Below are 56822 nucleotides of genomic sequence, written 5' to 3'. Positions count from 1 at the left end.
TCGCAGCCGGCACCTACGGCACCCAGAGCCTGCTGCACCGCATGCGGGACAGCGGGGACCTGCCCCGGCTGTCCGCACGCCTGGGCGAACTCACCCGCACCAACTCCGAGGCACTGGTGGGAGCGCAGACCGACAACCGCCGGTACCGCAGGAAGTTCGGGCGCGACGCCGAACTCGACTTCACCCGCGGTGTCGCCATCACCTCCTCCATCCATCCCGACGACCACACCCACATCGAGCCCGTCCGCTACGGCAAGGGCTCCAACGCCATGGGCATGCTGACGACGCTCCAGGTGCGCCACGGAACCCGGCTGCCGCGGCTGCTCGCGCACCTGCTCACCCACCTGCGGCACCCGATACTGGCGCTGCGGCTGCTGTCGAAGCGGAAGTGGTCCGAGCGCATCATCATCGGCCTGGTGATGCAGACCCTCGACAACTCGCTGACGACGTACCGGAAGACGAAGGGGCTCGGCAAAGGACTGCTCACCGCCCGGCAGGGACACGGCGCCCCCAATCCGCTGTTCATCCCGGAGGGAGCCGAGGCCGCCCGCCACCTGGCCGACGAGATCAACGGCTTCCCCGGCAGCAACATCGGTGAGGCGATGGGCACCCCGCTGACCGCGCACTTCCTCGGCGGCTGCCCGATCGGCACCGACGCCGGGAGCGGCGTCATCGATCCCTACCACCGGGTCCACGGGCACCCGGGGATCTCCGTCGTCGACGGTGCGGCCGTCTCCGCGAACCTCGGGGTCAACCCGTCCTTGACCATCACGGCACAGGCGGAGCGTGCGATGGCGCTGTGGCCCAACAAGGGCGAGGAGGACCCCCGTCCGGAGCAGGACGCGGCGTACGTGCGCCTGGCCCCGGTCGCGCCCGTCTCTCCCGCCGTGCCGCAGGACGCCTTCGGCGCCCTGCGGCTGCCCGTCCTGCCGGTGCCGGCGGTGCCGCCGAAGAAACCTGCCGCCGAGGGCGAGGAGCCCTCTCCGGCGGACCCTCCGGCGGACCGGCCGGGAGAGTCGACCGGCGGGGTCTCGTAGAGCATCCGGGGAACGGTCGATCGGCGGGTCCGTTCCCCGGGCGGTCAGCCCTCCGGCGGGAAGCGGAGCACCGCACCGATGCCGTCCGGGAGGTCCGTGCCGCGAGGCACGACAGCCACCCCGGCCCCGGTCTGCGCGCCGGTCTTCAGCAGGAGTGCCTCGCGCGCCACCGATCGGCCCCGCTCGATCAGCAGGGTGTCGACGGCGCCGCTCTCGGCCGCCTTCATCACCTGCGGGTCGCCGCGTGTCGCAAGCCCCTTCGCGTCGGCCTCGTACAACCGGGACGCCTGGTCCTCCGCGGCCCGGTCCGTGAACCGTGCGGCGATCCGCAACACCTCGTCGCGGAGCGCCTCCTCGGCCCGGTCGTCCTCACGCCCACCGCGATCGGTCTCCTCCAGCAACGGGTGAAGGGCCGGCAACTGCTCCCGGACGGCCGTGCGTCCCTGTACCTCACCGGCGAGGACGACGACGTCCGGCCGGAACCGGGCGACGGCGGTGTCGACGGCTGCGGAGATCTCCTTGGCGTTCTGCCGCACGGCCTCGTCGGCCCGGCGCTGGATGCGCCGGTGCGCCAGCGCGCCCTCCCGGATGTGGTGGGGCCGCTCGACCGCGTCGCCCCGTACTTCCTCCCGGGCCGTTTCGTCCGGCGCGTGGTCGGCTGCGACGACCAGCCGCCGCAGCTCGGCGTCCTCCTGGCCGGCGATGACGAGCAGCACCCGCACGGCCTCGGACGCCTCCCGCACGTGCGGTCCGAGCTCCGGCAGTACGCCGGAGAACGCGGCATCCCCGGCGCCGAGGGCGGCGTCCCACGGTTCGTCGAGTACGACACCGCCCGCCGTGGCCACCAGGACGCGGCCGTTCGTCTGCTCCTCACCGAAGCGTCCCTCGTCCAGCGCTTCTTCGACCGCGTCCAGCGCGGACCCCTCGGCGTCGCGGGCCTCCAGCCGTTCGCGCAGGTCCCGCCACCGCAGCCGCACCTGCTTCGCCGCATCCTCACCGGGAGAACGGCCCTCCAGATACACCGTCACGAACGGCCCCTCGTGCGCGTACACGGACTTCAGCTCGCTGAGTTCCATGATCTGCCCCAATAAACGCTCTGTGGTCCTCGACATCTCCCGGACGGACGTGTCCGTCGAAGACCGACGGCCGTGCGCCCTCCGGGATGTTCCGAGTACCCCGATGGCGCTCGGTAAACGTGCAGGTGGGGAGCGTCGTGCCCGTCAGGTGCGGCGGCGGGCGCCGTACACCACCGCCGCCGCTCCCAGCGTCACCGCGGCGACGCCGACCGGGGCAAGGGTGCGCAGCGGCGAGGTGCCGGTGGCGGCCAGCGCCCCGTCGGTCTGCGGGACCGGTCGGGCGCGCCGCGCCTCCCGGCGGAGGAGCTGCGGGGCGGTGGCGCCCTGCGGACGGGCCGCGGCGGTCGCCCGGGGGGCCGGCCCGTTCCCGGTGATCTCGAACCGGTACCACTCGTTGTCGTACACGCAGTCGCTGGTGCGGGTGCCGGGGTCGAACTTCCAGAGGGTGCTGAAGGCGAGGGCTCCCGCCCCGCCCGGCGGGGTGTCGGGCGCCAGCTCCAGCCGGAGCAGCATCTCGTACCGCCGCCCCGCCTCGATGTCGGTGTAGGTGTACACGCCGCCCGGCGCGGACGCCGCGCGCCACCGTTCGTCGTTCCGGTCGAAGTAGTGGACGGCGACGTGCCGTCGGGCCCGTGTCCAGTCGGACTCGTCGCTGCCGTCCCGCAGCGCGACCGCCATGCCGAACTGCACGTGGGCGGCGTCCTCGCCCGCGGTGTTGTCGAGCACGACGGTGAACGGTTCGGAGGTGGTGCCCGCCCCGACCGTGGCGGGGAGGCCCGTCACGCGTACGTCGAAGTCCGCCACACCGCACAGGTCGTTGGGTCTGTCGCGGTCCGGGCTCCCGCTCGTCGACGGCTCGGGGGAGTCGCTGCCGGCGGTGGCGGCGGGGGAGCCCGGGGAGGTCGTGGCTGCCGTTGGCGTGCCCGATGCCTCCGGCGGGGACGAGTCGTCCGCCGGGGGCGCCGGGTCCGATTCCGGCGGGTCCGCCGGGGCCGCGGGGGACGACGCCGTTGCCGAGGGCCGGAGAGTCGTCGGGGGTGCCGTGCTCGCTGCGGACGGCGGCGGGGTCGCGAGCGGACTGCCGGAGACCGTTCCGGTGGGCGCCGGTGTCGCGCCGGGAGAGGTCGAGGGGACGGGCGCCGGGCTGCCCGCGCCGTCCCCGCCGCCCGCGGCGAGCGCGGCGGGGGCAGCGGTGAGGCCTGCGGCGACGAACAGAGCCGCCCAGGCGGTGGTGTTCCGTGCGCGGCGGAGGGTCATGGGGGTCCTCGTCCGGTCCGTGGTTCGCGGAGCCCGCGCGCGGGTGGGGCAGGGCGGCCGACTCGTCTGCGGGGTCACCGTAAGGGCAGGAGCCTTCCCGTGTCAGCCGATCTCCCCGAGCCGCCCGGTGCCTGCCGAACGGTCAGGGCCCCGGGGCGACGGCCGGGGTGGGGCAGCCGTCGCCCCGGGCCCTGCGCGCAGTACGCGGCGTCAGGGGCGCCGGTACCGGGGGACGGCGGCGCCGGGGGAGGGAAGGCGCCGCCGCGTTCCTGGGATTCCGCGGGCGTCCGCGGAGCGGTCGGTCCAGGGCGTCCCCGGGACCGACCGCTGGGTCCCCCTGCCTCGGCAAGGGGTTCGCGACCGGGCTGCTGTCCCCTGCGGTCCGGTCGCGTCACCGGAGCGGGGTCCCACGACGCGCGTTCCCCCACCCGGGGTCCACGGGCGTCTCACCACTCCGGTGGCACCGCCCCTCTGCCGTCGGCGCCCGGTCGGCACAAGGACACCTGCTTCAACGAAGGCCTCCGGCGGTGGTCACGCTCCGGACGGGTGAGTCCGCTTCCGCGAAGGGCGCTCCCGGAGCCCGGCAGGCGGAGACGGCAGCCGTATCTCAGGCGCGTCCCCGGCACAGCTCGAGCAGGTTCATCGCCACGGCAGTGCCCGGTCGTCCCAGCTCGGAGCGGTAGCGGGCGAGGATCTCCATCTCGCGCGCCAGGTGGACGCGGCGCCCGCCGGCCGCGATCCGTGCCTGCTGGATGGCGGCCGAGACCGTCATCCGTTCGCGCACCAGGGCGATGATCTGTTCGTCCAGTGCGTCGATCCGCGCGCGGGTGCCGGCGATCCCGGCGTCGGTGGTGTCGGCGGCCGTCACGGTACCGGCGGTCGTCGTGGTGGTGCTGGTCATGGATGCCTCCTGGGGTGCGGGGCCCCGGCTGCCGTCGGCCCGGAGGCGGAGCAACGCAGGCGCCCCGGGCCGTGGCCGGCCCGGGGCGCCTGGGAAGTCGCTCGTCAGTGGTTCACACGGCGACCATGGCAGCCGGACGGGCCGGTGCCATAGATAAACGCGAAGGTCGCCTGCGTGAACATGCGGCCCAGTATGCCCCAGCCCCGCGACCTCCTTCCAGCACCCTTCGCCCACCCCGTCCCGGCGCGTCCGGGTCCGTCGTTCCGGCGCCCGGTCCGGCCCGTGGGCGAGCGGGGAACCGGCCGTGCGCGTCCCGGTAGACTGGCGGGCACACCCCGCTCCACCGCCGAAAGGCCACCCGACTTGCGCGACACCGCCCAGACCGCAGCCGCCCCGGACACCGTGCTGGTCGTCGACTTCGGCGCGCAGTACGCCCAGCTCATCGCCCGCCGTGTGCGCGAGGCCCGGGTCTACAGCGAGGTGGTCCCCTCCACCATGCCCGTGGCCGAGATGCTCGCCAGGGAGCCGATGGCGATCATCCTCTCGGGCGGTCCCTCCTCCGTGTACGCGGACGAGGCCCCCACCATCGATCGCGCGCTCTTCGAGGCCGGGGTGCCCGTCTTCGGCATGTGCTACGGCTTCCAGCTGATGGCGCAGGCCCTGGGCGGCACGGTCGACAACACCGGCAGCCGCGAGTACGGCCGCACCGACCTGCACGTCTCGCAGCCCGGTTCCTCCCTCTTCGAGGGCACCCCGGACGAGCAGCAGGTCTGGATGTCGCACGGGGACGCCTGCTCCGCCGCCCCCGCGGGCTTCACTGTCACCGCGTCCACGGACCTGGTGCCCGTCGCCGCCTTCGAGGACGACGAGCGGCGGCTGTACGGCGTGCAGTACCACCCCGAGGTCATGCACTCCACACACGGCCAGCAGGTCCTGGAGCACTTCCTCCACCGGGGCGCCGGCATCACCCCGTCCTGGACGACCACCAGCATCGTGGACGAGCAGGTCGAGGCGATCCGGGAGCAGGTCGGCGGCAAGCGCGCGATCTGCGGGCTCTCCGGCGGCGTCGACTCCGCGGTGGCCGCAGCGCTCGTCCAGAAGGCCATCGGCACGCAGCTGACCTGCGTCTACGTGGACCACGGCCTGATGCGCCAGGGCGAGACGGAGCAGGTCGAGAAGGACTTCGTGGCCGCCACCGGTGTGCAGCTGAAGGTGGTCGACGCCGCGGACCGCTTCCTCGCCGCCCTCGCCGGGGTCAGCGACCCCGAGGAGAAGCGGAAGATCATCGGCCGCGAGTTCATCCGGGTCTTCGAGCAGGCACAGGCCGGGCTGGTCGCGGAGGCGGGCGAGGCGGGCGAGGACGTCGCCTTCCTCGTGCAGGGGACGCTCTACCCGGATGTCGTGGAGTCCGGCGGCGGCACCGGCACCGCGAACATCAAGTCCCACCACAACGTGGGCGGGCTCCCCGAGGACCTCGAGTTCGAGCTGGTCGAGCCGCTGCGCAAGCTGTTCAAGGACGAGGTCCGGATGGTCGGCCAGGAGCTCGGCCTGCCGGAGGACATCGTCCAGCGCCAGCCGTTCCCCGGCCCCGGGCTGGGCATCCGCATCATCGGCGAGGTCACCCGCGAGCGCCTGGACGTGCTGCGCGCGGCCGACGCCGTGGTGCGTGAGGAGCTGACCGCCGCCGGTCTGGACCGGCAGATCTGGCAGTGCCCCGTCGTGCTGCTCGCCGACGTCCGCTCGGTCGGCGTGCAGGGGGACGGCCGCACCTACGGCCATCCGGTCGTCCTGCGGCCGGTCTCCTCCGAGGACGCCATGACGGCCGACTGGTCCCGTCTGCCGTACGACGTGCTGGGGCGCATCTCCACGCGCATCACCAACGAGGTGCGGGACGTCAACCGCGTCACGCTCGACGTCACCAGCAAGCCGCCGGGCACCATCGAGTGGGAGTGACCGGGGCCGCTGCCCACCGCTCCCACCGGTCCTGACGCGCCGCCGCCCGATCCGTCGAGCGGCGGCGTCGCCGTCCCCGGAGGCCGGGGAGGCCGGGGAGGCCGGTGCGCGGTACGCGTCAGCGCCTGCCGCCCACCAGCGAGGCGAAGACGACCACGTTGTCGCTGTAGTAGTGGCGTTCCTCGTCGTAGGTGCCGCCGCAGGTGATGAGCCTCAGTCCCGCGTGGTCGAGGTTCCGGTAGACCTCCACGGTCGGGAAGTCGTCCTTCGGATGGCGTTCGACGCGGTCGACCCGGAAGCGGGCGGTGCGGCCGTCCTCGCGCCGCACGTCGATGCGGTCGCCCTGCTCCAGGTCGCCCAGGCGGAAGAACACCGACCGCTCACCGTTCCAGGTGACGTGCCCCGCGATGACGGCCGGCCCCTGCTCGCCCGGCGTGGGCCCCGGCCGGAACCAGCCTGCCTTGTCGGGATCGGCAGGAGTCTCCATGCTGCCGTCCTCCTGCAGCCCGAGCCGCACCAGTGACGACGAGGCACCGACGGACGGCAGTGAGAGCGAGACGGGCTCGGACGGCGGGAGCACAGGCCCCCGCACCGGGGCGTCCGATCCCTCCGGGGAGGCCGGGGCCGCCGGGGCCCGCCGTCCACCGGCGTCCCCCGGTGGCCCGGACCCTCCGCTCCCGCCTGGGGCGGTCGGTGCCGCGGACGCCGTCCGCGGCACCGACGGCGGCTCCGGCTGCTGCTGCGCCAGACCGACCGCGAGCAGCGTCGCGGACACGGCGGCGACGACCGCCGCGCCCACGACGGTGCCGCGTCCTCGCACGATGCGGCGCACGGTCAGCTGTCGAACCGGCGGCGGCGCGCCGTCACCAGGGCGCCGGCCGCGCCGACCAGCCCGAGCCCGCCGGCGGCGAGCAGGCCCGGTGACTCGACGCCGCCGGTTCCCTCACCACCGGTCTCCACGCCGCCGACCGGCATCGAGCCGATGGCAGCGCCCTGGACCATGCCGCAGCTCGCGGGGGCGGTCGCCTCCAGCGGCAGGGACGGGTCGAGTTCGCTCTTCCCGGCTTCGGCGTCGTACTTGCCGTTGTCGTTGGCGTCGATGCCGTGCTGCACGATGTGCAGGTCCTTGATGTGCTCGGCGACCTTGTCGGAGACCTCGATGGTGCGCTCGTAGGAGAGGTCGCCGTTCTCGTCCGCCGTGGGGAAGCGGTCCACGGCGAGACCGCTGTCCTTCGACGTGTCGCCCTCGGTGGTGAGCGAGATCATGATGCCGCCGTAGGAGGGGATGCCCTCCGGGGTCGAGACGATGCCGTCGCCGTTCTTGTCGGCGTCCGGCGTGGGGCAGCGGAAGTCCTTGCCCTCGGTCGAACCGTGCAGGTGCTGTGCGTGCGGGGAGTTCGGGGTCAGTCCCTCCGCCTCGACCTTCACCGTCAGGTCGTTCCCGTCCAGGGTCAGGAACGCCGTGCCCGAAGCGCCGGAGTCGCTCAGCTGCTTCAGGTCGATCTGGTGGGACGTGCCGTCGTCCGCCGAGGCCGGACCTGCGAGGCCCAGCGTCAGAGCGGCGGGGAGAGCGGCGAGTGCGGCGAGGTATGCGGTGCGCTGCGCTATCACGAGTGTTCACCTTCCGTCGGCCGTTGCGGCGACCGCCCCTCCGCCGGCTCGCAGTCGACGGGACCCTCACGATTTTCCCGTCGGACGGTGAAGGGGCGGTCTCTGTGAACCATTCGCCGCCGCCCCTTCACCGGATTGCCCGATTGGGGAAAGAACGTGAGCAGTGCGGTCCTTCGGCGACGTCCGCCCAGACCAGGGCCGTGCTGCGGGCCGGAACGGGTTTTTGCGGTCAGCTCCGCCGGACGCCGGTGCGGGCGCCGTGGTCGAAGGACGCGGACTCCGGCCCCCGCAGCGGTGCGGGCTGGCGCCGCAGTTCGTCCAGCGCGAGACCGAGGTCGTCCAGCAGCAGGTCCGCCAGGTCGTGCGTCATCCCGTTGCGCACCACGAACCGCAGCGCCGCGAGGTCCGAACGGTTCTCGGGGAAGGTGTAGGCGGGCACCAGCCAGCCGCGCTGCCGCAACTGGGCGGCCAGGTCGAAGACCGAGTAGCCGGTGACGTCGGGACGCAGCGTGCAGGCGAGGACCGGGAGTTCGTCGCCGCGCGTGATCAGCTCGAACGGGCCGAGCGCGCCGATGCGGTCCGCCAACCCGGTCGCCACCTCCCGGCAGTAGCCCTGCACCCGGCGGAACCCCTCGGTCCCCAGGCGCAGGAACGTGTAGTACTGCGCGGCGACCTGGGCCCCGGGCCGGGAGAAGTTGAGCGCGAAGGTCGGCATGTCGCCGCCCAGATAGTTCACCCGGAACACCAGATCGTCCGGCAGCGCACCGGCGTCCCGCCACACCACCCACCCGACGCCCGGGTACACCAGCCCGTACTTGTGGCCGGAGGTGTTGATCGACGCTACCCGCGGCAGCCGGAAGTCCCAGGCCAGCTCCGGGTCGCAGAACGGCGCGACCATCGCGCCCGACGCACCGTCGACGTGCACGGGGATGTCGAGCCCCCGACGGTCCCGCAGCGCGTCCAGTGCGTCGCAGATCCCGGCGACCGGCTCGTAGGAGCCGTCGTAGGTGGACCCGAGGACGGCGACCACACCGATGGTGTTCTCGTCGCAGCGCTCCACGGCCCGCTCGGGCGTGAGGTGGTACGTCGTGCCGGTCATCGGCACCAGCCGCGGTTCCACCTCCCAGTACCGGGCGAACTTCTCCCAGCACACCTGGACATTGGCGCCCATCACGAGGTTCGGCCGGTCGGTCGGCTTCCCGGCCGCCGCGCGCCGCTGCTGCCAGCGGCGTTTGAGCGCCAGCCCCGCGAGCATGCAGGCCTCGCTCGACCCGGTGGTCGAGCAGCCGGGCGCTGCCTGCGGGTCGGCTGCGTGCCACAGCCCCGCGAGCATCCGTACGCAGCGCTGCTCCAAGGCCGCGGTCCGCGGGTACTCGTCCTTGTCGATCATGTTCTTGTCGAAGCACTCCGCCATCAGCCGGTCGGCCTGCGGCTCCATCCACGTCGTCACGAACGTCGCCAGGTTGAGCCGCGCGTTGCCGTCGAGCATCAACTCGTCGTGCACGATCTGGTAGGCCAGCTCCGGAGGCGTCTCGCCCGCGGGCAGGGCGTCGCGCGGCACCTGCGGCGGCTCCGCCGCGAACATCGGACTGACCGCGATTTCGGCACGCCCGCCGTCACGCGGACCGTCTCCGACCGAAGCACCCATGCGCCTCACGGTAGGAGCGTCCCGCGCCCCCGGCCCGTCCAGCGGCCGTCGCCGACCGCCGTGCGGGTGACGTTGCCGTCAGATCAGGCGGCGGGCCGTCGCCCACCGCGTGAGCTCGTGGCGGTTGGAGAGCTGCAGCTTGCGGAGGACGGCCGACACGTGCGACTCGACGGTCTTGACCGAGATGAAGAGCTGCTTGGCGACTTCCTTGTACGCGTAGCCGCGCGCGATCAGCCGCAGCACCTCCCGCTCCCGCTGCGTGAGCCGGTCCAGGTCCTCGTCGACCGGCGGGGCCTCGCTGGAGGCGAACGCGTCGAGCACGAAGCCCGCGAGGCGGGGCGAGAACACCGCGTCCCCCTCCGCCACCCGGAACACCGCGTCGACCAGGTCGTCGCCGGTGATCGTCTTGGTGACGTACCCGCGCGCCCCGCCGCGGATCACGCCGATGACGTCCTCGGCGGCGTCCGAGACGGAGAGGGCCAGGAACCGCACCGGGGCGTCGGCGTCCGAGGCCAGGTCCGCGCAGCGCCGCAGCACCTCCACCCCGCCGCCGCCCGGCAGGTGGACGTCCAGCAGTACGACGTCCGGCCGCGTCGCGCGGACGACCGCGGCGGCCTGCTCGACATCGCCGGCCTCACCGACGACCTCGACTCCCGTCGTCCCGGTGCGCCCGATCTCCGCCTGCACCCCGGCACGGAACATCCGGTGGTCGTCGACCAGGACCACGCGGGCGCGGCGTCCTTCTCCGCCGTCCCCCTCCTGCCCGGAGGGTCTGCTCGTTCGGTCGGTCACGTGTCCGCCCTCTCCATCACCAGCTCCACCTCGGTGCCCCCGCCCGGCGCCGGACGGATTCCGGCCGTGCCGCCGTGGCGCTCCATCCGGCCGACGATGGACTCCCTCACGCCCAGACGGTCCGCGGGCACCGCCTCGGGATCGAACCCGGGGCCGCGGTCCCGCACGGAGACGAACACCGTGCGCCCCTCGACCTCGGCGAAGACCTGCACGGCGCCCCCGCCACCGTACTTCGCGGCGTTCACCATCGCCTCGCGCGCCGCCTGCACCTGCGCGCGGGTCCGTTCGTCCAGCGGGCAGTCGCCGACGCAGACCACCTCGACGGGCACGCCGTGGCCGTCCTCCACCTCCGCGGCGGTCGCCCGTACCGCCCCGGCGAGGGTCGCCGGTTCTCCCGCGGTGTCCCTGCCGTTGCCCTGCGGCCTGTGGAGCCAGGCACGCAACTCGCGCTCCTGGGCGCGGGCGAGGCGCGTCACCTCGCGGGGGGTGTCGGCGTTGCGCTGGATCAGCGTGAGGGTGTGCAGCACGGAATCGTGCACGTGCGCGGCGACCTCGGCCCGCTCCTGCGCGCGGATGCGCATCAGCCGTTCCGCGGACAGGTCCTGCATCATCCGCACCAGATAGGGGCCGGCGAGCAGGGCGAAACCCACCACGACCGCGAGCGCGGCGTGCAGCACGCTGCCGAGCTGGCGGGCGGACCCCTGCACCACGACGATCCCGGTAACGCCCGCCAGCACCAGCAGCACACCGGTCGCGCTGCGGGCAAAGGACCTCACCCTCGGCCGCCGTCCGACCTCCAGCCAGTGCGCGCGGCGCTCGTTGTCGGCCTGCCGCCAGACCACCACCACGCCGAGGGCCATGAGGATCAGCGGCCAGAGGTATGCGTTGGCGGGCCCGAAGGGCAGCGGGTCGCCGACCACCGCGACGGCGGCCAGCAGCACGCACAGCGCGACGATCGGCCCCTTGTCGATCCGCCCCTTCCGACGCTGCCGCTTCGCGATGCCCCCGGTGGCCGGAACACCGCCGGTGCCGAGGGGCACCACCATCCAGAACGCGGCGTAGAGGACGACGCCCAGGCCGTTCACCAGGCACAGCGCCACGAACGCCGACCGGACCCAGGAGACCGGCAGGCCGAGATGCCCGGCCAGTCCTCGTGCCACGCCGCCCAGCATGCGTCCGTCCGCGGAGCGGTAGAGCCGCCGCAGCGGCTCCTCGTCCGCACCGCCGGCCGGCGGTGCGGCGGCGTACGGGGCAGTGTTCATCGTTCGATCGTCACACGGGTCGCGGCACCGGTCATCAGGGTCAGCCCCGAGACGACCCGGAGCCAAGACAGGTTCGGGGAAATCGGGGACGTGTCCGGGGCGGTCCCCGATGCCGCGGAGCGCCCGCCGCGGGCACCATTCGGTGCATGGACAAGGAGCAGCCGCCGCCGGGCGGCGTCGGAGCATCAGCCGCGCCGGAAGCCGCGGAGCCGCCGGACGGCGGCCCGTGGCACCTGCCGCTCCACCGGAGCCGCCGGCACCGCCTCGTGGGCGGCGTGTGCGGCGGTCTGGGCCGGCACTTCGGCCTCGACCCGGTGGTCTTCCGCGTGCCCGTCGCAGTGCTGTCGCTCATCGGGGGGCTCGGACTCGTCTTCTACGGGTTCGCCTGGCTCGCGGTGCCGGAGGAGGGCGAGCGGGAGAACGAACTGCGCCGCCTGCTGTCCGGACGGGTCGAGGGCACCTCCCTCGCCGCGATCCTGGTGGCGCTGGTCGGCTGCGGTGTGTTCCTCACCTCGCTGCGCGCCGGCTACACCTCCTTCTCCCTGCTGGTGGCCGGGGCCGTCGCCGGGGCGGCGTACTGGTCGCGGTACAAGCGCGGCGCCGATCCGGTGGAGCCGGGCGAGGCGCCGGGCGACGCCGCGCACACCGCGGTGGAGGTGCCGCCGGAGACGCAGGCACCGCCGGAACCCTCCGCCCCCGCATGGTGGCGGGACCCGCTGAGCAAGGAGGGCCCCGCTCCCCCCGCGCACACCGCGGACGGCCGGTACCTGTGGGGGCCGGACGAATCGGGCGCCTCCACCCCCGGCGGCCGTGCGGACATCGCGGCCTCCGCGCGGACGCCGCGACGGTCGCACGGCGGGCCCGTCTTCGCGGTGGCGCAGCTTGCCGCGCTGGCGGCGGGGGTGCTGGCGCTGCGCGAGGGCCGCGGCGTGGCCGACAGCCTCGTCGTCGCGCTGTCGAGCGCTCTGCTGGTCTACGGCGTGGCGTTCGCGGTCACGGCGTTCGCCGGCCGCGTCGGCACGGGCACGGTGTTCGCCGTCGTGCTCACCGCGTTCGGCCTCGCCGCCGCGTCGGTGATACCGGGCGACATCACCGCCGACTGGAGCGACCATCGCTGGCAGCCCGCCTCCGCGGCGGCGGTGCATCCGCGCTACGCACACGGCACCGGCCGCGGCACGCTGGACCTCACCCGTGCCCGTCCGGGCCCGGGCGAGACGGTGCGGACCACGGTCCGTGTGGGCGCCGGCGAGCTGCGCGTTCTCGTCCCCGACGACGTCGCCGTGCGGGCGGACTACGCCGTCGACCTCGGCGGCTACCGCGTACCGTCCGTGCGCGACCCCTTCGTGGCGGGGCGGGTGGACGGCTCGGAATCTCCCCCGGACAGCAGGCCCGGCGGATCGGACTTCGGCGGCGGACTGCGAGTCTCGGGCAGCCGCCTGATGCGCCCCGCGGACGATGCCGAGGACAGCGGAAGGCTGGTGCTCGACCTGGAGGTCGGGATCGGCGAACTCGTCGTGAAGCGGAAGGAGGCGGTCGCACCGTGAGGCGTCACCGTTTCGAACCGGCCCGGTTCCTGCTCGGCCTGCTCCTGTGCGGCGCCGGTCTGGCCCATCTGCTCGACGCGTCGGGGGCGGTGCAGCTCCGGCCGCTGCTGCTCGTGACGCTGGTGCCCGCCGCCCTGGCGGCCGCCGCGGTCACCGCGCTGCTCACCCGCGCGGTGCGCCGCGCGGCACCCCGGGAAGCGACGGGGACGCGCCCGGGTGCGGAGGACGACCGCTGGTGACCGCCCCGAAGTGGGCTGTCCCTCCGCACGGTTGACGGCCGTCGCCCGGCAGTTCCGCCGGGCGGACGGCGACATCGCCGATCCGCTGCTCGTCGCCCGGTAGGGTCCCGTACCATCAGGCCGCTGCGGGAGTGTCCCGCGCCCCGCGTGGCCGCCCGACACCTCCCACGCCGAGAGCAGGTTGCGTGCATGGCATGCCGGATCAGTGAGTTCGTGCTCCAGTGCCGGGACCCGGAGCGGCTGGCGCGGTTCTGGTGCGAGGCGCTGGACTTCACCGTGCTCGGCCACGAGGAGGACGGCCTCGAGATCGGCCCGCGCGAGGGGTTCGGCGGCCCGCAGCCGACGCTCGTCCTCAGCCGTACCGACGAGCCGAGGAACGGCAGACTGCGGCTGCACCTCGACGTCAGCGCCACCGACCGCGACCAGGACGCCGAACTCGAACGTCTCCTGGCCGCCGGGGCCGAACACGTCGACGTCGGACAGACCGGGGAGGAACCCTGGTACGTCCTCGCCGACCCCGAGGGCAACGAGTTCTGCCTGCTCCGGGCCCGCCTCGCCCCGCTCTGACAGGCAGTGCCCGCGTCACCGGTCGGTGTCGTCGGCGAACGGTGCGGTGTACTCGTCCGGCGACAGCGCGAACACCCGCACGCTCCGGCCGCGGTGGGGAGTGTCGTCCTCCCGCCGGCGCCGCAGGATCAGGCGGGGCGTCTCGAGGGTGACCATCCGCACCTCCTTCCCCGCGCGTGCCGCACTAGACGAAGATCCGCCGCCCGCGGCGCCGGCGGGCGGTCAGCAGCGCGTCGAGCGACAGCCGGGGCGCACCGGCCAGCACCAGCGGGGTCCAGGCCATCAGGTAGGCGAGGTCGTTGCCGTAGTAGTACGGGTCGCTCGCCCAGCTCACGGTCAGCCAGAACGTCAGCGACAGCATTGCGCCCCCGAGCGCGGCCAGGCGGGCCCACAGTCCCACCAGAGTGCCCAGTCCGACCGCGATCTCGCCGGCGGCGACGGCGTAGCCGAACGCCCCCGGGTCGTGCTGCGCCAGGTCGACCATCCAGCCCGCGCCCGCGGTCTGCTGCACGCCGTCGAGCATCCGGGCCAGCGAACCGGCGCCGCCGTCGGCGAAGAACTGCGGGTCGGTGAGCTTGTCGAGCCCGGCGTAGACGAAGGTGGCGCCCAGGAAGAGGCGCAGCGGGAGCAGCGCATGGCGGGCGAGTGCGGCCCGCAGGCCCGGGGTGTGCCCCGTCCGTTCACTGTCCACGAGTGCCATGGCCCGTCCGCCTTCCGCCGATCGTCCCTGTGTGCCTGTCCCGGGTACCACCGGGGAGTACGCGGAGGGAAGGGGGGCGCGTTCACCGGCGGGGGCGGTGACGTGGCGGGGAGTGGCCCTGGCTAGGCTCCGGAGCCATGGCAACCCTGATTCATGTGTTCCTCGGACTGCACATCCTGGGCATCGCCGCGCTGCTCGGCGGGTTCCTCTTCCAGCTGGGCGCGCTGCGCGCCGGTGGGGCCCGGGTACTGCCCGGCATGCTGCACGGGGCGCTGACCATGCTGGTCACCGGTGTCGCGATGGTCGGCCTCCAGCAGGCCGACGGCATGGACGTCAACAACCCCAAGGTGGCGCTCAAGCTGGCGCTGCTGGTCGTCGTGCTGGGCCTGGTCTACGTCAAGCGGGACGAGGAGCGCCTGGCCGCGCCGCTGTTCGCCACCGTCGGAGCCCTGACGACCGCGAACGTGTTCATCGCCGTCCTGTGGACCTGACCCGGCCGGTTCCGCGGAGCGCGGCGCCGACCGGGTCCGGGACGGGAACGATCGGGGAGGGTGGGCTCAGGCGGGGCGGACCGCGCTGTGGAAGGGCATGTAGTCGATCGACTCGTACTTGATCACGTCGCCCGGCTTCGGTGCGTGGATCATCTGGCCGTCGCCGACGTAGATGCCGACGTGGCTCACGTCGTCGTAGAAGAAGATGAGGTCGCCGGGTCGCATCGCGGAGCGGGACACCGTGGTGCCGATGTTCACCTGGTCGAAGGTGGTGCGGGGCAGTGACACCCCGGCCGCGGCCCACGCGGCCTGGGTGAAGCCCGAGCAGTCGAACGAGTTGGGTCCGGTGGCGCCCCAGACGTACGGCTTGCCGAGCTGGGCCTTCGCGAAGGCGATGACCTCGTCCGCCCGGGTGCTCGACGAGCTGCCGGTCGAAGTGCCGGTGGAGCTCCCGGAGCTCTGCTGCTGCTCCTGCCGCTCCGCCTCGGCGGCCTCGGCCCGGCGGCGCGCCTCGGCCTCCTTGCGCCGCTCGATGGCCGCGAGCCGCGCCTTCTCCTCGGCGGTCAGCTTCGACAGCAGGTCCCGTGCGTCGGCGAGTTTGCCCTGCACCTTCTGCTTGCTCTTCTTCAGCCGCTTCTGCGCGTCGGTGAGCGAGGAGAGCTCCTGTGCCGCCTCGGTCCGCTTGACCGCGGCATCGGTGCGGCGCTCCTCGAAGTCCCCGACGGCCTTCTTCTGGCGTGCCGTCATCCGCTGCATCACGTGCTGCTGGGTGAAGTAGCCCTGCGGGTCCTCGGACAGCAGCAGGGTGGCCGTGCCGGACATGCCGCCGGTGCGGTACTGGGCGGCCGCGTAGCGCCCGAGAGCGCGGCGGGCGTCGTTCACCTTCGCGGTGCGGCGCGCCACTTCGTCGAGGAGGTCGTCGACCTTCTTCCGCTTGTTCTCCGTCTTCTCCTTGGCCGCGTTGTAGCGCTGCGTCTGGGTTCCGGCCTGCCGGTAGAGCGTGTCGACCCGCTGCCGCACCTCTTCGAGGGTGGGTTCGTCGTCGTTCGGTGCGGCGACCGCGTGCTGTGCGGACAGCAGGCTGACGGAGGCCAGCGCGGCGGTGGTGACGCCTATCGTGCCGTTCCGCGAGGCGGCGGTCTGCAGAATGCTGGGTCGCGGCTTGCGATGGGAGGCCAAGGCCGACGGCTCCTTCCGGTCACCGCCTACCGGGTTAGCTGACGGGTTCGGGCCTGGAAGGCGGCCCTACGGCCCGGCGGGTTCCGGGCCGATTCACCCCGGGGGCGCCCCTTCAGCGGCGAAGGCTGCGCCCGGAGGAGGGTCCCCGGCTCCGGCGTGTGGTGTGCCCTGCGGGCACGCCGGACTCGGCGGAGGCCGTCCGTGCCGGCCTGTCACCGGCGAAGTTGCGGACTGCCTGGCACGGCACCGTAGCGAAGGTGTGGTGCCGGTGTGAAGGCGGTGACCGAAACGTCCGATATCTTTTTGTGACCTTCCGGAGGCCGCCCGGTGCTGTCCGGGAAGCGGCCTAGACTCGGACGACGATGAGCAGCCTCTTCGACGACAGTTTCCTGGCGGGTCTCGCGTCCGGGGATTCCGCCCCGCCCCACGGTGACGGGCCCGAGCCGCCCTCCGAGCACTCCGAGCCCGAGGAGGTGCCCGACGGCCTGTTCAGCGGGAGCTACGCGGGCCGCGGCGGGGACGGGCGGGACGCCTTCTACCGGGACGGTGCGCCCCGGCCGGTGGTCGACGTCGACGCCCTGCTGGAGGGGATGAACGAGCAGCAGCGCGTCGCCGTGCTGCACCAGGGGTCGCCGTTGCTGATCGTCGCCGGCGCGGGATCCGGCAAGACCCGGGTGCTCACCCACCGGATCGCGCACCTGCTCGCCGCCCGGCACGTCCACCCGGGGCAGATCCTCGCCATCACCTTCACCAACAAGGCGGCGGGCGAGATGAAGGAGCGGGTCGCGGAGCTCGTGGGGCCGCGTGCCGAGCGCATGTGGGTGTCCACCTTCCACAGCGCGTGCGTGCGGATCCTGCGGCGGGAGAGCAAGAAGCTCGGTTTCACGTCCAGCTTCTCGATCTACGACGCCGCCGACAGCAAGCGGCTGATGGCGCTCGTGTGCAAGGACCTCGACCTGGACCCGAAGCGCTATCCGCCGAAGGTCCTCAGCGCGCGGGTGTCGAACCTGAAGAACGAACTGGTCGACGAGGAGGACTTCGCGGCCAAGGCGTCGGACGGGTTCGAGAAGGCGCTGGCAGAGGCGTACACGATGTACCAGGCGCGGCTGCGCGAGGCCAACGCGCTGGACTTCGACGACATCATCATGACCACGGTGCACCTGCTCCAGGCGTTCCCCGACGTCGCCGAGCACTACCGGCGCCGCTTCCGCCACGTCCTGGTGGACGAGTACCAGGACACCAACCACGCCCAGTACATGCTGGTGCGGGAGCTGGTGGGCACCGGCACCGGGCCGGGGGAGGAAGGCCCGGGCGAGGACGAGGAGGCCGGACCGGGGCGAAGGATGGCCGAGCTGTGCGTCGTCGGCGACGCCGACCAGTCCATCTACGCGTTCCGCGGCGCCACCATCCGCAACATCCTCCAGTTCGAGGAGGACTACCCCGACGCCACCACGGTGCTGCTGGAGCAGAACTACCGCTCGACGCAGACGATCCTCTCGGCGGCCAACGCCGTGATCGAGCGGAACGAGAGCCGGCGGCCGAAGAACCTGTGGACACAGTCCGGTGCCGGTACCCGCATCACCGGCTACGTCGCGGACACCGAGCACGACGAGGCCCAGTTCGTCGCCGAGGAGATCGACCGGCTCACGGACGCGGGCGAGGCGACCGCGGGAGACGTCGCGGTGTTCTACCGCACGAACGCGCAGTCCCGTGTGTTCGAGGAGATCCTGATCCGGGTCGGCCTGCCGTACAAGGTCGTCGGCGGCGTGCGCTTCTACGAGCGGCGCGAGGTCCGCGACATCCTGGCGTACCTGCGGGTGCTGGCGAACCCCGAGGACGCCGTCCCGCTGCGGCGGATCATGAACGTGCCGAAGCGGGGCATCGGGGACCGTGCGGAGGCGATGCTGGACGCCCTGGCCGCCCGGGAGCGGATCACCTTCCCGCAGGCCATGGCCAGGGTCGACGAGGCCTACGGCATGGCGGCGCGGTCGGCGAACGCGGTGCGCCGCTTCAACACGATGATGGACGAACTGCGCACCGTCGCCGAGTCCGGGGCGGGCCCGGCGACCGTGCTGGAGGCGGTGCTGGAGCAGACCGGCTACCTCGCGGAACTCCAGGCCTCCACCGACCCGCAGGACGAGACCCGGGTCGAGAACCTTCAGGAACTCGCCGCTGTCGCCCTTGAGTTCGAGCAGGAACGTGGTGAGGAGAATCCGGGAACCCTCGCGGACTTCCTCGAACAGGTGGCGCTCGTCGCCGACTCGGATCAGATCCCCGACTCCGTGGACGACGAGGAGGGGGCCGGTGTCGTCACGCTGATGACCCTGCACACCGCGAAGGGGCTGGAGTTCCCGACCGTCTTCCTCACCGGCATGGAGGACGGCGTCTTCCCGCACATGCGCGCTCTGGGGCAGACCAAGGAGCTGGAGGAGGAACGGCGCCTCGCCTACGTGGGGATCACCCGGGCCCGCGAACGCCTCTACCTGACGCGTTCCACGCTGCGCAGCGCCTGGGGTCAGCCGCAGTACAACCCGCCGTCCCGGTTCCTGGAGGAGATCCCCGCCGAGTACGTGGACTGGAGGCGCACCGGCCCGGCGGCCGGAGGCGCCGTCGGCGGGGGTTTCGGTTCCGGCCGGGCCGCCGGCGGGCGCACGGCGGGTTCGCCGGGCGCCGCAGGGCCCTCCGGGTTCGCGACCCGGCGGGGTGCGGAGCGCAAGGTGGTGTCGCTCGCGGCGGGCGACCGCGTCAGCCACGACACCTTCGGTCTGGGGACCGTCACGTCCGTGCGCGGCAGCGGCGACAAGGCCGAGGCGACGATCGACTTCGGCGGGGAGAAGCCGAAGCGGCTGCTGCTGCGCTACGCACCGGTCGAGAAGCTCTGACGTACGGGCGCGGGCCCGGCACCGGCAGTCGAGTGTGCTGCCGGGCCCGCGCCCGCGGTTCGGTGGGCGTCAGCCCGGCTCGAGGCCGTGGGAGCGGAACCAGGCAAGCGGGTCGACGGCGTCGCCGCCTCCGGGGTGGACCTCGAAGTGCAGGTGCGGGCCTGTGGAGTTGCCCGAGCTGCCGGAGTACCCGATCACCGTGCCGGCCTGGACGGAGCCGGAGGTGTAGCTGGTGCTCGCCAGGTGGCAGTACCAGGTCTCCGTGCCGTCGGGTGCCGTGAGGATGAGCATGTTGCCGTAGGCGGAGTTCCACTGGGTGCGGATCGACCCGTCGGTGGCGGCCTTGATGGGGGTGCCGTAGCTGACGGGGAAGTCGATCCCGGTGTGCACGGACATCCAGTTGATGCCGGCCTGCCCGAAGTAGGCGCTGATGCCGAATCCCTCGGCGGGCAGGAAGAACTTCTGCCGGAGGGCCTCCCGGCGGGCGGCCTCGGCCGCCTCGCGCCGGCGCTCCGCCTCCTGGCGCTTCTTGAGGTCGATGCGCTCCTGCGTCCGGCTGGCACGGTCCGCGAAGTCCGAGCCGGCTTCGCGGAGTCCGGCGAGCTGGGTGTCCAGCTTGGTGTTGGCGGGTGAGGCCTGCACCTCGGTGTCCTCCGGGGAGGAGGCCGCCTGGGCGGGCTCCTCGTCCTGCGCGGGGAGGACGGAGGCCGCGGCGATGCCTGCCACGCCGAGTACCGCGACCGACGGGGCGGCGACGGTGAGGAGCGCCGAGCGGTGGGCCTTCGGGGACCGGCGGCGGCCACGCGGGTGCAGCTGGGAGGCCGCCGCCCCGGGTTCTGGCTCCGCCTCGGACACCGGCACCGCGGCGCCGGCCTCGTGCGGGGCGTCCTCCGCGGCGTCCGGGGTGCCGTCCTCGGGCTGCGGGGCGTACGGGTCCGCGGCGTACGGGTCGTAGGCGTCCGCGGCGTAGGGGTCCGGGACCGCGTACGGGTCCGCCGGGTAGACGCCGTGCCCGTAGGCGTCCTCCTGGGCGGGGAGCGCCCCGTCCTGCGAGGCGTATGCGCCGTACACGTCGTACTCGTCCACGCCTGCCGGGTCGGAGGGGTGGAGGCTGGTGCCCTGGACGTCCGTGCCCCAGGCGTCCGGCCCGTCGCCCTGCGACGGGTAGTGCTGTCCGCCGAACTCCTCTGCGGGACGTGCGTGCTCCTGGCCGTAGGCGGTGCCGTCCCAGCCCGCGGTGTCGTAGGCGTTCACGTCCCACTGCGCGGTGGCGTCCGCCGTCGGGCCCGACCCCGCCCAGTCGCCGCCGTCCGGCGCGATGCCGGGCTGCTGCGGTACGAACGCGGTTCCCTGGCCGTAGGTGCCGTCCGCCTGCCAGTCGGAGGCGGTGTAGTGGCCCGTGCCATAGGCGTCGGCCTGACCGTACGCCGGGACGTACTGTCCGCCGTCGCCGTAGCCGCCCGTTCCGTACGGGTCGGTGCCGTACGCCTGGTGGCCGGGGACGCCGTAGCCGTCCTGCGGCCACCCCTCCTCGCCGGTGGCGTAGCCGGTGGTTCCGTGGGAGCCGTATGCCGACTGCTCGTAGTGCGCGGTGTCGTAGTCCGCGTACGCGTATGCGGCACCGGGTTCGGCCGGGTAGGGATCGCCGGCCGGGTGACGGTCGTTCACCACCAACTTCTCTTTCGCCTCGACAGCAAGGGGCGGAGCAAGTGCGGCGACTGTACCCGGCGGTATGCGGAGTCGACAATCTTCTCCGGGTTTCGAGCGGCCCGTGCATGGGCATTCTGCCGTCTTTCGCCGTCCTACGCCCCGGTAGTCGGCGGGGTGTTCGAGGAAGATGCACGCCCGTTCCGTGCGAAACGTGCCCCTGTGAGGGACATGTGGTCGCGGAGTGACGTTTCCGGGGAGACGGTGCTCAGGCGGCTCCGGCCGCGTCCGGGCGGCCGGGGCCCGCACGTTCACCGGCGCGCTCGGCGGCCGCCCCGAACAGCGTTGGTTGCGCCCCGAGTTCGTCCCGGATCCAGGCCGCGATCGTCGCGTCCACGGGCAGCATCAGATGCCCGACACCCCGCACGCGCACGTTCGTCACCGCGAGGTCGGGATGCTCCAGCCGCGCGTGGTGCGCCGGCAGGACGAACAGGTCGTGTTCGCTCCAGATGTTGACGAAACGGGTCGCGCACCCGCCGCCCGTCGGCCCGGCGAGCTCCCCGAGCAGGTCCGATCCGGGCACCATCTGGCGCGCCAGCGGATGCGGTGGCAGGGCCGCCGCCGCGTAGGTGCCCGCGTGCGGTGTGCCGAGCGTGACCAGGGTGCGCACGAACGCGTCGCCGCCGAGCCGCTGCACGAAGCAGCGGCCGATCAGTCCGCCGAGGCTGTGGCCGACCAGGTCGACCCGGTCGTGGCCGGTGGTCCGGCGGACACGGTCGACGTGCTCCCCGAGGAGTTCGGCGGCCTCGTGGACGTCCCACGTCAGCAGGGAGTGGTTCACGCAGTGCACGTGCGGCCAGCCGTTGTCCAGCAGCGAGCGGCGGAGCGCGACGAAGGTCGAGCGGTTGTCGCTGAAGCCGTGCAGCAGCAGGACGGGAGGTGCGCCCGTGCCCTCACCCTCCGTGGCCGGGGGCGGGGCCGCGCCCGGGTCGGTGATCTGCTCCGGCTGGATGCCGGAGGGGTAACGGAGGAGATGGCCGGTGAGCGCGACCGCCTCCCGCGTCGCCGCACGGAGCATGTCCGACAAGGCAACCACCTCCCGACCCGCTCACCGGGTCCGCGCCGCTGCTGCGGTGCCGGGTGCCCCGGAATCACGATCGTGTGCGGTCCTCGATGTGATTTCCCCCTCCCTTGGCGTGAGGAAACTGCCAGGATGGGTGATGCTGGATAACGTTCGTTCACCTGGACCGTCGGAGTTCCGGGGATGCGTCGTGAGATGGAGGCAGTGATGGGTGTGTCGGGTCCGATCCGCGTGGTGGTCGCCAAGCCGGGTCTCGACGGCCACGACCGCGGTGCCAAGGTCATCGCGCGAGCCCTGCGCGACGCGGGCATGGAGGTCGTCTACACCGGGCTGCACCAGACCCCCGAGCAGATCGTGGACACCGCGATCCAGGAGGACGCGGACGCCATCGGCCTCTCGATCCTCTCCGGCGCCCACAACACGCTCTTCGCGAAGGTCCTGGAGCTGCTGCGCGAGCGCGACGCGGAGGACATCAAGGTCTTCGGCGGCGGCATCATCCCGGAGGACGACATCGCGCCGCTCAAGGAGCAGGGCGTCGCGGAGATCTTCACCCCGGGCGCCCCGACCGGCGAGGTCGTCGCCTGGGTCCGCGGCAACGTCCGGCAGGTCGCCGCCTAGGAGGCGGGGCCGTCCGCGGCCGCTGCGGGCTCCCCGCGCAGCTCGGAGAGCATCGCCGTACGCAGCCGCAACGTCGCCACGAGGCGCTGGAACGCCTCCGCCCAGTAGGCGCCTGCGCCCGGTGAACCGTCCGCCGGCTCCTCCGCGACCGCGGTGAGGGGTGCGAGCCGTTCCGCCTCACCGGGGTCGAGGCAGCGCTCGGCCAGCCCCATGACCCCGCTGAAACTCCAGGGGTAGCTGCCCGCGTCTCGGGCGATCTCCAGCGCGTCCAGCACGGCGCGCCCCAGCGGCGCCGCCCAGGGAGTGGCGCACACGCCGAGTATGCGGAAGGCGTCGGAGAGCCCGTGGGCGGCGACGAAGTCGGCCGCCCAGGCGGAGCGCTCCGGGGCCGGAAGCACCGCCAGCAGCTTCGCCGGATCCCCCGGACCGCGAGCGGGCGGAGCGGACGCCGGACCGGCCAGCGCGCGCGCCCACACGGGGTTCCGCTGCCGCACGGCGGCCCGGCACCACCCGGCGTGGAGGTCCGCGCCCCACCCTCCCGCGACGGGCAGCGCGACGATGCCGGCCGCCGACCTGCCGCCGAACCGCGCGTGCCACGCCGACAGCGGGGCCGCGCCGACGAGCTGCCCGAGCCACCACGACCGCTCTCCGCGGCCGGAGGGAGGCCTGGGCGCGACGCCGTCCCGCCGCATCCCCGCATCGCAGGCCTCCGGAGGCTCCACGAGGATGCCCCCGCCCGCGCTGTCCGGACCCACGCAGGCCAGGGCGCGTTCCGCCATCCGGGTGGCAAGAGCCGATTCCGGCAGTGCCGACAGCAGCTCAGCCGCCGTCGCTCGCACGATCCGGCTCCGGTCGGTGAGCGCCCGGGAGAGGAAGGCCTCGTCCTCGGGGCGGAGCGTCTCCCGCAGCGTCTCCAGGAACACCAGCCGGTCCTCGGCCCGCTCGCCGCTCCAGCCGTGCTCCAGCAGCGCCAGTCCGGCGGCGGGATCCCGGCGGCGCAGCCCGCCCAGCACGGCGAGCCGTTCGACGAACAGCCCCTCGGCCCACAGCCGCTGCTCCGCCGCGGGGTCGACCGGGCCGGGCGGTGCGTGTCCGGCCCCGCGCAGCGCGAACCGCCACTCGGGGTTCAGGCCCGCCAGCCACCGGGCCCGCGGGCCGCCGAAGGAGAGGACCGCCGCCCGCAGGTCCGTGCGGGCCCGTGCCGCGTTCAGCAGTGCGGGCAGCTCCTCGTACGGCGGGCGGTACCCGTGGTCGCGCGCGGCGGCGAGCCACTGCGGGAGCAGCTCGCCCGGATCCGGTTCGGTGCTGCGGCGGTGGCCCGCGCCGCCCCCGGAACGGTGGGCGAGCAGCAGGGCGAGCCGCGCGGCCGCCGGAGCGGGGAGAGGCGGACGCGGGTCCTCGGGGGCGGTTCCGGGCACCGGTGCCGCGGCGGCGGGCCGCGCACCGGCCCGCCGCCGCAGGGTCTCGGCAGCGGCGGCCCCCAGCAACGCCCGGGCGTCTCCTCCCGGCGGCCGGCGCCACTCGGTCCCGAGCATGGCGGCGGTCACCAGCTCGCTCCACGGCGTGCGGTCGTCGTGCATCGAGGTCCCCTCCCCGTCCGCGGTCCCCACCGCTGCGGGCGCGGTCAAAGCGGCACCGCGCAGCCGTCGCGCGCGGGCCACGCCGTGTGCGGCACGAACCCCCGGTGCCCGCACTCGCCGAACACCGTCAGCGGCCCGCCTCCCGACACCGCGGCCAGCCGCCACAGAGACGCGGCCGGAACGTCCGGTGCCACCGGCAGTGCCGTCCCGCCGGAGGCGTCCGCCACCTGCCAGCCGTCGGAGCCCGACGGCGGGAGGGGGACGACGTCGGCGAGGACGACCGGCCAGGCGTCCAGCCAGGGGTCGTCGCCGAGCGCCCTGCCGTAGGCCGCCAGAGCGTCGCCGGTGGTGGAGCCTGTGGAAGCTGCCGGCCCGTCACCGGCGGCGGGTGCGAAGCCGCCCCGGAGCACCCTCGGCTCCGAGTGGCGTGCGCCCAGCGCGGCCCGCAGCGGAGGGGCTCCGGGATGGAACGCCAGATCGGCGTCGAGTACCGCACCGACCGGCAGCGCCGGCTCCGGGGCGCGGCCGGGGGCGGTGAAGCCGAGCAGCAGTGCGGTCCGCCGCGACCGGCGCCCCAGAAGCCAGGTGCGGCGCGCCGTCAGTCTGCCCTCCTGCTCCTCCCGCCGGGCCAGCACGAGCCAGTCGTCCCGCAGCCGTGCTCCGGGGTCGGCGAGCACCGCGGCGCGGTCCACCGTCAGGCCGGCCCGCGCCCGCACGGTCGCCGCGAGGGGTTCCGGCAGTGCGGTGAGGTCGCGGCAGGCGCGCGCCAGCAGGTGCAGCAGGGCGCAGTCCGCCAGCAGCCGCTCCGGGCCGTCTTCGGCGGACCCCGCCGACGGGTCCAGTGCGCGTACGCCTGCGGCGAGGCCCGGCGCCTGGGCGTCCACCATGCGGGCCGCGGTCTCCTCACGGGCATCGGGTGCCAGGCCGCCGGAGGTCGCCAGCCCCTCCCGCAGCCAATCCTCCAACCGCTGCTCCAACTCGCCCGCGCCGGCGGCGATCCGCGCCACCCGGCGTGCCGCCCGCGGCGCCGGCCGGCGGCCCGTGACCTCCCGGCCGGCCGCGGCCGGCCCGCCGCCCCTCCTGCCCGACGCCGCGTCGGGCGCGAGCACCTGTTCCGCCGTCCAGCGGCCCCCCTGTCCACTCATGCGAACGACGGTAGGAGCCGGGACTGACACACCGTCCGATCAGGCCCGTCGCCGGGCGCGACGCTGCGCGGGGCCGGCTGTCAGTGCACCCGGGCAGGGTGGTGCGCACATCGATCCGCTGCGCGCCGAGGGGGAGTTGTGACCGATCCGCATGTGCTGAGACCGCACGCCGAGGACGCCTTCGCCGACGAGCTGACGGCCCTGACGGCAGCCGACGACCGGCCGCGGCCGGAGCGTTGGCGCCTGTCGCCGTGGGCCGTGGCGACGTACCTGCTCGGCGGGACCCTGCCGGACGGGACGGTGATCACTCCGAAGTACGTGGGTCCGCGCCGTGTCGTCGAGGTGGCGGTCTCCACTCTGGCCACCGACCGGGCCCTGCTGCTGCTCGGCGTGCCCGGGACCGCGAAGACCTGGGTGTCCGAGCACCTCGCTGCCGCGATCAGCGGTGATTCGACGCTGCTGGTGCAGGGCACGGCCGGCACTCCCGAGGAGGCCCTGCGCTACGGCTGGAACTACGCCCGGCTCCTCGCGAACGGGCCGAGCCGCGACGCCCTGGTGCCCAGCCCGGTCCTGCGCGCGATGGCCGACGGCGCGACCGTCCGGGTGGAGGAGCTCACCCGCATCCCGGCCGACGTGCAGGACACCCTGATCACCGTGCTGTCGGAGAAGACGCTGCCCGTTCCGGAGCTGGGGGAGGAGGTGCAGGCGGTCCGCGGCTTCAACCTCGTCGCCACGGCCAACGACCGCGACCGCGGGGTGAACGAGCTCTCCAGCGCCCTGCGCCGCCGGTTCCACACGGTCGTGCTGCCGCTTCCGGCCACCGCCGAGGCGGAGGTCGACATCGTCTCCCGCCGGGTGGACGAGATCGGCCGTTCTCTGGACCTGCCGCCCGCACCGGAGGGGGTCGAGGAGATACGACGGGTCGTCACGGTCTTCCGCGAACTGCGCGAGGGCGTCACCTCCGACGGCCGGACGAAGGTCAAGTCCCCCTCGGGGACGCTCTCCACCGCGGAGGCGATCTCCGTGGTGACCGGAGGCATGGCGCTCGCCTCGCACTTCGGCGACGGTGTGCTGCGCGCCGGCGACGTGGCCGCCGGCCTGCTCGGGGCGGTGGTGCGCGACCCGGCGGCGGACCGCGTGGTGTGGCAGGAGTACCTGGAGGCGGTGGTCCGGGAGCGGGAAGAGTGGCAGGACCTCTACCGGGCGTGCCGCGAGGCGTCGGTATGAGCGGGCCGCTGCTGCTGGGAGTCCGGCACCACGGGCCGGGCTCGGCGCGTGCGGTGCGGACCGCGCTCGAGGCGCACGCCCCCGCCGAGGTACTGGTGGAGGGCCCGGCCGAGGCCGACGCCGTGGTGCGCCTCGCCGCGGAGGACGCCATGCGCCCGCCCGTCGCGCTCCTCGCCCACGTCGTCGACGAGCCCGCCCGGGCCGCATTCTGGCCGCTCGCCGCGTTCTCCCCGGAGTGGGTCGCGATCCGCTGGGCCCTGGCGCGCGACGTGCCGGTGCGGTTCTTCGACCTCCCCGCCGCCCACACCCTCGCCCTCCCGGCGGAGCCGGCCGGCCCGGACTCCGGCGGGGACGGCCCATCGCTGCGCCTCGACCCCCTGGCGACGCTCGCCGCGGCGGCCGGGCACGACGACCCGGAGCGCTGGTGGGAGGACGTGGTCGAGCACCGCGGCCGGTCCGCGACCGGGGAATCCGACCCGCTGGCGCCCTTCACCGCACTGGCGGGGGCGATGGCGGAACTGCGTGCGGCGCACGGCGACGGCGGCCGCCCCCGGGACCTGATCCGGGAGGCCCACATGCGGCTGCGGCTGCGCGAGGCCCGGCGCCGGCAGGGGGACGACGCGGTCGCGGTGGTGTGCGGGGCCTGGCACGTGCCCGCGCTGGCGGCCCCGGCGAAGGTGACGGACGACCGGCGACTGCTGCGCGGCCTTCCCAGGGCGCGCGTCGACGTGACGTGGGTCCCCTGGACCGACCGGCGGCTCGCCCACCGCAGCGGGTACGGCGCCGGAGTCGACTCGCCGGGCTGGTACGGCCATCTGTTCGCAGCCCCGGACCGGCCCGTGGAGCGCTGGATGACGCGGGCCGCCCGGCTGTTGCGCGAGGAGGACATGCCCGTCTCCCCGGCCGAGGTGATCGAGGCCGTGCGCCTCGCCGACACCCTCGCCGCGCTGCGGGACCGTCCGCTTGCCGGGCTGACCGAGACCCTCGACGCGGTACGAGCGGTGCTCTGTGGCGGTTCCGATGTTCCGCTGGAGCTGGTCAGGGAGCGGCTGGTCGTCGGTGAGGCGCTGGGAGAGGTCCCGGCCGGGGCTCCCGTGGTGCCGCTGCAGCGCGATCTGGCGCGGCAGCAGCGGAGCCTGCGGCTCCGGGCCGAGGGGGCCGACCGGGAGCTCGCTCTGGACCTGCGCAGGGATGTCGACGTGGCGCGGAGCCGCCTGCTGCACCGGCTGCGGCTGCTCGGCGTCCCCTGGGGCGAGCCGGTGGGCGCCCGGAGCGCCGGTACGGGCACGTTCCGGGAGTCGTGGCTGCTGCGCTGGGAGCCCGAACTCGCCGTGCGGGTGGCCGAGGCGGGAATCTGGGGCACCACCGTGCTCTCCGCCGCGACCGCGAAGGCGCGGCGCCGGGCGGCCGAAACCGGGGATCTGGCCGGACTCACGACGCTCGCCGAGCAGTGCCTGCCGGCGGAACTCCCGGAGGCGCTTCCCGCGGTGATGCGGGCGCTGGCCGACCGGGCCGCCCTCGACACCGATGTCGGACATCTTGCCCAGGCCCTTCCTCCGCTGGTGCGTTCCGTCCGCTACGGCGATGTCCGAGGCAGCGACGCCGCCGCACCGGCACGGGTCGCGGCCGGGCTGGCCGAGCGGGTCCGCATCGGGCTGCCACCGGCCTGCGCGGGGCTCGACGCGGACGGCGCCGCGCAGTTGCGCCGTCATCTCGACACCGCCCACCGCGCCGTGGTCCTCCTCGCGCGCGGGGAGCCCGGGGAGCAGGGTTCCGGTGCGTCCGGCGGCGAGCTGCTGTCCCGCTGGTACGGCATGCTGCGGGACGTGGTGGGCCGCGACCGGGTCCCGGGCCTGCTCCGGGGGAGGTCCGCGCGGCTGCTGCTGGACGACGGCCGGTTGCCCGAGGAGGAGGCTGCCGGGCTCCTCCGCCTCGCGCTCTCCCCGGGCACGCCACCGGCCGAGGCGGCCGCCTGGATCGAGGGGTTCCTCTCCGGCAGCGGCCTGCTGCTCGTCCACGACACACGCCTGTTCGCCCTGGTCGACGCCTGGCTCACCGGAGTCGGCGAGGACGTCTTCACGGAGGTGCTGCCCTTGCTGCGGCGCACGTTCGCACCGTACGAGGCGGGGGTGCGGCGGACCTTGGGCGAACTCGTCCGGCGCGGCCCGGCGCCGGGCGGTACCGGAACGGAGGGGCTCCCGGGGTTCGCCCCGGATCTCGACGCGCGACGGGCGGACGCCGTGCTGCCCACCGTGCGGCGCCTGTTGGCGCCCGGCCCGGCCGGCACCTCCGCACGCGGCCCGGGCGGCAGCAGGACGGCAGCGACGGCGAGCAGGAGGGACGCATCGTGAGGAGCAGCATTCCGCAGCCGGTGTTCGTCGGGGCCGACGAGGACAGCCGCCACCAGACCGACGCACGTGCGGGTGCCGCGCCGAAGCCGCCGCCCGAGGGAGCAGTGGTGCCCCGCCCGCCCGCACCGACGCCGCTTCCCCTGCCCTCCGGGGCGGTGGGGGCGGAGGACGCGCGGCTGCGCCGCTGGCGGCTGGTGCTCGGCGGAGCGGACGGTGCGGAGGGCACCGGCCGTGCGCCGGCGGGAGCGGACGCCGCCGTGGACCGGGCGCTGGCCGCCCTCTACGGCAGCGACGGCGCGCGTCGCGGGGGCCGCGGTCCCGCTGACCGCAGGGGTGGTCTGGGCGCCTCCGCCCCGCAGGTCGCACGCTGGCTCGGCGACATCCGCCGCTACTTCCCGACTCCGGTCGTCCAGGTGATGCAGCGGGACGCGGTGGACCGCCTCGGCCTGGCGTCGCTGCTGCTGGAGCCCGAGATGCTGGAGTCCGTCGAGCCCGACGTGCATCTCGTCGGCACGCTGCTCTCCCTGAGGTCGGCGCTGCCGGAGTCGAGCCGGGAGTCGGCGCGGGCCGTGGTGCGGACGGTGGTGGCCCAGCTGGAGCGGCGGCTGGCGGCCCGTACCCGTTCCGCCCTCGCGGGTGCCCTGGACAGGTCGGCGCGCACGGCCCGTCCGCGGCACCGCGACATCGACTGGGACCGCACCGTCCGGGCGAACCTCGCGCACTACCTGCCCGAGTACCGCACCGTGGTGCCCGAGCGGCTGGTCGGTCACGCGCGGGCGGCCCGGTCGGTCGCGAAGGAGGTCGTCCTCTGCGTCGACCAGTCGGGCTCGATGGCGTCGTCCGTCGTCCACGCCTCCGTCTTCGGGGCGGTGCTCGCGTCGCTGCGCGCCCTGGACACCCGGATCGTGGTGTTCGACACCGAGGTCGCGGATCTCACCGAGGCGCTCGACGATCCCGTCGACGTCCTGTTCGGCACCCGGCTCGGCGGCGGAACGGACATCAACCGCGCCCTGGCGTACTGCCGGTCGCGCATCCGGCGCCCCGCCGACACGGTCGTGGTGCTCATCAGCGACCTCCACGAGGGCGGTATCCGGGACGAGATGCTGTCCCGCGTCGCGGCCCTTCAGGCGTCCGGTGTCCGGTTCGTCACGCTGCTCGCGCTGTCCGACGACGGCGCGCCCGCCTACGACAGGGCGCACGCGGCGGCGCTGGCCGCACTCGGCAGTCCCGCGTTCGCCTGCACGCCGGACCTGTTTCCGGAGGTCATGGCGGCGGCTCTGGAGGGCCGGCCGCTGCCGGTACCGGACGACGCCGTGGGGGCTCCCGGGGCTGGAGGGCTGTGACTGTTGTCACCGCGCAGGTGTGATGTGGGATTTAGGGAGTGCTCACCGGCGGCGCTACCCTGCAAGGCGGACATGCCGCGCGCCATCGGTGACGCCGCGGCCACGCGGCACGCCCACGCTGACAACGAACCGCGAATCACTGACTAAGGGGACGTACGCGCGTGGACCTGTTCGAGTACCAGGCGAGGGACCTCTTCGCCAAGCATGACGTACCGGTGCTGGCCGGTGAAGTCATCGACACGCCCGAGGCGGCGCGCGAGGTGACCGAGCGACTCGGCGGTCGCGCGGTCGTCAAGGCGCAGGTGAAGACCGGCGGCCGCGGCAAGGCCGGCGGTGTGAAGCTGGCTTCCGACGCGGACGACGCTGTCGAGAAGGCCGGCGCCATTCTGGGCATGGACATCAAGGGCCACGTGGTCCACAAGGTGATGCTGGCGCAGACCGCCGACATCGCCGAGGAGTACTACGTCTCCTTCCTGCTCGACCGCACCAACCGGACCTTCCTCGCGATGGCCTCCGTCGAGGGCGGCGTGGAGATCGAGGAGGTCGCGGCGACCAAGCCCGAGGCCCTCGCCAAGATCCCGGTCGACGCCATCGAGGGTGTCACCGAGGCCAAGGCCCGCGAGATCGTCGAGGCCGCGAAGTTCCCGGCCGAGCTGCACGACCAGGTCGTCAACGTCCTGGTGAAGCTGTGGGACGTCTTCCTCAAGGAGGATGCTCTCCTGGTCGAGGTGAACCCGCTGGTCAAGACCTCCGACGGCCGGGTCATCGCCCTGGACGGCAAGGTCTCCCTGGACGCGAACGCCGAGTTCCGCCAGCCCGACCACGCCGCGCTCGAGGACAAGGCCGCGGCCAACCCGCTCGAGGCCGCCGCCAAGGCCAAGGGCCTGAACTACGTCAAGCTCGACGGCCAGGTCGGCATCATCGGCAACGGTGCCGGGCTGGTCATGTCCACCCTCGACGTGGTCGCCTACGCCGGTGAGGCGCACGCGGGCGTCAAGCCCGCCAACTTCCTCGACATCGGCGGCGGTGCCTCGGCCGAGGTCATGGCCAACGGCCTGGAGATCATCCTCGGCGACCCGGACGTCAAGTCCGTGTTCGTCAACGTCTTCGGTGGCATCACCGCCTGCGACGCCGTCGCGAACGGCATCGTGCAGGCCCTGGAGCTCCTGAAGTCCAAGGGTGAAGAGGTCGACAAGCCGCTGGTCGTGCGTCTGGACGGCAACAACGCCGAGCTGGGCCGCAAGATTCTGACCGACGCCGCCCACCCGCTGGTGCAGCAGGTCGACACCATGGACGGGGCGGCCGACCGCGCCGCCGAGCTGGCCGCCAAGTAAGGGACGAGGACTTCACAGAACAATGGCTATCTTCCTCACCAAGGAAAGCAAGGTCATCGTCCAGGGGATGACCGGCTCCGAGGGTCAGAAGCACACCCGGCGCATGCTGGCCTCCGGCACCAACATCGTGGGCGGTGTCAACCCGCGCAAGGCGGGCACCACCGTCGACTTCGACGGCACCGAGGTTCCGGTGTTCGGCGGCGTCAAGGAGGCCATGGAAGCCACCGGCGCCGACGTGACCGTCATCTTCGTGCCGGAGAAGTTCACCCGGAGCGCGGTCGTCGAGGCGGTCGACGCCGAGATCCCGCTCGCCGTGGTGATCACCGAGGGCATCGCGGTGCACGACTCCGCGAACTTCTGGGCCTACGCCACGCAGCACGGCAACAAGACCCGCATCGTCGGCCCGAACTGCCCCGGTCTCATCACGCCGGGCCAGTCGAACGCCGGCATCATCCCGGCCGACATCACCAAGCCGGGCCGCATCGGCCTGGTGTCGAAGTCCGGCACGCTGACGTACCAGATGATGTACGAGCTGCGGGACATCGGCTTCTCCACCTGCGTCGGCATCGGCGGCGACCCGGTCATCGGCACGACCCACATCGACGCCCTCAAGGCGTTCGAGGCCGACCCCGACACGGATCTGATCGTCATGATCGGCGAGATCGGCGGTGACGCCGAGGAGCGGGCGGCCGACTTCGTCAAGGAGAACGTCTCCAAGCCGGTCGTCGGCTACGTCGCGGGCTTCACCGCGCCCGAGGGCAAGACGATGGGCCACGCCGGTGCGATCGTGTCGGGTTCCTCCGGCACCGCGCAGGCGAAGAAGGAGGCCCTGGAGGCCGCGGGCGTGAAGGTCGGCAAGACCCCGTCCGAGACCGCGCGTCTCGCACGCGAGCTGCTGGACGGCTGAGGCCCCGCGCCTGCCGTTCCGGCCGGGCCCGCACCCCGCTCCGGGGCGCGGGCCCGCCGTGGTTCTCAGCCCTCGTGGCCCGCGGGCGGGGCTCCGTCGTCCACCGGGTCGCTGTCGTCCACCGGGCCGGTGTCGTCCACCGGGCGCGCCACGGGGGCGCCGCCGTGTTCCGTCAGCCGCATGCGGGTGTTCGCGGAACGCAGCCCCGGCAGGTACGCGGCACCGTGCGTGCGCTGCCCCGCGTCGACCACGGCGGCCGGTTCACCCGGTGCGGCGGCCCGGTGCTCCTGGCCGAGCAGTGCGAGGCCCACCGCGGCGGCCAGCGCACCGGTCGCGCCCAGCGCCGCACCGGTGCCGGCGCGGACCGTGCGCGCCGTGCGCGTCCTCGCGGCGGCTGCCGGGGGCGGTGGCGGAACCGTCGCCGCGCGCAGCAGCAGCCCCAGTCGTTCGGCGAGCAGCGGGACGCGTCGTTCCGCACGGGCGCGCCGCAGTTCCGGTACCTCGGCGGTGAGCAGGTCCCGGGCGTGGGCGAGGCGGGACGCCGCTGCCGCGGTGCTCGCCTCCGTCTCGACCGCCGTCCGCGCCGCGTCGAGCCCGAGTCCGTCGTGCAGCAGAAGGGTGCGGCGGTGCGGGCGCGGCAGTGCCAGCAGGCCGTTCAGCAGGGCCCGGTCGGCGGCGGGCCCCGGATGCGGGGGCCGGGTGCTGCGCCCGGGGGCGAGCAGGTGCCACGGCGAGAGGGCGTAGTCGTGGGCGACGGCGCGGATCCACCCGGCGGGGTCGCGGTCGGCTGCCACCTCCGGCCACCGCTTCCACGCGGTGCGGAACGCGTGGGCGACGGCGCGTTCCGCGGTGCGGGGGTGCCCGCAGAGCAGGTACGCCTGCCGGGTGAACGCGGTGGCGTGCCGCAGGTGCAGCAGGTCGAAGGCGGCCTGCGCCTGTCGGGCGCCGCGGTGTGCCGAGCGGGTGCGCAGGCGTGTCCTGCCGCGTCGGCGGGTCCGTTCCTGTCGCGCCGTCACGTCTGCTCCGGTCTCCGCTGATGCACTGTCCGATCCACGCATAGAAGTCATATTGTGTGAATCGATAGTGCTGCGCATGCCGAGCGACACCACGACGAAGCAGCCTTCCCCCGGGAGGGCGCGGCGGATTGGCAGCATGGCGACGTGATGCCGCAGACCCGCCCCGCCCGCCCCACCCACCCGGACGGCCCGGACACCCCGCACCGCACCGCCCCGGGAGCACCGGCCCGCAGCACGGCAGCCCTGCGGCTGCTGGGCGGAGCGGTCGCCTTCGCACTGGGCCTCGGGCTGTGCACCGTCCTGGTGCTGCTGCTCTGGATCGGGACGCCCGCGTCCCACGGCGCCCCGGACGAGGCGCTGCACGTCGCCGCCGCCGTATGGCTGACGGCGCACGGGGTCGACCTCGTCCGCGACAGCACCGTCACCGGCGAGCCCGTGCCGCTCGCGCTCACCCCGCTCCTGCTGACCGCCCTGCCCCTGTGGCTCCTCCACCGGGCGGTCCGCAACGCACTCGACACTCCTCCGGCCAGAGTCACGGCCACCGGGCCGGTGCTGCGCGCCGCCGGCACCGCCGCTGCCGGCTACCTGCTGCCGGGCGCAGCCCTGATCGCCGCGACCACCGACGGCCCGCTGCGGGTGAACCCGTACGGGGCGGTCCTGCGACTGGCCCTGTTCGTCGCCGTCGTGAGCGCGGCGGCCGCCTGGCTCTCGCTCGGACGGCCCGCGCCGCGCCTACCGGCGTCCGCGGCACCGCTGTGGCGACCCGCCTCCCGCGCCGCGGCACTGGCGACGTCGCTCCTGCTCGTGGGCGGTCTGCTGCTGACGCTCGTCGCCCTGGCCCGCGGCAGCGGCGCCGTGTTCGGCGGCACGGCACAGCTCGGTGGCTCCTGGGCGGGCTACGCGGCCGTGGTGCTGCTCGCCTTCGCCCTCCTGCCCAACGCCGCCGTGTGGGCCGCGTCCTACGCGCTGGGCCCCGGGTTCTCCCTCGGCGGCGGAAGCACCGTCGCCCCGCTGACGGCGACCCCGGTCCCTCACCTCCCGCCGTTCCCGCTGCTGGCAGGGCTGCCGGCCGAGGAGGTGGCCGGGCGGCCGATCGCCTGGGCCGCGGCGGCGGTTCCGCCGGCCGCGGCGCTGGCAACCGGCTGGTACCTGGGACGTGCCGCCTCACCCGTCGCGGCACCCGTCCCGCCCGGAGGGGCCGTCGAGGACACCGCGCTCGGTCCGTGGCGGACCGTGCTCGCCGCCGCGGTGGCCGGCTGTGGCTGCGCGACGGCGCTCGGCGCCCTGGCCTCGCTCTCCGGCGGCGCGCTGGGGACCGGCACCCTCCGCCATGTCGGGCCGTTGTGGTGGGCGACGGGCGGCGCGGCGCTCGCCTGGACGGCAGCGGTCGGCGTGCCGACGGCATGGGGCGTGCGTGCCTGGCGGCTGCGGCAGCGCCTCGGCGCGCGCGAGCGCATGCGGCGCGTCGCCGCCGCCGTCGCCGGACTCCCCGCCGCCCTCTCCCGTCTCCTGCCGACCGGCCCGCTCCGGTTCCGCCGGGCCGGTGAGAAGGCGGACCGGGCCGGTGCGCCCACCGGGTCCACCGGGTCCACCGCGTCCGGGGCGGACGGCACGCGGCAGGGCGACTGGCACGACACGGGAGCGCGGCGCACCCGGTGGGCCGCGCTGAAAGAGGCCTCCGGGGGGCTCATGGCGGACTTCCCGCCCCGCGACCGCGACTGACGGCCCGCCTCCGGCGCTCCGCCCGCCCGGCCGACGCCGCGCCGACGCCGCCCCGTCGGCGCAACGGCCGGGCGTCCGTCAGTTCTGCTGTTCGGCCTGGGAGGGGTTGAGCCAGGACGGCGGCACCTTCCCGTCCGGCAGGTCCTCGCACTTCTGGCGGGCGGCCTCCGTGAGCGCGTCCGCGCGGCAGGTGTAGTACTCCTCGTACACCAGCTGCTGCCCGAAGTTGACGGCCACCCCCGACAGCGCCATGACGCCGGCCACGAGCCCGCCGACCGCGGCGGCCCGCCGCGCCTTGGCGGCCTGCGCCGGAGTGACCGTCACCTCCAGGCCCGCGGGGCGGGAGCCGTCGGAGCCCGTGCTGCCGGATGCCCCGGCCTCCTCGCCCGGGTTGCGGTCGGTGCCCGCCACGTCGGCCGCCGTGGCGTGCGCGGTCGGGACGGAGCGGACGCCCGACGGTCCGCGGAGCGCGCTGATGCCCCAGTAGAGGGAGAGCGCGCCGAGCAGCAGCGCGATTTCGGTCAGGCCGAACAGGGCGAAGAACAGGGCCCAGATGCCGCCGTGCAGGGCGTAGCGGGCATGGCGCTGTTTCGGGTCGGTCGGGTCCCAGCGCAGACCGGGCGTCCGCCGGCGGTCGCGGTCCCCGTTCTGCTCGGGACCGCCGGAACTGCCGAACCCGCCGTCCTGCCGGCCGGGCTGGCGACTGCTCCAGCGGCTGCCCCACGGTGGGCCGCCCTGCGAGCCGTTCTCCGGGCCGCTCTCGGGGCGCCGGGGGCGCCAGGGCTTGTCCGGCTCTCCCTCGGGAGGTGCCGCGAAGGGGTTGTCCTCCTCGCCGTCCCGGTTGTCCGCGCCGTTCTCCGGATCCGGGCGCCCGCGGGACGAGGAGGACCCGCCGGGCTGCTCCTGCCCCTCGGTTCCCCTGGTGTCGTCCGACTCGTGAGCGGGATCGGCGTCGTCCGCGTGGCGGCTTCGGTCGGTCATGTGGTCTGCGTCTTCCCCTGCTTCTCTCCGCGTCGGGCAAGCCCCTACGGGCCCGACGCTACCTGTCGGGCACTGCCCCCGTCCCGGGAGGGCCGGTGCGCGTGCCGGTATCGTTGCCGACGGTCGACCGGTTCGTAGGGTTCCCCGTCAACGCGGCCCCTGCGAACTTGTGGATCCCTACGAATCCCGCCTCGCCAGAAAGTGCACGCCGTGGCAGCGCAGCGCCTCAACCGCCCCGCCCGTCTCGTCGTGCTCGTCTCCGGGTCCGGCAGCAACCTCCAGGCGCTCCTCGACGAGATCGACGACCGCGGGGTCGAGGCGTACGGGGCGCGGGTCGTCGCGGTCGGAGCGGACCGCCCCGGCGTCGCCGCCCTGGACCGTGCGGACCGTGCGGGCATCCCCTCGTTCGTGTGCCGGGTCCGCGACCACGCCGACCGCGCCGCATGGGACCGGGCGTTGACCGCGGCCACCGCGGCGCACGCACCGGACCTGGTGGTCTCCGCCGGGTTCATGAAGATCGTGGGGCCGGCGTTCCTGGCGCGCTTCGGCGGCCGTTTCGTGAACACGCACCCCGCGCTGCTGCCCAGCTTCCCCGGTGCCCACGGGGTCCGCGACGCGCTCGAGTACGGCGTCAAGGTCACCGGCTGCACCGTCCACTTCGTCGACGACGGCGTCGACACCGGCCCGATCATCGCCCAGGGCGTGGTCGAGGTGCTCGAGGAGGACCATGCGGACGGGGGAGCCGCTCTGCACGAGCGGATCAAGGAAGTCGAGCGACGGCTGCTCGTCGAGGTCGTCGGGTGTCTGGCCCGTGACGGCTACCGCATCGAGGGACGAAAGGTACTGATCCCGTGACCGCCCATGCCACTGACCACGCCTCCGGGGCCCAGGACGCCGGCAAGCGGCCCGTCCGCCGCGCTCTGATCAGCGTCTACGACAAGACCGGGCTGGAGGACCTCGCCCACGGACTGCACGACGCGGGGGTGGAGATCGTCTCCACCGGTTCGACGGCCCGGCGGATCGCCGACGCCGGAGTGCCCGTCACCGGCGTCGAGGAGGTCACCGGCTTCCCCGAGTGCCTCGACGGCCGGGTGAAGACCCTGCACCCGCGGGTGCACGCCGGCATCCTCGCCGACCAGCGGCTCGCCGACCACCGGAGCCAACTGGGCGAACTCGGCGTCGAACCGTTCGAGTTGGTCGTCGTCAACCTCTACCCCTTCCGGGAGACCGTCGCGTCCGGGGCCACGCCGGACGAGTGCGTCGAGCAGATCGACATTGGCGGCCCCTCGATGGTCCGCGCCGCCGCGAAGAACCACCCCTCGGTCGCCGTCGTCGTCAACCCCGGCCGCTACACCGGCGTGCTGGCGGCGGTGCAGGGCGGCGGATTCGCCCTGACCGAGCGCAAGCGGCTGGCGGCGGAGGCGTTCGCGCACACCGCCGCGTACGACGTCGCCGTCGCCACCTGGTTCGCGACCGGCTACGCCGCGCCGGAGACCGCGGAGGGCGGCAGCACAGCCTTCCCCGAGTTCTTCGGTGCCACCTACGAGCGCACCGCCGTGCTCCGCTACGGCGAGAACCCGCACCAGGCCGCCGCGCTCTACGCCACCGGCAACGGCGGTCTGGCGCAGGCCGAGCAGCTGCACGGCAAGGAGATGTCCTACAACAACTACACGGACACCGAGGCCGCCCGCCGCGCCGCCTACGATCACGACGACCCCTGTGTCGCGGTCATCAAGCACGCCAACCCGTGCGGCATCGCGACGGGGGCGGACGTCGCCGAGGCGCACCGCAAGGCGCACGCCTGCGACCCGCTGTCCGCGTACGGCGGCGTCGTCGCCGTGAACCGGCCGGTCTCGCGGAAGCTGGCCGAACAGGTGGCCGGGATCTTCACCGAGGTGATCATCGCGCCCGGCTACGAGGAGGGCGCCGTCGAGGCGCTGGCCCGCAAGAAGAACCTGCGGGTGCTGCGCTGCAGCGAGGCACCGTCCGACCCGATCGAGGTGCGGCCGGTCGACGGCGGGGCGCTGCTGCAGGCGGCGGACAGGCTGCAGGCCGCGGGCGACGATCCGGCGCACTGGACGCTGGCGGCCGGGGAGCCGTTGTCGGAGGAGGAGCTGGCGGAGCTTGCCTTCGCCTGGCGTGCCTGCCGCGCGGTGAAGTCGAACGCGATCCTGCTGGCCAAGGACCACGCGACCGTGGGTGTCGGGATGGGCCAGGTCAACCGGGTCGATTCCGCGAAGCTGGCGGTGCAGCGCGCGGGCGAGGAACGCGCGGCCGGTTCCTACGCCGCGTCCGACGCCTTCTTCCCGTTCCCCGACGGACTGGAGGTTCTGACGGCGGCCGGCGTGCGTGCGGTCGTGCAGCCCGGCGGGTCGGTCCGCGACGACGCCGTGATCGAGGCGGCCCGTGCGGCCGGCGTCACCCTGTACCTCACCGGGACGCGCCACTTCTTCCACTGACCGGCCTCCCGCGCGACGGGGGCGCCCGGACCGTCCGGTCCGGGCGCCCCCGTTGTCGATGCGCCTGCTCCTGCGGGCCGCTCGCCCGCTACGGCCGGGTGAACCACCGTCCGGCCTGCCCCAGCGAGAGCAGCACGACCGTGGTGATACCGGTGGCCGCCCACAGCAGGGAGACGAGGAGGAGACCGGCGCCGCCGTCCTCGTCCTGACTGATCATGGCCAGCGACGCGACCACGTAGAACACGCCGCACAGGCCGTTGAGCGAGGCGCCGATGATGCCCGTCACCCGCGCCCCGGTGCCGGACCTGCCGAAGACCGCGGCCGGCATGACGTGCAGCGCCCCCATGCCGGCGAAGAGCAGGAACAGCAGCAGGGCCACGCCGAGCGCGGCACCGCCGTCCATCCCGGGGACGCTCTCCAGCATGTTCTGCGCCGCGAAGCCGCCGATGAGCATGAGGAGCGACACCAGGAGCCAGATGGATCCCGCGACGAACAGCAGCACCCGCGCCGTCACGACCTGCCCCGGCATTCCCGCCGCCGGCCCGTGGGGCATGCCGGGGACCGGCGCGGCGCCCGGGTACTGCGGCGGGTAGCCGTACCCGGGCTGCGGCGCGGGCTGCTGCTGGGGGTAGCCGTAGCCCGGCTGCTGCTGCCCGTACGGTCCGCCCCCGTAAGGGGCTTGAGGGTCGGGCGGATAGCTCATGCCGAGTTCCTTCGCGAGTGTGAGTGGGTTCCTGGAGTGCGGACCGGGCTCAGTACCGCGGACGGTTGAACCAGGCGTTGCCGTCGCTCTTGGCGACGAAGACGACGACCAGAACGCCCAGCACCAGGCTCAGGATGCCTCCGGGCAGGGTGAACAGACCGAGGGCGATGACGATCGAGCCGTACACGATGGCGCCGATCCGCACACCGTTGCCGCCGTTCGCGAACTTCGTGGCCAGCACGATGCCGAACACCGCGAGCACGAGGGAGAAGACGGCGAAGAGCGCCAGGACGCCCGCGCCCACCGAGGAGTACAGATCCGCCTCCACCGCGCTCGAGCCGGAATCCGAACCGGAGCCGCCGAGCATCGCGGCGAAGACGAGGATGAGGATGCTGCCGAGCAGGCCCAGACCGCCCTGCACGTACAGCAGGACACGGGCCGCCTTCACGCCGCCCGGCATCGCCATGGGCATGCCGTAGCCGCCGCCCATGGGGTAGCCCTCCGCGGGACCGCCGTACTGCGGCAGCCCGCCCTGCTGTTGGGGGTAGCCGTAGCCCTGCTGCTGCGGGTAGCCGTACCCGGGCTGGCCCTGCGGCTGCGCATAGGGATTGTTCGGGTCCTGGCCCGGCTGGGGTGGGTAGGTCACGAGCGGATACCTCCGGAGTTCTTGGAGACGGCGGAAACCGAGGAGATCCGGGGAACCGCGTATGCCCGTCCGGCCGCGCAGCGCCCCCGAGCCGGCCACCGGCGGTGCGAGTGCGATGCGGCGCGCACGTGTTACCTCCCCCGAAACGTCTGGCGCCCTCCCGGAACAACACGTGGGCGCCAGCCCACCATGGTGGGGGGCGTACCCACGGGTGTCCAGCGAAGATCGGCAAATGTGGCGAAGCCGAGACGTACGGCGCCGCTCCGGTGCCCGGGGCGGCCCGCTCGCACGGGCGACACGTCCGCAGGGCAGGACGGAGTGGAGGCGGGCGGCGCCGATCCGGGAGAATGGCAGGCATGAGCGCCCAGATTCTCGACGGCAAGGCCACCGCGTCCGCGATCAAGACAGAACTCGCCGCCCGTGTCGAACGGCTGAAGGACCGCGGTGTCACGCCCGGTCTGGGGACGCTGCTCGTCGGGGACGACGTCGGCAGCCGGAAGTACGTCGCCGGAAAGCACCGCGACTGCGGCCAGGTCGGTATCGCCTCTCTCCAGCGCACGCTCCCGGACACCGCGACCCAGGAGGAGATCGAGGCCGTCGTACGGGAGTTGAACGACGACCCGGCGTGCACCGGCTACATCGTGCAGTTGCCGCTTCCCCGCGGCATCGACGTCAACCGGGTCCTGGCGCTCATGGATCCGGAGAAGGACGCGGACGGCCTCCACCCGACCAACCTCGGCCGCCTGGTCCTGGGCGAGCCCGCCCCGCTGCCCTGTACACCCAACGGCATCCTCGCGCTGCTGCGCCGTCACGGCGTGGAGATCGCCGGGGCGGACGTCGTCGTGGTCGGCCGGGGCATCACGGTCGGCAGGTCCCTCCCGCTGCTGCTGACACGGCGTTCGGAGAACGCCACCGTGACCCAGTGCCACACCGGCACGCGGGACATGCCCGCGCTGCTGCGCCGCGCCGACATCGTGGTGGCGGCCGCGGGCGTGCCCCACCTGGTCAAGCCGGAGGACGTCAAGCCGGGCGCCGCCGTGCTGGACGTCGGCGTCAGTCGCGACGAGACGGGCAGGATCGTGGGCGACGTCCACCCCGGGGTGGCCGAGGTCGCGGGATGGCTCTCGCCGAACCCGGGCGGGGTCGGGCCCATGACCCGCGCGCTGCTGCTGCAGAACGTCGTCGAGGCCGCCGAACGCACCCTGGCGGACTGACGTACCGGGGCGGGCTCGAGGGGTCCGCCCACCCTGCCGGGCACGCACGTGAGGAGTGACGAGGATGGCGCAGGACGACACGGCCGCCGGAGAGCGCGGGCCCGCCGTCCCCACCGGGCCGGAGGCCCCCGCAGCCCCGGAGGCCGCCGCGGCCGACCGGGCCGAACAGGCAGAACGGGACGGGGGGCCCGCCGACGCGTCGGAACACGCGGGGCGCTCCCGCCGCTTCCCCCTGATCACGGAGGACACCGCACGGCCGGAGGGCGGCGGGCGGGCCGCGCCGGGCGACGCACCCGCACCGGCCCGCCAGTGGCCGATCCTCGCGGTGGCGGCCGGCGTGCTGACGGGGCTGCTGCTGACGCTCGCCTCGTTCCGCGCCGGCACCCTCACCATCGGCCTGTCGCTGCTCGCCGGGGGCCTGCTGCGCTGGTTCCGGCCGACCGTCGGCATGCTCGCCGTCCGGTCCCGCTTCACCGACGTGGTCACCTACGCCCTGCTCGGAGGCGTGATCACCCTGCTCGCCATGATGGCGCAGCCCGACCCGTGGGTGACCATCCCGTTCCTGGACGACATCGTCCACTTCACCGTCAGGTGACGCTCCCGCCGGGCCCGGCGGGATTCCTCCGCGGACGTGAGCTTCGTCACGCCCGCCCGGCGGGGGCGTGCCCGCGTGCATGCTCCGCGTGACGCGGGGCATGCGCACCGTTGCACCCCCCACGGGTCCGGCCCCGCACGGCAGCCGCCCGCCGTCCCCCCTCCTGCGCGGGCGGCTGCCTCGTGCGGCGGGGGAGCGTCGGATAGCCTGACGCCAGATCTCTCCACGTCGAGATACGTCATCGGGGGAGATCCGCCAGTAAGGGCAGGGAGCCTTCCCCTGGTGCTGTGCCGAAGGGGAGACCCGACGCCACCGCCAGTACTACGGAGATCGCCATGACCCGCACTCCCGTCAATGTCACCGTCACCGGCGCTGCCGGACAGATCGGCTACGCGCTGCTGTTCCGCATCGCCTCCGGCCACCTCCTCGGCCCGGACGTGCCGGTCAGGCTGCGCCTCCTGGAGATCCCGCCGGCGGTGAAGGCCGCCGAGGGCACCGCGATGGAGCTCGACGACTGCGCCTTCCCGCTGCTGGACGGCATCGACATCACCGACGACGCGAACGTGGCCTTCGACGGCACCAACGTCGCGCTGCTCGTCGGCGCACGGCCCCGCACCAAGGGCATGGAGCGCGGCGACCTGCTGGAGGCCAACGGCGGTATCTTCAAGCCGCAGGGCAAGGCCATCAACGACCATGCCGCGGACGACGTGAAGGTCCTGGTCGTCGGCAACCCGGCCAACACCAACGCGCTCATCGCGCAGGCCGCCGCCCCGGACGTCCCGGGCGAGCGGTTCACCGCCATGACGCGCCTGGACCACAACCGTGCGCTGTCCCAGCTCGCGAAGAAGACCGGCACCCCGGTCTCCGAGATCCGGAAGCTCACCATCTGGGGCAACCACTCCGCGACCCAGTACCCGGACATCTTCCACGCCGAGGTCGCCGGCAAGAACGCCGCCGAGACCGTGAACGACGAGAAGTGGCTCGCGGACGAGTTCATCCCCACCGTCGCCAAGCGCGGCGCCGCCATCATCGACGCCCGCGGCGCCTCCTCCGCCGCCTCGGCCGCCAACGCCGCGATCGACCACGTCCACACCTGGGTCAACGGCACGCCCGACGGCGACTGGACCTCGATGGGCATCCCGTCGGACGGCTCGTACGGCGTCCCGGAGGGCCTCATCTCCTCCTTCCCCGTCACCTGCTCGGGCGGGCGCTACGAGATCGTGCAGGGCCTGGAGGTCAACGACTTCTCCCGCAGCCGTATCGACGCCTCCGTGCAGGAGCTGTCGGACGAGCGCGAGGCCGTCCGCGGCCTCGGCCTCCTCTGAGCCGCGGCCCGCACCGCACGAGGGCCCCGCACACCCGAACCGGGTGTGCGGGGCCCTCGCGTGTCGGCGCGGGGACACGCAGCGCCACCGCCCCGGTGCGGAGCGTCGGGGTTGCGGTGAGGAAGCCCACTTGTGCGCCTCCCGAGGACATGACCTCGGCCGAACCGGGCAGGGTTCGAGGTTGACCAGCCGCCGAGGCGGAGGGTCGCGCACAACTCGCACAGGGAAGGCAGAGCACAAGGTGTCCGTAATCGAGAGCATTCATGTCGACGGCCTGTGGCGGACTGCAGGAGCCGGAGGCACGAGGGACATCCTCGACCCCGCGGACGCCTCCGTCCTCGCCGTCGTCGCCGAGGGCGACGCCGCGGACACCGACACGGCGGTCGCCGCCGCCCGCGCAGCCTTCGACCGCGGCCCCTGGCCGCACACCCCGGTGACGGAACGTGCCGCACTGCTCCGCCGGGTGGCGGACCTGCTGCAGCGCGACCGCGAGGACATCGCCCTCGTCGAGTCCCGGGACACCGGCAAGACCCTGGAGGAGGGCCGGGTCGACGTCGACGACGTCACCGCCGCGTTCCGGTACTTCGCCGACCTCGTCGTCAACGAGTCGGGCGGCCGGGTCGTCGACGCGGGCAGCCCCGACGTGCACAGCGTCGTCGTGCACGAGCCGGTCGGCGTGTGCGCGATGATCACCCCCTGGAACTTCCCCCTGCTCCAGGCCAGCTGGAAGGTCGCCCCCGCGCTCGCCGCCGGAAACACCTTCGTGATCAAGCCCAGCGAGATCACGCCGATGAGCACCCTCCACCTGGTCAAGCTGCTCGTCGAGGCGGGCCTTCCTGCGGGCGTCGCCAACCTGGTGACCGGCCCCGGCGACCCGGTCGGTGCGCGGCTCTCCGAGCACCCCGACGTCGATCTGGTCTCCTTCACCGGCGGGCTGGTGTCCGGCACCAAGGTCGCGGCGGCAGCCGCGCCGACCGTCAAGAAGGTCGCCCTGGAACTCGGCGGCAAGAACCCGAACGTGGTGTTCGCCGACATCTGTGCCACCCAGGAGGGCTTCGACCTCGCCGTGGACCAGGCGCTCAACGCCGCCTTCATCCACAGCGGCCAGGTCTGCTCCGCCGGCGCCCGCCTCATCGTCGAGGAGTCGGTGAGGGACCGCTTCGTCGCCGAACTCGCCGCCCGTGCCCGGAAGATCCGGCTCGGCAGGGGCACCGAGGAAGGTGTCGAGTGCGGACCGCTCGTCTCCGAGCAGCAGCTCGCCAAGACCGAGGCGTACGTCGCCTCCGCGCTCGGCGACGGCGCGGTGCTGCGGTGCGGCGGCGAACGCCCGGAGCCGACCGCCTCCCGCCCGGAGAGCGGCTACTTCTACTCCCCCACCGTCCTGGACCACTGCCACCGAGGGATGAAGGTCGTCCGCGAGGAGACCTTCGGCCCCCTCCTCACCGTCGAGACCTTCTCCGGCGAGGACCAGGCGGTCGAACTGGCCAACGACACCGAGTACGGGCTCGCCGGCGCCGTCTTCGCCGCGGACACCGCACGCGCCCGCCGCGTCGCCGCGCGGCTCCGCCACGGCACCGTGTGGATCAACGACTTTCACCCCTACCTGCCGCAGGCGGAGTGGGGCGGCTTCGGCAAGTCCGGGGTGGGCCGCGAACTCGGCCCGCACGGACTCGCCGAGTACCGCGAGACCAAGCACGTGTACGAGAACCTGCGCCCCGCCCCGGTGCGCTGGTTCGCGGGCTGACGACGGCGTCACCCGGCAGAACCCTTTCACCCCCGAGGAGCACAACCCCACATGCCCACCTATGACTACGTCATAGTCGGCGGCGGTACGGCCGGTTCCGTCATCGCCTCCCGGCTCACCGAGGACCCGGACGTCCGGGTCCTCGTGATCGAGGGCGGGCCGTCCGACGTCGACCGGCCGGAGGTGCTGACACTGCGCCGCTGGCTGGGCCTGCTGGGCGGCGAACTCGACTACGACTACCCGACCACCGAGCAGCCGCGCGGCAACTCCCACATCCGGCACAGCCGCGCCCGGGTGCTCGGCGGCTGCTCCTCCCACAACACCCTCATCTCCTTCAAGCCGCTGCCGACCGACTGGGACGAGTGGGAGGACGCCGGCGCCGCGGGCTGGAACGCGGCGGCCATGGACCCGTACTTCGGGAAGCTGAAGAACAACGTCGTCGCCGTCGACGAGCAGGACCGCAACGCCATCGCACGCGACTTCGTCGCCTCGTCGACCGCCGCGCTCGACGTGCCGCGCGTCGAGGGCTTCAACAAGGAGCCGTTCCACGAGGGCACCGGGTTCTTCGACCTCTCCTACCACCCGGAGAGCAACAAGCGGTCCTCCGCCTCTGTGGCCTACCTCCACCCCCACCTGGAGGCGGGGGACCGGCCCAACCTGGAGATCCGCCTGGAGACCTGGGCGTACCGGCTCGAACTGGACGGCACCCGCGTCACCGGCGTCCACGTCCGCAGCAACGACGGCGCCGAAGAGCTGATCACCGCCTCCCGGGAGGTGCTGGTGTGCGCCGGCGCCGTCGACACCCCGCGGCTCCTCCTGCACTCGGGCATCGGCCCGGCACAGGACCTGGAGGCGCTGGGCATCACGGTCCGCCACGACCTGCCGGGCGTGGGCGAGAACCTGCTGGACCACCCGGAGTCGGTCATCGTCTGGGAGACGGACGGGCCCATCCCGGAGAACTCCGCGATGGACTCGGACGCGGGCCTGTTCGTCCGGCGCGATCCCGCCTCGGCGGGCCCGGACCTGATGTTCCACTTCTACCAGATCCCCTTCACCGACAACCCCGAACGCCTCGGCTACACCAAGCCCGAGCACGGCGTGTCGATGACACCGAACATCCCCAAGCCCCGCAGCCGCGGGCGCCTCTACCTGACCTCCGCCGACCCCGAGGTCAAACCCGCCCTGGACTTCCGCTACTTCACCGACGACGAGGACTACGACGCCCGCACCCTCGTCGACGGCATCAAGCTGGCCCGCAAGGTCGCCGCGACCGAACCGCTGGCCGGCTGGCTGAAGCGCGAGGTGTGCCCGGGCCCCGGGGTGACCTCCGACGAGGACATCAGCGAGTACGCCCGCCGCGTCGCACACACCGTCTACCACCCCGCAGGCACCTGCCGGATGGGTGCCGCCGACGACGCCGGCGCCGTCGTCGACCCGGCGCTGCGCGTCCGCGGCCTGCAGGGCGTCCGCATCGCCGACGCCTCCGTCTTCCCGACCATGCCCGCCGTCAACCCGATGATCGGCGTCCTCATGGTCGGCGAGAAGGCCTCCGATCTCGTCCGAACCACCACCGACACGGCACCGGGAGGTGTTGCGTGATGTCCGAAACCGCTGAGGCCACGAACGAGACCGGCCCGGTGTTCTCCGTCCGCAACCTGTGGAAGGTCTTCGGCCCCAAGGCCGAGAAGGTCCCCGGAAACGCGGACCTGACCGGTCTCGACGCCGCCGGGCTGCGCGCCCGCACCGGCTGCACCGCAGCCGTCCGGGACGTGTCCTTCGACGTCCGGCAGGGCGAGGTCTTCGTCGTCATGGGTCTCTCCGGCTCCGGCAAGTCCACCCTGGTGCGCTGCCTGACCCGGCTGATCGAACCCACCTCCGGCGAACTCGTCATGGACGGCGAGGACGTCCGCGCGATGGACCGCAACCGGCTGCGCGAACTGCGCCGCCACCGCGCCTCCATGGTGTTCCAGAACTTCGGCCTCCTCCCGCACCGCAGCGTCGTCGACAACGTTGCCTACGGCCTCGAGATCCAGGGCATGGGCAAGGCCGAACGCCGCGCCAAGGCCGCCGAGATGGTCACCAAGGTCGGCCTGGACGGCCTGGGCGAGCGCCGCCCCGGCCAGCTCTCCGGCGGCCAGCAGCAGCGCGTCGGCCTGGCCCGCGCCCTGGCCGTCGACCCGAAGGTCCTCCTCTTCGACGAGCCGTTCAGTGCCCTGGATCCCCTCATCCGCCGCGACATGCAGGAGGAGGTGGTGCGGCTCCACCGCGAGGAGGGCCGCACGATGGTCTTCATCACCCACGACCTCTCCGAGGCGCTGCGGCTGGGCGACCGCATCGCGCTGATGCGCGACGGCGAGATCGTCCAGCTCGGCTCCCCCGAGGAGATCGTCACCCGCCCCGCCGACGCCTACGTCCGCGACTTCGTCCGCGACGTCCCGCGCGAACAGGTCGTCACGGTCCGCAGCGCGATGCGGCCCGTGGACTCCGCCGATGCCGGATCCGGCGCCGCGATATCCCCGGACACCCTCGTCTCCGACGCGATCGAGGCCGTCGCCCGCACCGGCGAGCCCGCCCGCGTGATGGAGGGCAGGACGGTGCTCGGCCTCGTCGGCCACGAGGAACTGCTCTCCGTCGTGGCCCGCCTCGACGACGGCGAGGAGGGCCGGGGCGACGTCGAGGAGGTGGCGGCGGTATGAGCGCCCCCGCGGTCGAGAAGCCGAAGGACGAGGCCCCCGTTCCGGACGCCGCGACACCCACCGGTCGCGACGAGAACGGCAGCCCGCCGGGCCTGACGGCCCGCCTGCTGGCCCACCCCGGGTTCCTGCTGATCGGCGGCGCCCTGCTGATCGCCGTGATCAGCGCACTGGTCACCGGAGAGGGCGCCTGGCCGAAGGCGTGGACGGTCGACGTGAAGTCGCCGCTCGCGGATGTCGACGACTGGCTGGTCGACAACCGCCAGACGCACTGGATCTTCGTCTACTTCCTGCTCCACATCAGCAACAACGCGACCCTGCTCGTCGACCAGATGACCTCCCTGCTGGAGTCGCTCGGCTGGATCGGCGTCACGGTCGTCGGCACGCTCGTCGCCTGGGCCGCGGGCGGCGCGGACCTCGGCCGCCGCGCGCTGCGCACCGCCGGCACCGCGCTCGGCGTGTTCGCCGTCTGCGGCCTGCTCGACGTGTGGGCGCCCACCATGGAGACCCTGGCCCTGATGACGGTCGCGGTGTTCGCCGCCGCCGTCCTCGGCGGACTGCTCGGCCTGGCCGCCGGGCTGTCCGACCGCTGCGAACGGCTGCTGCGCCCGGTGTTCGACACCATGCAGGTGATGCCGGCGTTCGCGTACCTCATCCCGTTCCTGCTGATCTTCGGTATCGGGATTCCCTCCGCGGTGGTCGCCACCGTCATCTACGCCGCACCTCCGATGGCGCGTCTCACCTCGCTCGGGCTGCGCGGCGCCGACGCGGCTGCCCTGGAGGCGTCCGCCTCGCTCGGCGCGAGCCCCTGGCAGCGGCTCCGCACCGCACGACTGCCGCTGGCCCGCCGGGAGATGATGCTCGGCCTCAACCAGACCATCATGATGTGCCTCTCGATGGTCGTGCTGGCCTCCCTCATCGGTTCCGGCGGCCTCGGTGAGGTCATCTTCAAGGCCCTCGGCTCGATCGACGTGGGCGAGGCGCTGACCGCGGGCATCGCGATCGTGCTGCTCGCGGTGCTGCTGGACCGCACCACCGCCGCGGCCGGTGACCGACTGGCCGACCACACCGCCCCCGCAGGGGGCCTCGCCTCCCGGGTGCGGGGCTGGCCCCTCTGGTCCGGCATCGGCGTGCTCACCGCGGTCTTCGCGGTGTTCGGCAGCCGCCTGGGCGAGGAGGAGTGGCCGGGCGCCTGGACGGTGGACATCGCCGACCCCGTGAACACTGCGGTCGACGGGTTCATCGCCCATGTCGGTTCCGGCGTCCCCGTGATCGGCGGCACGGTCACCTGGGCCCACGGCCTCAGCGAGTTCGTGCTCAACCCTCTCCGCAGCGGTCTGCTGGCCGTGCCGTGGTGGGGAGTGCTGCTGTTCGTCGCGGCGCTCGCCTGGGTCGTCGGCACCTGGCGTGCCGCGCTCAGCAGCGTCGTCGCGCTCGTGCTCGTCGGAGCGATGGGCCTGTGGGGCCGGTCCTTCGACACCCTGTCCCAGGTGCTGGCGGGCCTTGTGCTGACCCTGCTGTTCGGCTTCCTGCTGGGCATCCTCACCGCGCGGGTCGGCCGGGTGGAGCGGCTGCTGCGCCCGGTGCTCGACACCATGCAGACGATGCCGCAGTTCGTGTACCTGATCCCGGTGATCGGTCTCTTCGGCGTGGGCCGGACTCCCGGCATCGCGGCCGCCGTGATCTACGCGCTGCCCGCCGTCGTCCGCATCACCGCGCAAGGCGTGCGCTCCGTCGACCCCGCGGCACTGGAGGCCGCGCAGTCGCTGGGCGCCACCGGGAAGCAGCAGCTGTTCCAGGTGCAACTGCCCCTTGCGCGCCGGTCGCTGCTGGTCGCCACCAACCAGGGCCTGGTGCTCGTGCTGTCGATGGTGGTCATCGGCGGCATGGTCGGCGGCGGTGCCCTGGGCATCGACGTGGTCACCGGCCTCGCGAAGGGCAACCTCGGACTCGGCCTGCCGGCCGGCGTCGCCATTGTCTGCCTGGGCATCGTGCTCGACCGGATCAGCCAGCCGGCACTGCGCGACCGGGCTCGCGGGTGACGGTCCCCTCCCCGCCCCTGATTTCCCCCCGGAAGAACAACCAGAGAAGGTCACCATGAAGAACACCAAGCGGATAGGCACCACCCTCGTCGCGGGTGCCGGCGTGCTCGGCATGCTCGCCGTCAGCGGCTGCGCCGCCGAGACCGACACCGCCGGCGGCAGCGACACCGTGACCCTCGCGCAGCCCTCCTGGGTCGGGGCTCAGGCGAACGTGGCCGTCGCGGCGAAGCTGCTGGAGGATGAGGTCGGCGCGGACGTCGACGTCCAGCAGCTCGACGAGCCCGCGGCCTTCGACGCCCTGCACAGCGGCAAGGCCGACGCCATCCTGGAGGACTGGGCCGGCGTTCCGGAGAAGGAAGAGCTCTACGTCGAGAAGAAGAAGACGGTCGTCCCCGGCGGCGACCTCGGCGTCGAGGGCCACATCGGCTGGTACGTGCCGAAGTACTACGCCGACAAGCACCCGGACGTCACCAACTACAAGAAGCTCAACAAGTACTGGAAGGACTTCCAGACCTCGGAGAGCGGCGGCAAGGGCCAGTTCCTGGGCGCCGCCCCCTCGTACACCACGCACGACCAGGAGCTGATCGACAGCCACGATCTCAACTTCAAGATCGTGCCGACCGGCAGCGAGGCGGCCGAGCTCAAGGAGATCAAGCGGCTCTACGACGCCAAGAAGCCGTTTATCGGCTACTGGTGGCAGCCGCAGTGGATGAACGCCGAGATCGAGATGGTCGAGGTCGAGCTGCCGAAGTACGAGGACGGCTGCCTCGACGAGAAGCCGATCACCTGCGGCTACGACACGCTGATGCTGCAGAAGTACCTCAACGCCGACTTCGAGAAGAACGGCGGGGACGCAGCGCAGTTCCTGAAGAACTTCGAGTGGACCACCGAGGACCAGAACAAGGTCGCCCAAATGATTGCGGGCGAGGACATGGACCCGGAGGACGCCGCCGCCAAGTGGATCAAGGAGAACAAGTCCACCTGGCAGGAGTGGATGCCGAAGAAGTGACGCGCTGACGCGTCCACCGACGCGCGCTCCCGGAACGGACACCGTTCCGGGAGCGCGCGTGTGCCGGGCCGACGGGGTGCCCCGTCCGTCCCATGGCAGAGCCGGACGGGGCACCCCGTCGCCACCTCGCCCCGCAGGGGCGTGGTTCAGCCGGCCAGCACGCCCCGGAGCTGGTCGAGCCCCCAGTCGAGGTCCTCCTTGCCGATCACCAGCGGCGGCGCGATGCGGATCGTCGAGCCGTGCGTGTCCTTCACCAGCACGCCGCGGGCCATCAGCTGTTCGGAGATCTCCCGGCCGGTGCCGTGCGCCGGGTCGATGTCGACACCGGCCCACAGGCCGCGGCCGCGCACCTCGCGCACCGCGCCGTCGCCGACGAGCACACCCAGCTCGTGGTGCAGGTGCTCGCCCAGTTCCTGGGCCCGCTGCTGGTACTCGCCGGTCCGCAGCATGGTGACGACCTCCAGGCCCACCGCGCAGGCCAGCGGGTTCCCGCCGAAGGTCGAACCGTGCTCGCCGGGCTTGAAGACGCCCAGCACGTCCCGGTTCGCGGCCACGGCCGACACCGGCACCACACCGCCGCCGAGCGCCTTGCCGAGCACGTACATGTCGGGCACCACGCCCTCGTGCTCGCAGGCGAAGGTCGCCCCGGTGCGTCCCAGCCCGGACTGGATCTCGTCGGCCACGAACAGCACGTTCCGCGACCGCGTCAGCTCGCGCACCGCGGGCAGGTAGCCCTCCGGCGGCACCAGCACGCCCGCCTCGCCCTGGATGGGCTCCATCAGCACCGCGACGGTGTTCTCGTCCACGGCGGCCTCGAGAGCGGCGATGTCGCCGTAGGGGACCACCTCGAAACCGGGCGTGTACGGCCCGTAGTCGGCGCGGGCCTCCTCGTCCGTGGAGAACGAGACGATGGTCGTGGTCCGGCCGTGGAAGTTGTTCTCCGCAACGACGATCTTCGCCTTGCCCTGCGGCACGCCCTTGACCCGGTAGCCCCACTTGCGGGCGGTCTTCACCGCCGTCTCCACCGCCTCCGCGCCGGTGTTCATCGGCAGCACCATGTCCATGCCGCACAGCTCCGCCAGTGCCTGGCAGAACACGGGGAACCGGTCGTGGTGGAAGGCCCGTGAGGTCAGCGTCACCCGGTCGAGCTGCGACTTGGCGGCGTCGATCAGGCGGCGGTTGCCGTGCCCGAAGTTCAGCGCCGAGTAACCGGCCAGCATGTCCAGGTAGCGCCGTCCCTCCACGTCCGTCAGCCACGCACCGTCGGCGGAGGCGACGACGACCGGCAACGGGTGGTAGTTGTGCGCGCTGTAGGTGTCCGAGGCAGTGATCAGCTCGGAGGAAGCGACCATGGGTGGGTCCTTTCGCTTTCGACACGGGCCAGGGCGGTGCGCCGGGTGCGGCGCGCCCCTCTTTCTATCGTCGGTCCCCCGCGCCCCGCAGTGAACCCGGAGAAGTGGTCCTTCGCCCGCCACCCGGGCCGGGGGCGGGCACCGGTGTGATTCCTGTCCGAGTCGTGCCCTGCGGGCCCGCCGGAGCCGTCAGCTCTGAGAGAATGCCGGTATGGCCAATGATCGTCGCCCTCGTGTACTGTCCGGCATCCAGCCCACCTCGGGCTCGTTCCACCTCGGCAACTATCTCGGTGCGGTACGCCAGTGGGTGGATCTCCAGGACGGTCACGACGCCTTCTACATGGTCGTCGATCTGCACGCCATCACGGTTCCCCAGGACCCGGCGCAGCTGCGCGAGAGCACGCGCCTGGCCGCCGCCCAGTTGCTGGCCGCCGGGCTCGACCCGCAGCGCTGCACGCTCTTCATCCAGAGCCACGTTCCCGAGCACGCCCAGCTCGCCTGGATCATGAACTGCATGACCGGGTTCGGCGAAGCCTCCCGGATGACGCAGTTCAAGGACAAGTCCGCCAAGCAGGGCGCCGAGGGCACCACCGTCGGCCTGTTCACCTACCCGATCCTGCAGATCGCCGACATCCTCCTGTACCACGCGGACCGCGTGCCGGTCGGTGAGGACCAGCGGCAGCACGTCGAGATCACCCGGGACATCGCCGAGCGGTTCAACGGCCGCTACGGCCCCACCTTCACCGTCCCCGAGCCGTACATCCTCAAGGAGACGGCGAAGATCTTCGACCTCCAGGACCCGGCCGTGAAGATGAGCAAGTCGGCCTCCTCGCCGAAGGGCATCATCAACCTGCTGGACGAGCCCAAGGCCTCCGCGAAGAAGATCAAGAGCGCCGTGACCGACACCGGGACCGAGATCCGGTTCGACGCGGTCGACAAACCCGGCGTCAGCAACCTGCTCACCATCTTCGCCACCCTCACCGGTGCGACCGTCGCGGAACTGGAGCGGCGCTACGAGGGCAAGGGCTACGGTGCGCTGAAGACCGACCTCGCCGAGGTCGTCGCGGACTGGGCCGGCCCCTTCCGCGACCGGACGCGGGAGTACATGGAGGACCGCGAGACGCTGGACTCCCTCCTCGCCGAGGGCGCGGAGAAGGCACGGACCGTCGCCGCGGAGACCCTGGCCCAGGCCTACGACAGGGTGGGGTTCGTCCCCGCCAAGCACTGACCCCGCACCGTCCCCGCGGCTCACCGCACCGCGGGGACGGACGCGCGGCGCACGCGGAAGCGACCAGGAGCGAGAAGGGAGAGACACGTGGGGACCGTCACGCTGGGTGTATCGATCGCCGTTCCCGAGCCGTACGGCAGCCTGCTGCAGGACCGCCGCACCGAGTTCGGTGACACCGCCGCACACGGCATCCCCACGCACGTCACCCTGCTGCCGCCGACGGAGGTCGACGCCGCCGACCGCCCCGCGGTCGAGGAGCATCTCGCCTCGGTGGCTGCGGCCGGCCGGGCCTTCCCGATGCGGCTGTCCGGCACCGACACCTTCCGGCCGCTCTCGCCGGTGGTGTTCGTGCAGGTCGTGGAGGGCGGCTCGGCCTGCGGATGGCTCCAGGAACGGGTGCGCGACGCGAACGGTCCGCTCGGCACCCGCGAGCTGACCTTCCCGTACCACCCGCACGTCACGATCGCCCACGGCATCGACGAGGAGGCGATGGACCGCGCGTACGCGGAACTCGCGGACTTCGAGGCCTCCTGGACGGTGACCGGCTTCGCCCTCTACGAGCGAAGCGAGGACTGCGTGTGGCGGCTGCAGCGGCACTTCCTCTTCGCCGACCAGCGGCCCCGCACGCCGCTGCCCCAGCAGGGCCACGAGCACACTCCCGCCGCTCCCGCACCGCTGCCTCCCACAGTCTCGGCCCTCGGGCGGCACGTCGCGGGCCGGCCGCTGACCGGCCCTCCGATGGCGGCGCCGCCCTTCCCGCCCCGGACCTTCGGATCCGGCTCGCCGTCGGCCGCCGATACGCTCCACCAGGCCTGACGCCGCCTACCGTGTGACCGTGCCCCGCCGCGGGCAGAAGCCGCCGCGGGGAAACGGAGCCGGAACGAACAGGCGGTGAACATGGACTGGCTCACCAGACTGCCCGTCGTCGGGCCCGCGGCCTCGTGGTTCTTCCGCACCCGGCTGTGGCACGTCTACACCCACCTCGAGGCGCGCAAGTGGACCCGCCTCGCAGCGGCCGTCACCTTCACCAGCTTCCTCGCCCTGTTCCCGATGCTCGCCGTCGCCGCGGCCGTCGGGGCGTCCTTCCTCTCACCGGCGCGGATGACGCGGGTCCAGAACTGGATGGCCGACCAGGTCCCGGGGATCTCCGACCAGCTGAACCTGCAGTCCCTCGTCGACAACGCGGGCACCGTCGGCCTCATCGGCGGCGCCCTCCTGCTGGTCACGGGCGTCAACTGGGCCTCCACGCTGCGGGAGACGCTGCGCGCCGTCTGGGACCTGCCGGAGGATCCCGGCAACGCCGTCCTGCTCAAGCTCAAGGACCTGGGTGTGCTCGTCGGGCTGGGAGCGGTCGGGCTGCTGTCCGTGGCCGGGTCCGCCTTCGCCGTCGCCGCGGTCGGCCGGGTGGCCGACCTCCTCGGTCTCGCCGAGGGAGGCGCCGGCACGGCGGTGCTGCGCCTCGGCGGGTACGCGGCCGCTGTCGCGACGGACTTCCTGCTGCTGTGGTACGTCCTGACCTGGCTGCCCCGTGTCGAGCCGCCGCGGCGCGCCCTGGTCCACGCGGGGCTGATGGGGGCGGTCGGCTTCGAGCTGCTGAAGGCCCTGCTGGGCGGCTACCTGCAGGGTGTCGCGGCGAAGAGCATGTACGGCGCGTTCGGTGTGCCGATCGCCCTGCTGCTGTGGATCAGCCTCATGGCGAAGCTGCTGCTGTTCTGCGCGGCCTGGACGGCCACCGCTTCCCGGCCGACCGTCGGCAGGGAGGGCGCGGAGGACGCGGAGGGCGCGGACGGTGCCGAGGGCGCGGGGCACGGCGGCGCCGACCCCGTGGACGTCAGTCCCGCTTCGTCTGCTGCCGCAGCCGGGCCGGGGCGGGCAGCGCGGCCGGCCACCGACGGTGCACCAGGTACGCGACCAGCGTCAGGAGCACCAGGCTCACGCCCGTGACGCCCAGCGCGATGCGCATGCCTCCGGCGGGCTTCGCCGGGGCGCTGCCGGCTCCGGCAACGGGCGTGTCGTCCGGGTTCTTGCTGCCGCCCGGGTTCGAGCCGTCGCCCGAGCCCTGGTCGGCGGGGGTCTTCGCATCGTCCTCCGTCGTGGCGGGCGGCACCAGTTCCCCGACGGGACGGACGGAGTCCGCCGCCGCGAAGCCCCAGTCGAACAGTTCGGTGGCCTCCTTGTAGACCTCCAGCGAGCCGCTCTGCGGATGCATCACGGTGACCAGCAGTACCCGGCCGCCCTGCTCCGCGACGGCGGTGAGGGTGTTGCCGGCGTTCGAGGTGTAGCCGTTCTTCACCCCGGCGATGCCCGGGTACGGCTCGATGCCGGTGCCGGTCAGCAACCGGTTGGTGTTCTGGATTTCGAAGTGCTCCCGCTTCTTCTTGCCACCCTTCTTCTTGTGCCACTCGCCGGGGAACTGGGCGCGGACGGTCGAGACGTAGTCCCGGAAGTCGGGGTTCTGCAGGCCGGCCCGCGCCATCAGCGTCAGGTCGTAGGCGGAGGACACCTGACCGGGCATGTCGTAGCCGTCCGGGCTCACGACGTGGGTGTCCAGTGCGCGGAGGTCCTGGGCCTGTGCGTTCATCTCCCGCACGGTCGTGTCGACGCCGCCGTTCATCGCGGACAGCACGTGGACCGCGTCGTTCCCGGAGCGCAGGAAGACGCCGAGCCACAGGTCCTGCACGGTGTACGTGAGGCCCTCCTTGACGCCCACCAGGCTGCTGCCCGCCCCGACGTCCGCCAGGTCCTCGCGCTCGACCTCGTACTCGGTGCTCTTGGGGAACTTCGGCAGCACGGTGTCGGCGAAGAGCATCTTCAGGGTGCTCGCCGGGGCCAGCTTCCAGTGCGCGTTGTGCGCGGCCAGCACCTTGCCGGACTCGGCGTCGGCCACGAGCCAGGACCGCGCGGTCAGCTTCTTCGGCACCTTCGGCGCGTCGGCGCCGGGCAGTGCGTCCATCTGGGTGCCGCGCTCGCCGAGCTTCACGCCGCCGATGGTCGACATCCGTGCCGGGGGCTCCGGCTTGTCGCCGTCGTCCTCGGTGGGCGCTGCGTGGGCGGCCGGTACGGGCAGACAGGCCGTCAGGAGCGTTGCGGCGGTGAGTGCGAGGAGGCGGCGGCCGCGCGGACGCGGAGCGGTGGAGATCGTCGACACACACATGAAAGTACAGGCTGATTGTTCCGGTGTGGACCTCCCGGGCGTGCTCCGGCGACATCCTCGCCCCGATCAGCGACGGGATTGGGCCGATAGCCATACTTGAACCATGTTCGAGCCCCGCGTCCTGACCCGCCGCGTCTCCTGGTTCCTGCTCGCCTTCGGAGTGTGGTCCTGGTTCATCTGGATCACCTTCGTCCGCAATCTCGTGCAGGACGCAAGCGGCCTGGCGTTCGAGAACGGCGAACCCACCACGTACTTCTGGGTCCACCTGACGCTGGCAGCCGTCTCCTTCGTGCTGGGTACGGCGATCGGTGTGATCGGGGTGCGCGGCCTGCGCGGTGCGTCCCGCGCCGGAGAGGGGCGCTGACGTGCTCCTCCTCGTCCTCGTCGCGCTCGGTGTTCCGACCCTGCTGGTGACCGTCCACTGGTACCTGTGGCGCCGCCTGGTCAAGGACGTCTCCCGGAAGGGAGGCAGGTGGCGGCGCCTCGGCACGGCCCTGATCTGGCTCCTCCCGCTCACCACCGTCGCTGCCATGGTCCTGGGCCGGTCGGGTGCGCCGTTCCCGCTGG

At 73.3% G+C, this 56822-nt stretch carries 49 protein-coding genes, 1 pseudogene and 1 riboswitch (1 of these 51 running past the window's edge); of the genes and pseudogenes, 29 read left to right on the top strand and 21 right to left on the bottom strand.

Going from position 1 to position 56822, the window contains the following annotated elements; genetic code table 11:
• A protein-coding gene (locus tag ACL06G_RS17670) for a GMC oxidoreductase (protein ID WP_412836303.1) crosses the window boundary here: on the top strand, positions 1-1037 show its 3' portion. The gene continues 814 nt to the left of window position 1, outside the view; the window shows 1037 of its 1851 coding nt (coding positions 815-1851); the start codon falls outside the window, past its left edge; it ends in the stop codon at positions 1035-1037.
• A gap of 44 nt (positions 1038-1081) precedes the next feature.
• Here ACL06G_RS17670 and ACL06G_RS17665 read toward each other — a convergent pair whose 3' ends face one another.
• The 3 genes from ACL06G_RS17665 to ACL06G_RS17655 all read right to left on the bottom strand — a co-directional run bounded on the left by ACL06G_RS17665 (position 1082) and on the right by ACL06G_RS17655 (position 4271).
• Entirely contained in the window at positions 1082-2149 is a 1068-nt protein-coding gene (locus ACL06G_RS17665; protein ID WP_412786975.1) for a baeRF2 domain-containing protein, read from the bottom strand.
• A gap of 108 nt (positions 2150-2257) precedes the next feature.
• On the bottom strand, positions 2258-3370 hold the full coding sequence (locus tag ACL06G_RS17660; RefSeq protein WP_412836302.1) for a hypothetical protein: 1113 nt from the start codon (positions 3368-3370) through the stop codon (positions 2258-2260).
• Between the two features lie 607 nt (positions 3371-3977).
• Positions 3978-4271, bottom strand: coding sequence for a chorismate mutase (locus ACL06G_RS17655; RefSeq protein WP_412786977.1), 294 nt, complete (start codon positions 4269-4271; stop codon positions 3978-3980).
• A gap of 363 nt (positions 4272-4634) precedes the next feature.
• Between ACL06G_RS17655 and guaA the strand changes: the two genes are divergently transcribed.
• A complete protein-coding gene (gene guaA, locus ACL06G_RS17650; RefSeq protein WP_412836301.1) occupies positions 4635-6224 on the top strand; it encodes a glutamine-hydrolyzing GMP synthase in 1590 nt (529 codons plus the stop codon).
• A gap of 118 nt (positions 6225-6342) precedes the next feature.
• Here guaA and ACL06G_RS17645 read toward each other — a convergent pair whose 3' ends face one another.
• The 5 genes from ACL06G_RS17645 to ACL06G_RS17625 form a co-directional block, all read right to left on the bottom strand.
• Positions 6343-7056 carry a class F sortase gene (locus tag ACL06G_RS17645; protein WP_412836300.1) on the bottom strand — a complete coding sequence of 238 codons (714 nt, stop codon included), beginning with the start codon at positions 7054-7056 and terminating at the stop codon, positions 6343-6345.
• A gap of 2 nt (positions 7057-7058) precedes the next feature.
• Entirely contained in the window at positions 7059-7835 is a 777-nt protein-coding gene (locus tag ACL06G_RS17640; RefSeq protein WP_412786980.1) for a hypothetical protein, read from the bottom strand.
• Positions 7836-8064: 229 nt separating this feature from the next.
• On the bottom strand, positions 8065-9483 hold the full coding sequence (gad, locus tag ACL06G_RS17635; protein WP_412786981.1) for a glutamate decarboxylase: 1419 nt from the start codon (positions 9481-9483) through the stop codon (positions 8065-8067).
• A gap of 78 nt (positions 9484-9561) precedes the next feature.
• Positions 9562-10275: a LuxR C-terminal-related transcriptional regulator gene (locus ACL06G_RS17630; protein ID WP_412786982.1), complete on the bottom strand. Its 714-nt coding sequence runs from the start codon at positions 10273-10275 to the stop codon at positions 9562-9564.
• Positions 10272-11537, bottom strand: coding sequence for a PspC domain-containing protein (locus ACL06G_RS17625; RefSeq protein ID WP_412786983.1), 1266 nt, complete (start codon positions 11535-11537; stop codon positions 10272-10274). Before ACL06G_RS17625 ends, ACL06G_RS17630 begins: the two co-directional genes overlap by 4 nt.
• 146 nt (positions 11538-11683) lie before the next feature.
• Between ACL06G_RS17625 and ACL06G_RS17620 the strand changes: the two genes are divergently transcribed.
• The 3 genes from ACL06G_RS17620 (at position 11684) to ACL06G_RS17610 (ending at position 13887) form a co-directional block, all read left to right on the top strand.
• A complete protein-coding gene (locus ACL06G_RS17620) occupies positions 11684-13081 on the top strand; it encodes a PspC domain-containing protein (protein ID WP_412836299.1) in 1398 nt (465 codons plus the stop codon).
• A complete protein-coding gene (locus tag ACL06G_RS17615; RefSeq protein ID WP_412786985.1) occupies positions 13078-13320 on the top strand; it encodes a hypothetical protein in 243 nt (80 codons plus the stop codon). The genes ACL06G_RS17620 and ACL06G_RS17615 overlap by 4 nt, the downstream gene beginning before the upstream one ends.
• A 189-nt stretch (positions 13321-13509) precedes the next feature.
• Positions 13510-13887: a VOC family protein gene (locus tag ACL06G_RS17610; RefSeq protein ID WP_412786986.1), complete on the top strand. Its 378-nt coding sequence runs from the start codon at positions 13510-13512 to the stop codon at positions 13885-13887.
• 15 nt (positions 13888-13902) lie between these two features.
• Here ACL06G_RS17610 and ACL06G_RS17605 read toward each other — a convergent pair whose 3' ends face one another.
• Complete coding sequence (locus ACL06G_RS17605) at positions 13903-14043, bottom strand: hypothetical protein (protein WP_412836298.1); 141 nt, start codon at positions 14041-14043, stop codon at positions 13903-13905.
• 28 nt (positions 14044-14071) lie between these two features.
• The gene (locus ACL06G_RS17600) at positions 14072-14587 is read right to left on the bottom strand and encodes a DoxX family protein (protein ID WP_412786988.1); all 516 of its coding nucleotides are present in this window, start codon (positions 14585-14587) and stop codon (positions 14072-14074) included.
• Positions 14588-14724: 137 nt separating this feature from the next.
• On the opposite strand from ACL06G_RS17600, the gene ACL06G_RS17595 reads away from it, so the two are divergent.
• Complete coding sequence (locus tag ACL06G_RS17595) at positions 14725-15078, top strand: hypothetical protein (RefSeq protein ID WP_412786989.1); 354 nt, start codon at positions 14725-14727, stop codon at positions 15076-15078.
• Between the two features lie 66 nt (positions 15079-15144).
• Here ACL06G_RS17595 and ACL06G_RS17590 read toward each other — a convergent pair whose 3' ends face one another.
• Positions 15145-16257, bottom strand: coding sequence for a C40 family peptidase (locus ACL06G_RS17590; RefSeq protein WP_412786990.1), 1113 nt, complete (start codon positions 16255-16257; stop codon positions 15145-15147).
• Positions 16258-16265: 8 nt separating this feature from the next.
• A riboswitch (cyclic di-AMP (ydaO/yuaA leader) is annotated at positions 16266-16424 on the bottom strand.
• 195 nt (positions 16425-16619) lie between these two features.
• On the opposite strand from ACL06G_RS17590, the gene pcrA reads away from it, so the two are divergent.
• Positions 16620-19139, top strand: coding sequence for a DNA helicase PcrA (gene pcrA, locus ACL06G_RS17585; RefSeq protein WP_412836297.1), 2520 nt, complete (start codon positions 16620-16622; stop codon positions 19137-19139).
• A gap of 69 nt (positions 19140-19208) precedes the next feature.
• On the opposite strand, the gene ACL06G_RS17580 is transcribed toward pcrA, so the two are convergent.
• Positions 19209-20807 (bottom strand): M23 family metallopeptidase, encoded by a 1599-nt coding sequence (locus tag ACL06G_RS17580; protein ID WP_412836296.1) that lies wholly within the window; start codon positions 20805-20807, stop codon positions 19209-19211.
• A gap of 247 nt (positions 20808-21054) precedes the next feature.
• The gene (locus ACL06G_RS17575) at positions 21055-21864 is read right to left on the bottom strand and encodes an esterase/lipase family protein (protein WP_412836311.1); all 810 of its coding nucleotides are present in this window, start codon (positions 21862-21864) and stop codon (positions 21055-21057) included.
• Between the two features lie 210 nt (positions 21865-22074).
• On the opposite strand from ACL06G_RS17575, the gene icmB reads away from it, so the two are divergent.
• Positions 22075-22485 carry a coenzyme B12-dependent isobutyryl CoA mutase small subunit gene (icmB, locus tag ACL06G_RS17570; protein ID WP_412786993.1) on the top strand — a complete coding sequence of 137 codons (411 nt, stop codon included), beginning with the start codon at positions 22075-22077 and terminating at the stop codon, positions 22483-22485.
• On the opposite strand, the gene ACL06G_RS17565 is transcribed toward icmB, so the two are convergent.
• Both ACL06G_RS17565 and ACL06G_RS17560 read right to left on the bottom strand, forming a co-directional pair.
• A complete protein-coding gene (locus ACL06G_RS17565; RefSeq protein ID WP_412836295.1) occupies positions 22482-24065 on the bottom strand; it encodes a DUF5691 domain-containing protein in 1584 nt (527 codons plus the stop codon). The two genes, icmB and ACL06G_RS17565, sit on opposite strands and share 4 nt — an antisense overlap.
• A 44-nt stretch (positions 24066-24109) precedes the next feature.
• Entirely contained in the window at positions 24110-25210 is a 1101-nt protein-coding gene (locus ACL06G_RS17560) for an SWIM zinc finger family protein (RefSeq protein WP_412836294.1), read from the bottom strand.
• A 138-nt stretch (positions 25211-25348) separates the two neighbouring features.
• Between ACL06G_RS17560 and ACL06G_RS17555 the strand changes: the two genes are divergently transcribed.
• From ACL06G_RS17555 to sucD, 5 genes are all read left to right on the top strand, one after another.
• Positions 25349-26437, top strand: a complete 1089-nt coding sequence (locus ACL06G_RS17555; protein WP_412836293.1) for an ATP-binding protein — start codon at positions 25349-25351, stop codon at positions 26435-26437.
• Positions 26434-28788 carry a DUF5682 family protein gene (locus ACL06G_RS17550; RefSeq protein ID WP_412836292.1) on the top strand — a complete coding sequence of 785 codons (2355 nt, stop codon included), beginning with the start codon at positions 26434-26436 and terminating at the stop codon, positions 28786-28788. Before ACL06G_RS17555 ends, ACL06G_RS17550 begins: the two co-directional genes overlap by 4 nt.
• Before the next feature lie 155 nt (positions 28789-28943).
• A complete protein-coding gene (locus ACL06G_RS17545; protein ID WP_412836310.1) occupies positions 28944-30131 on the top strand; it encodes a VWA domain-containing protein in 1188 nt (395 codons plus the stop codon).
• A 161-nt stretch (positions 30132-30292) separates the two neighbouring features.
• Entirely contained in the window at positions 30293-31465 is a 1173-nt protein-coding gene (sucC, locus tag ACL06G_RS17540) for an ADP-forming succinate--CoA ligase subunit beta (RefSeq protein ID WP_412786998.1), read from the top strand.
• A gap of 22 nt (positions 31466-31487) precedes the next feature.
• A complete protein-coding gene (gene sucD, locus ACL06G_RS17535) occupies positions 31488-32372 on the top strand; it encodes a succinate--CoA ligase subunit alpha (protein ID WP_412786999.1) in 885 nt (294 codons plus the stop codon).
• 65 nt (positions 32373-32437) lie between these two features.
• Here the strand turns inward: sucD and ACL06G_RS17530 are convergent, their stop codons facing one another.
• Positions 32438-33388 (bottom strand): RNA polymerase sigma factor, encoded by a 951-nt coding sequence (locus ACL06G_RS17530; RefSeq protein WP_412787000.1) that lies wholly within the window; start codon positions 33386-33388, stop codon positions 32438-32440.
• A gap of 147 nt (positions 33389-33535) precedes the next feature.
• Here ACL06G_RS17530 and ACL06G_RS17525 point away from each other — a divergent pair, with 147 nt between their 5' ends.
• Positions 33536-35110 carry a cell division protein PerM gene (locus ACL06G_RS17525; protein WP_412787026.1) on the top strand — a complete coding sequence of 525 codons (1575 nt, stop codon included), beginning with the start codon at positions 33536-33538 and terminating at the stop codon, positions 35108-35110.
• 78 nt (positions 35111-35188) lie between these two features.
• On the opposite strand, the gene ACL06G_RS17520 is transcribed toward ACL06G_RS17525, so the two are convergent.
• Complete coding sequence (locus ACL06G_RS17520; protein WP_412787001.1) at positions 35189-36091, bottom strand: hypothetical protein; 903 nt, start codon at positions 36089-36091, stop codon at positions 35189-35191.
• Positions 36092-36301: 210 nt separating this feature from the next.
• On the opposite strand from ACL06G_RS17520, the gene purN reads away from it, so the two are divergent.
• Both purN and purH read left to right on the top strand, forming a co-directional pair.
• Positions 36302-36946, top strand: coding sequence for a phosphoribosylglycinamide formyltransferase (gene purN / locus ACL06G_RS17515; RefSeq protein WP_412787002.1), 645 nt, complete (start codon positions 36302-36304; stop codon positions 36944-36946).
• On the top strand, positions 36943-38550 hold the full coding sequence (purH, locus tag ACL06G_RS17510; RefSeq protein WP_412787003.1) for a bifunctional phosphoribosylaminoimidazolecarboxamide formyltransferase/IMP cyclohydrolase: 1608 nt from the start codon (positions 36943-36945) through the stop codon (positions 38548-38550). Before purN ends, purH begins: the two co-directional genes overlap by 4 nt.
• A gap of 88 nt (positions 38551-38638) precedes the next feature.
• Here the strand turns inward: purH and ACL06G_RS17505 are convergent, their stop codons facing one another.
• Together ACL06G_RS17505 and ACL06G_RS17500 are read right to left on the bottom strand one after the other, a co-directional pair.
• Complete coding sequence (locus ACL06G_RS17505) at positions 38639-39253, bottom strand: hypothetical protein (RefSeq protein WP_412787004.1); 615 nt, start codon at positions 39251-39253, stop codon at positions 38639-38641.
• 49 nt (positions 39254-39302) lie between these two features.
• Positions 39303-39899: a hypothetical protein gene (locus ACL06G_RS17500; RefSeq protein WP_412787005.1), complete on the bottom strand. Its 597-nt coding sequence runs from the start codon at positions 39897-39899 to the stop codon at positions 39303-39305.
• Positions 39900-40255: 356 nt separating this feature from the next.
• Here ACL06G_RS17500 and ACL06G_RS17495 point away from each other — a divergent pair, with 356 nt between their 5' ends.
• The 8 genes from ACL06G_RS17495 to ACL06G_RS17460 all read left to right on the top strand — a co-directional run bounded on the left by ACL06G_RS17495 (position 40256) and on the right by ACL06G_RS17460 (position 50521).
• Positions 40256-41113, top strand: coding sequence for a bifunctional methylenetetrahydrofolate dehydrogenase/methenyltetrahydrofolate cyclohydrolase (locus ACL06G_RS17495; RefSeq protein WP_412836291.1), 858 nt, complete (start codon positions 40256-40258; stop codon positions 41111-41113).
• A gap of 64 nt (positions 41114-41177) precedes the next feature.
• Positions 41178-41708, top strand: coding sequence for a DUF3017 domain-containing protein (locus ACL06G_RS17490; RefSeq protein ID WP_412836290.1), 531 nt, complete (start codon positions 41178-41180; stop codon positions 41706-41708).
• 335 nt (positions 41709-42043) lie between these two features.
• Positions 42044-43033, top strand: a complete 990-nt coding sequence (locus ACL06G_RS17485) for a malate dehydrogenase (protein ID WP_412787008.1) — start codon at positions 42044-42046, stop codon at positions 43031-43033.
• A gap of 241 nt (positions 43034-43274) precedes the next feature.
• Complete coding sequence (locus tag ACL06G_RS17480; RefSeq protein ID WP_412787009.1) at positions 43275-44777, top strand: aldehyde dehydrogenase family protein; 1503 nt, start codon at positions 43275-43277, stop codon at positions 44775-44777.
• Positions 44778-44828: 51 nt separating this feature from the next.
• Positions 44829-46376, top strand: a complete 1548-nt coding sequence (locus ACL06G_RS17475; protein WP_412836289.1) for a GMC family oxidoreductase — start codon at positions 44829-44831, stop codon at positions 46374-46376.
• Positions 46376-47473, top strand: a complete 1098-nt coding sequence (locus tag ACL06G_RS17470; protein ID WP_412787011.1) for a quaternary amine ABC transporter ATP-binding protein — start codon at positions 46376-46378, stop codon at positions 47471-47473. The genes ACL06G_RS17475 and ACL06G_RS17470 overlap by 1 nt, the downstream gene beginning before the upstream one ends.
• Positions 47470-49512 carry an ABC transporter permease gene (locus ACL06G_RS17465; protein WP_412836288.1) on the top strand — a complete coding sequence of 681 codons (2043 nt, stop codon included), beginning with the start codon at positions 47470-47472 and terminating at the stop codon, positions 49510-49512. The genes ACL06G_RS17470 and ACL06G_RS17465 overlap by 4 nt, the downstream gene beginning before the upstream one ends.
• Before the next feature lie 55 nt (positions 49513-49567).
• Entirely contained in the window at positions 49568-50521 is a 954-nt protein-coding gene (locus tag ACL06G_RS17460; protein ID WP_412836287.1) for a glycine betaine ABC transporter substrate-binding protein, read from the top strand.
• Between the two features lie 146 nt (positions 50522-50667).
• Here the strand turns inward: ACL06G_RS17460 and rocD are convergent, their stop codons facing one another.
• Positions 50668-51873 carry an ornithine--oxo-acid transaminase gene (gene rocD / locus ACL06G_RS17455; RefSeq protein WP_412787014.1) on the bottom strand — a complete coding sequence of 402 codons (1206 nt, stop codon included), beginning with the start codon at positions 51871-51873 and terminating at the stop codon, positions 50668-50670.
• Positions 51874-52084: 211 nt separating this feature from the next.
• Here rocD and trpS point away from each other — a divergent pair, with 211 nt between their 5' ends.
• From trpS to ACL06G_RS17440, 3 genes are all read left to right on the top strand, one after another.
• Positions 52085-53101, top strand: a complete 1017-nt coding sequence (gene trpS, locus ACL06G_RS17450; protein ID WP_412787015.1) for a tryptophan--tRNA ligase — start codon at positions 52085-52087, stop codon at positions 53099-53101.
• Between the two features lie 87 nt (positions 53102-53188).
• Entirely contained in the window at positions 53189-53917 is a 729-nt protein-coding gene (locus ACL06G_RS17445) for a 2'-5' RNA ligase family protein (protein ID WP_412836286.1), read from the top strand.
• An 81-nt stretch (positions 53918-53998) separates the two neighbouring features.
• Positions 53999-55045 carry a YihY/virulence factor BrkB family protein gene (locus ACL06G_RS17440; protein ID WP_412787017.1) on the top strand — a complete coding sequence of 349 codons (1047 nt, stop codon included), beginning with the start codon at positions 53999-54001 and terminating at the stop codon, positions 55043-55045.
• On the opposite strand, the gene ACL06G_RS17435 is transcribed toward ACL06G_RS17440, so the two are convergent.
• Positions 54933-56255, bottom strand: coding sequence for a D-alanyl-D-alanine carboxypeptidase family protein (locus ACL06G_RS17435; protein ID WP_412787018.1), 1323 nt, complete (start codon positions 56253-56255; stop codon positions 54933-54935). The two genes, ACL06G_RS17440 and ACL06G_RS17435, sit on opposite strands and share 113 nt — an antisense overlap.
• 103 nt (positions 56256-56358) lie before the next feature.
• On the opposite strand from ACL06G_RS17435, the gene ACL06G_RS17430 reads away from it, so the two are divergent.
• Complete coding sequence (locus tag ACL06G_RS17430; RefSeq protein ID WP_412787019.1) at positions 56359-56619, top strand: SCO4848 family membrane protein; 261 nt, start codon at positions 56359-56361, stop codon at positions 56617-56619.
• A gap of 1 nt (position 56620) precedes the next feature.
• A pseudogene (locus tag ACL06G_RS17425) lies at positions 56621-56822 on the top strand (metallophosphoesterase); the annotation flags it as partial.

Origin of the sequence: Streptomyces callyspongiae, assembly GCF_047200695.1 — a bacterium.
GTDB lineage: Bacteria > Actinomycetota > Actinomycetes > Streptomycetales > Streptomycetaceae > Streptomyces.
The sequence above is the reverse complement of the archived record's forward strand: the minus strand, read 5'-3'. Positions and strand labels throughout refer to the sequence as shown.

Coding starts and splice junctions, on each gene's coding strand:
- ACL06G_RS17665 (WP_412786975.1), bottom strand. CDS start 2,149: ATGTCGAGGACCACAGAGCGTTTATTGGGGCAGATCATGGAACTCAGC.
- ACL06G_RS17660 (WP_412836302.1), bottom strand. CDS start 3,370: ATGACCCTCCGCCGCGCACGGAACACCACCGCCTGGGCGGCTCTGTTC.
- ACL06G_RS17655 (WP_412786977.1), bottom strand. CDS start 4,271: ATGACCAGCACCACCACGACGACCGCCGGTACCGTGACGGCCGCCGAC.
- gad (WP_412786981.1), bottom strand. CDS start 9,483: ATGGGTGCTTCGGTCGGAGACGGTCCGCGTGACGGCGGGCGTGCCGAA.
- ACL06G_RS17625 (WP_412786983.1), bottom strand. CDS start 11,537: ATGAACACTGCCCCGTACGCCGCCGCACCGCCGGCCGGCGGTGCGGAC.
- ACL06G_RS17620 (WP_412836299.1), top strand. CDS start 11,684: ATGGACAAGGAGCAGCCGCCGCCGGGCGGCGTCGGAGCATCAGCCGCG.
- ACL06G_RS17610 (WP_412786986.1), top strand. CDS start 13,510: ATGGCATGCCGGATCAGTGAGTTCGTGCTCCAGTGCCGGGACCCGGAG.
- ACL06G_RS17605 (WP_412836298.1), bottom strand. CDS start 14,043: ATGGTCACCCTCGAGACGCCCCGCCTGATCCTGCGGCGCCGGCGGGAG.
- ACL06G_RS17600 (WP_412786988.1), bottom strand. CDS start 14,587: ATGGCACTCGTGGACAGTGAACGGACGGGGCACACCCCGGGCCTGCGG.
- ACL06G_RS17595 (WP_412786989.1), top strand. CDS start 14,725: ATGGCAACCCTGATTCATGTGTTCCTCGGACTGCACATCCTGGGCATC.
- pcrA (WP_412836297.1), top strand. CDS start 16,620: ATGAGCAGCCTCTTCGACGACAGTTTCCTGGCGGGTCTCGCGTCCGGG.
- ACL06G_RS17575 (WP_412836311.1), bottom strand. CDS start 21,864: ATGCTCCGTGCGGCGACGCGGGAGGCGGTCGCGCTCACCGGCCATCTC.
- icmB (WP_412786993.1), top strand. CDS start 22,075: ATGGGTGTGTCGGGTCCGATCCGCGTGGTGGTCGCCAAGCCGGGTCTC.
- ACL06G_RS17565 (WP_412836295.1), bottom strand. CDS start 24,065: ATGCACGACGACCGCACGCCGTGGAGCGAGCTGGTGACCGCCGCCATG.
- ACL06G_RS17560 (WP_412836294.1), bottom strand. CDS start 25,210: ATGAGTGGACAGGGGGGCCGCTGGACGGCGGAACAGGTGCTCGCGCCC.
- ACL06G_RS17550 (WP_412836292.1), top strand. CDS start 26,434: ATGAGCGGGCCGCTGCTGCTGGGAGTCCGGCACCACGGGCCGGGCTCG.
- sucD (WP_412786999.1), top strand. CDS start 31,488: ATGGCTATCTTCCTCACCAAGGAAAGCAAGGTCATCGTCCAGGGGATG.
- ACL06G_RS17525 (WP_412787026.1), top strand. CDS start 33,536: ATGCCGCAGACCCGCCCCGCCCGCCCCACCCACCCGGACGGCCCGGAC.
- ACL06G_RS17520 (WP_412787001.1), bottom strand. CDS start 36,091: ATGACCGACCGAAGCCGCCACGCGGACGACGCCGATCCCGCTCACGAG.
- ACL06G_RS17505 (WP_412787004.1), bottom strand. CDS start 39,253: ATGAGCTATCCGCCCGACCCTCAAGCCCCTTACGGGGGCGGACCGTAC.
- ACL06G_RS17495 (WP_412836291.1), top strand. CDS start 40,256: ATGAGCGCCCAGATTCTCGACGGCAAGGCCACCGCGTCCGCGATCAAG.
- ACL06G_RS17490 (WP_412836290.1), top strand. CDS start 41,178: ATGGCGCAGGACGACACGGCCGCCGGAGAGCGCGGGCCCGCCGTCCCC.
- ACL06G_RS17485 (WP_412787008.1), top strand. CDS start 42,044: ATGACCCGCACTCCCGTCAATGTCACCGTCACCGGCGCTGCCGGACAG.
- ACL06G_RS17475 (WP_412836289.1), top strand. CDS start 44,829: ATGCCCACCTATGACTACGTCATAGTCGGCGGCGGTACGGCCGGTTCC.
- ACL06G_RS17470 (WP_412787011.1), top strand. CDS start 46,376: ATGTCCGAAACCGCTGAGGCCACGAACGAGACCGGCCCGGTGTTCTCC.
- ACL06G_RS17465 (WP_412836288.1), top strand. CDS start 47,470: ATGAGCGCCCCCGCGGTCGAGAAGCCGAAGGACGAGGCCCCCGTTCCG.
- ACL06G_RS17460 (WP_412836287.1), top strand. CDS start 49,568: ATGAAGAACACCAAGCGGATAGGCACCACCCTCGTCGCGGGTGCCGGC.
- rocD (WP_412787014.1), bottom strand. CDS start 51,873: ATGGTCGCTTCCTCCGAGCTGATCACTGCCTCGGACACCTACAGCGCG.
- trpS (WP_412787015.1), top strand. CDS start 52,085: ATGGCCAATGATCGTCGCCCTCGTGTACTGTCCGGCATCCAGCCCACC.
- ACL06G_RS17440 (WP_412787017.1), top strand. CDS start 53,999: ATGGACTGGCTCACCAGACTGCCCGTCGTCGGGCCCGCGGCCTCGTGG.
- ACL06G_RS17435 (WP_412787018.1), bottom strand. CDS start 56,255: ATGTGTGTGTCGACGATCTCCACCGCTCCGCGTCCGCGCGGCCGCCGC.
- ACL06G_RS17430 (WP_412787019.1), top strand. CDS start 56,359: ATGTTCGAGCCCCGCGTCCTGACCCGCCGCGTCTCCTGGTTCCTGCTC.